45 protein-coding genes, 1 tRNA gene and 1 riboswitch (1 of these 47 running past the window's edge) are annotated in these 57,671 nt (G+C 67.9%); of the genes, 24 read left to right on the top strand and 22 right to left on the bottom strand.

The annotated features are described in order from the left end of the window. Positions 1-955 carry the 5' portion of an iron-sulfur cluster carrier protein ApbC gene (gene apbC, locus AC1ECW_RS10345; protein WP_409707342.1) on the bottom strand. Its footprint begins 137 nt before the window's first position, so the window shows 955 of its 1,092 coding nt (coding positions 1-955); the start codon lies at positions 953-955; its stop codon lies beyond the left edge, outside the window. Positions 956-1,104: 149 nt separating this feature from the next. Between apbC and metG the strand changes: the two genes are divergently transcribed. After that, positions 1,105-3,168 carry a methionine--tRNA ligase gene (gene metG / locus AC1ECW_RS10340; RefSeq protein ID WP_409707344.1) on the top strand — a complete coding sequence of 688 codons (2,064 nt, stop codon included), beginning with the start codon at positions 1,105-1,107 and terminating at the stop codon, positions 3,166-3,168. 16 nt (positions 3,169-3,184) lie between these two features. Here metG and lolA read toward each other — a convergent pair whose 3' ends face one another. The 3 genes from lolA to AC1ECW_RS10325 all read right to left on the bottom strand — a co-directional run bounded on the left by lolA (position 3,185) and on the right by AC1ECW_RS10325 (position 6,945). Next, positions 3,185-3,796 carry an outer membrane lipoprotein periplasmic chaperone LolA gene (gene lolA / locus AC1ECW_RS10335; RefSeq protein WP_409707347.1) on the bottom strand — a complete coding sequence of 204 codons (612 nt, stop codon included), beginning with the start codon at positions 3,794-3,796 and terminating at the stop codon, positions 3,185-3,187. Continuing rightward, entirely contained in the window at positions 3,793-6,042 is a 2,250-nt protein-coding gene (locus AC1ECW_RS10330; RefSeq protein ID WP_481201834.1) for a DNA translocase FtsK, read from the bottom strand. Before AC1ECW_RS10330 ends, lolA begins: the two co-directional genes overlap by 4 nt. Positions 6,043-6,276: 234 nt before the next feature. Then, complete coding sequence (locus AC1ECW_RS10325) at positions 6,277-6,945, bottom strand: Crp/Fnr family transcriptional regulator (protein ID WP_409659018.1); 669 nt, start codon at positions 6,943-6,945, stop codon at positions 6,277-6,279. 267 nt (positions 6,946-7,212) lie between these two features. Between AC1ECW_RS10325 and trxB the strand changes: the two genes are divergently transcribed. The 3 genes from trxB (at position 7,213) to rpmG (ending at position 8,854) form a co-directional block, all read left to right on the top strand. Beyond that, positions 7,213-8,172 (top strand): thioredoxin-disulfide reductase, encoded by a 960-nt coding sequence (trxB, locus tag AC1ECW_RS10320; protein ID WP_409707350.1) that lies wholly within the window; start codon positions 7,213-7,215, stop codon positions 8,170-8,172. Positions 8,173-8,420: 248 nt separating this feature from the next. Next, positions 8,421-8,654: a 50S ribosomal protein L28 gene (rpmB, locus tag AC1ECW_RS10315; protein ID WP_409659014.1), complete on the top strand. Its 234-nt coding sequence runs from the start codon at positions 8,421-8,423 to the stop codon at positions 8,652-8,654. 29 nt (positions 8,655-8,683) lie between these two features. Then, a complete protein-coding gene (gene rpmG, locus AC1ECW_RS10310) occupies positions 8,684-8,854 on the top strand; it encodes a 50S ribosomal protein L33 (protein WP_104303250.1) in 171 nt (56 codons plus the stop codon). Between the two features lie 221 nt (positions 8,855-9,075). Here the strand turns inward: rpmG and AC1ECW_RS10305 are convergent, their stop codons facing one another. The 3 genes from AC1ECW_RS10305 to purN all read right to left on the bottom strand — a co-directional run bounded on the left by AC1ECW_RS10305 (position 9,076) and on the right by purN (position 12,422). Continuing rightward, on the bottom strand, positions 9,076-10,299 hold the full coding sequence (locus tag AC1ECW_RS10305; RefSeq protein ID WP_409659011.1) for a DesA family fatty acid desaturase: 1,224 nt from the start codon (positions 10,297-10,299) through the stop codon (positions 9,076-9,078). A gap of 208 nt (positions 10,300-10,507) precedes the next feature. Next, positions 10,508-11,764, bottom strand: coding sequence for an RsmB/NOP family class I SAM-dependent RNA methyltransferase (locus AC1ECW_RS10300; protein WP_481201762.1), 1,257 nt, complete (start codon positions 11,762-11,764; stop codon positions 10,508-10,510). Positions 11,765-11,795: 31 nt separating this feature from the next. Next, positions 11,796-12,422 (bottom strand): phosphoribosylglycinamide formyltransferase, encoded by a 627-nt coding sequence (gene purN, locus AC1ECW_RS10295; RefSeq protein ID WP_409710156.1) that lies wholly within the window; start codon positions 12,420-12,422, stop codon positions 11,796-11,798. 119 nt (positions 12,423-12,541) lie between these two features. Here purN and AC1ECW_RS10290 point away from each other — a divergent pair, with 119 nt between their 5' ends. Together AC1ECW_RS10290 and AC1ECW_RS10285 are read left to right on the top strand one after the other, a co-directional pair. Beyond that, a complete protein-coding gene (locus AC1ECW_RS10290; protein WP_481201761.1) occupies positions 12,542-13,849 on the top strand; it encodes a tryptophan--tRNA ligase in 1,308 nt (435 codons plus the stop codon). A 17-nt stretch (positions 13,850-13,866) separates the two neighbouring features. Continuing rightward, entirely contained in the window at positions 13,867-14,313 is a 447-nt protein-coding gene (locus AC1ECW_RS10285; RefSeq protein ID WP_481201760.1) for a DUF3717 domain-containing protein, read from the top strand. Here the strand turns inward: AC1ECW_RS10285 and AC1ECW_RS10280 are convergent. The 7 genes from AC1ECW_RS10280 to AC1ECW_RS10250 all read right to left on the bottom strand — a co-directional run bounded on the left by AC1ECW_RS10280 (position 14,279) and on the right by AC1ECW_RS10250 (position 21,063). Further along, positions 14,279-15,658: a sensor histidine kinase gene (locus AC1ECW_RS10280; protein WP_409710531.1), complete on the bottom strand. Its 1,380-nt coding sequence runs from the start codon at positions 15,656-15,658 to the stop codon at positions 14,279-14,281. The genes AC1ECW_RS10285 and AC1ECW_RS10280 overlap by 35 nt on opposite strands. Before the next feature lie 3 nt (positions 15,659-15,661). Further along, entirely contained in the window at positions 15,662-16,384 is a 723-nt protein-coding gene (locus AC1ECW_RS10275) for a response regulator (RefSeq protein ID WP_481201759.1), read from the bottom strand. 108 nt (positions 16,385-16,492) lie between these two features. Next, positions 16,493-17,080, bottom strand: a complete 588-nt coding sequence (locus AC1ECW_RS10270; protein WP_409702986.1) for a Spy/CpxP family protein refolding chaperone — start codon at positions 17,078-17,080, stop codon at positions 16,493-16,495. Between the two features lie 156 nt (positions 17,081-17,236). Then, complete coding sequence (gene cysW, locus AC1ECW_RS10265) at positions 17,237-18,067, bottom strand: sulfate ABC transporter permease subunit CysW (RefSeq protein WP_481201758.1); 831 nt, start codon at positions 18,065-18,067, stop codon at positions 17,237-17,239. Further along, the gene (cysT, locus tag AC1ECW_RS10260; protein WP_409658991.1) at positions 18,064-18,921 is read right to left on the bottom strand and encodes a sulfate ABC transporter permease subunit CysT; all 858 of its coding nucleotides are present in this window, start codon (positions 18,919-18,921) and stop codon (positions 18,064-18,066) included. The genes cysW and cysT overlap by 4 nt, the downstream gene beginning before the upstream one ends. A 52-nt stretch (positions 18,922-18,973) precedes the next feature. Then, entirely contained in the window at positions 18,974-19,990 is a 1,017-nt protein-coding gene (cysP, locus tag AC1ECW_RS10255; protein WP_481201757.1) for a thiosulfate ABC transporter substrate-binding protein CysP, read from the bottom strand. 35 nt (positions 19,991-20,025) lie between these two features. Then, positions 20,026-21,063 (bottom strand): sulfate/molybdate ABC transporter ATP-binding protein, encoded by a 1,038-nt coding sequence (locus AC1ECW_RS10250; RefSeq protein ID WP_409702978.1) that lies wholly within the window; start codon positions 21,061-21,063, stop codon positions 20,026-20,028. A gap of 224 nt (positions 21,064-21,287) precedes the next feature. On the opposite strand from AC1ECW_RS10250, the gene AC1ECW_RS10245 reads away from it, so the two are divergent. The 3 genes from AC1ECW_RS10245 (at position 21,288) to miaB (ending at position 23,236) form a co-directional block, all read left to right on the top strand. Further along, a tRNA-Met gene (locus AC1ECW_RS10245) sits at positions 21,288-21,364 on the top strand. A gap of 109 nt (positions 21,365-21,473) precedes the next feature. Next, entirely contained in the window at positions 21,474-21,857 is a 384-nt protein-coding gene (locus tag AC1ECW_RS10240) for a hypothetical protein (RefSeq protein ID WP_409702976.1), read from the top strand. Between the two features lie 11 nt (positions 21,858-21,868). Continuing rightward, positions 21,869-23,236, top strand: coding sequence for a tRNA (N6-isopentenyl adenosine(37)-C2)-methylthiotransferase MiaB (gene miaB, locus AC1ECW_RS10235; RefSeq protein WP_409702974.1), 1,368 nt, complete (start codon positions 21,869-21,871; stop codon positions 23,234-23,236). A gap of 14 nt (positions 23,237-23,250) precedes the next feature. On the opposite strand, the gene AC1ECW_RS10230 is transcribed toward miaB, so the two are convergent. Both AC1ECW_RS10230 and AC1ECW_RS10225 read right to left on the bottom strand, forming a co-directional pair. Then, positions 23,251-24,426 carry a sensor domain-containing diguanylate cyclase gene (locus AC1ECW_RS10230; protein ID WP_409702972.1) on the bottom strand — a complete coding sequence of 392 codons (1,176 nt, stop codon included), beginning with the start codon at positions 24,424-24,426 and terminating at the stop codon, positions 23,251-23,253. Then, positions 24,419-24,703 (bottom strand): hypothetical protein, encoded by a 285-nt coding sequence (locus AC1ECW_RS10225; protein ID WP_409702970.1) that lies wholly within the window; start codon positions 24,701-24,703, stop codon positions 24,419-24,421. The genes AC1ECW_RS10230 and AC1ECW_RS10225 overlap by 8 nt, the downstream gene beginning before the upstream one ends. Before the next feature lie 80 nt (positions 24,704-24,783). Here AC1ECW_RS10225 and hemA point away from each other — a divergent pair, with 80 nt between their 5' ends. The 3 genes from hemA (at position 24,784) to prmC (ending at position 28,059) form a co-directional block, all read left to right on the top strand. Beyond that, positions 24,784-26,070 (top strand): glutamyl-tRNA reductase, encoded by a 1,287-nt coding sequence (hemA, locus tag AC1ECW_RS10220; RefSeq protein ID WP_481201756.1) that lies wholly within the window; start codon positions 24,784-24,786, stop codon positions 26,068-26,070. A gap of 67 nt (positions 26,071-26,137) precedes the next feature. After that, complete coding sequence (gene prfA / locus AC1ECW_RS10215) at positions 26,138-27,229, top strand: peptide chain release factor 1 (RefSeq protein WP_409702966.1); 1,092 nt, start codon at positions 26,138-26,140, stop codon at positions 27,227-27,229. Next, on the top strand, positions 27,226-28,059 hold the full coding sequence (gene prmC / locus AC1ECW_RS10210; protein WP_409702964.1) for a peptide chain release factor N(5)-glutamine methyltransferase: 834 nt from the start codon (positions 27,226-27,228) through the stop codon (positions 28,057-28,059). Before prfA ends, prmC begins: the two co-directional genes overlap by 4 nt. Before the next feature lie 3 nt (positions 28,060-28,062). On the opposite strand, the gene AC1ECW_RS10205 is transcribed toward prmC, so the two are convergent. Next, positions 28,063-28,272 (bottom strand): hypothetical protein, encoded by a 210-nt coding sequence (locus AC1ECW_RS10205; RefSeq protein ID WP_409702962.1) that lies wholly within the window; start codon positions 28,270-28,272, stop codon positions 28,063-28,065. A gap of 140 nt (positions 28,273-28,412) precedes the next feature. Beyond that, positions 28,413-28,724, bottom strand: coding sequence for a hypothetical protein (locus AC1ECW_RS10200; RefSeq protein WP_481201755.1), 312 nt, complete (start codon positions 28,722-28,724; stop codon positions 28,413-28,415). A gap of 118 nt (positions 28,725-28,842) precedes the next feature. Between AC1ECW_RS10200 and AC1ECW_RS10195 the strand changes: the two genes are divergently transcribed. Next, positions 28,843-30,639, top strand: coding sequence for a SulP family inorganic anion transporter (locus AC1ECW_RS10195; protein ID WP_409702958.1), 1,797 nt, complete (start codon positions 28,843-28,845; stop codon positions 30,637-30,639). A 3-nt stretch (positions 30,640-30,642) separates the two neighbouring features. Here AC1ECW_RS10195 and AC1ECW_RS10190 read toward each other — a convergent pair whose 3' ends face one another. Together AC1ECW_RS10190 and AC1ECW_RS10185 are read right to left on the bottom strand one after the other, a co-directional pair. Beyond that, positions 30,643-30,804, bottom strand: coding sequence for a DUF1328 domain-containing protein (locus AC1ECW_RS10190; protein ID WP_409702956.1), 162 nt, complete (start codon positions 30,802-30,804; stop codon positions 30,643-30,645). Positions 30,805-30,821: 17 nt separating this feature from the next. Beyond that, entirely contained in the window at positions 30,822-31,154 is a 333-nt protein-coding gene (locus tag AC1ECW_RS10185; RefSeq protein ID WP_409702954.1) for a BON domain-containing protein, read from the bottom strand. A 284-nt stretch (positions 31,155-31,438) separates the two neighbouring features. Here AC1ECW_RS10185 and AC1ECW_RS10180 point away from each other — a divergent pair, with 284 nt between their 5' ends. From AC1ECW_RS10180 to AC1ECW_RS10130, 11 genes are all read left to right on the top strand, one after another. Beyond that, complete coding sequence (locus tag AC1ECW_RS10180) at positions 31,439-31,954, top strand: LapA family protein (RefSeq protein WP_409702952.1); 516 nt, start codon at positions 31,439-31,441, stop codon at positions 31,952-31,954. A 14-nt stretch (positions 31,955-31,968) separates the two neighbouring features. Next, positions 31,969-32,889: a 5'-nucleotidase gene (locus AC1ECW_RS10175; RefSeq protein ID WP_409702949.1), complete on the top strand. Its 921-nt coding sequence runs from the start codon at positions 31,969-31,971 to the stop codon at positions 32,887-32,889. A 90-nt stretch (positions 32,890-32,979) separates the two neighbouring features. Next, a riboswitch (cyclic di-GMP riboswitch) is annotated at positions 32,980-33,072 on the top strand. 75 nt (positions 33,073-33,147) lie between these two features. Next, positions 33,148-34,893: a ShlB/FhaC/HecB family hemolysin secretion/activation protein gene (locus AC1ECW_RS10170; protein WP_409702947.1), complete on the top strand. Its 1,746-nt coding sequence runs from the start codon at positions 33,148-33,150 to the stop codon at positions 34,891-34,893. Between the two features lie 48 nt (positions 34,894-34,941). Further along, entirely contained in the window at positions 34,942-47,619 is a 12,678-nt protein-coding gene (locus tag AC1ECW_RS10165; RefSeq protein WP_481201754.1) for a two-partner secretion domain-containing protein, read from the top strand. 1 nt (position 47,620) lies between these two features. Next, complete coding sequence (locus AC1ECW_RS10160; protein WP_409664115.1) at positions 47,621-48,088, top strand: hypothetical protein; 468 nt, start codon at positions 47,621-47,623, stop codon at positions 48,086-48,088. Positions 48,089-48,104: 16 nt separating this feature from the next. Beyond that, a complete protein-coding gene (locus AC1ECW_RS10155; protein WP_481201753.1) occupies positions 48,105-52,325 on the top strand; it encodes a hemagglutinin repeat-containing protein in 4,221 nt (1,406 codons plus the stop codon). A gap of 9 nt (positions 52,326-52,334) precedes the next feature. After that, positions 52,335-52,751 (top strand): hypothetical protein, encoded by a 417-nt coding sequence (locus tag AC1ECW_RS10150; RefSeq protein ID WP_409702943.1) that lies wholly within the window; start codon positions 52,335-52,337, stop codon positions 52,749-52,751. A gap of 399 nt (positions 52,752-53,150) precedes the next feature. After that, positions 53,151-53,555, top strand: a complete 405-nt coding sequence (locus tag AC1ECW_RS10145) for a hypothetical protein (protein WP_409702940.1) — start codon at positions 53,151-53,153, stop codon at positions 53,553-53,555. Next, complete coding sequence (locus AC1ECW_RS10140) at positions 53,552-55,444, top strand: hypothetical protein (RefSeq protein WP_481201752.1); 1,893 nt, start codon at positions 53,552-53,554, stop codon at positions 55,442-55,444. The genes AC1ECW_RS10145 and AC1ECW_RS10140 overlap by 4 nt, the downstream gene beginning before the upstream one ends. After that, a complete protein-coding gene (locus AC1ECW_RS10135; protein WP_481201751.1) occupies positions 55,441-56,175 on the top strand; it encodes a hypothetical protein in 735 nt (244 codons plus the stop codon). Before AC1ECW_RS10140 ends, AC1ECW_RS10135 begins: the two co-directional genes overlap by 4 nt. A 130-nt stretch (positions 56,176-56,305) precedes the next feature. Continuing rightward, positions 56,306-57,148 carry a hypothetical protein gene (locus tag AC1ECW_RS10130; protein ID WP_409702934.1) on the top strand — a complete coding sequence of 281 codons (843 nt, stop codon included), beginning with the start codon at positions 56,306-56,308 and terminating at the stop codon, positions 57,146-57,148. Between the two features lie 2 nt (positions 57,149-57,150). Here AC1ECW_RS10130 and AC1ECW_RS10125 read toward each other — a convergent pair whose 3' ends face one another. Together AC1ECW_RS10125 and AC1ECW_RS10120 are read right to left on the bottom strand one after the other, a co-directional pair. Next, positions 57,151-57,414: a hypothetical protein gene (locus AC1ECW_RS10125; RefSeq protein ID WP_481201750.1), complete on the bottom strand. Its 264-nt coding sequence runs from the start codon at positions 57,412-57,414 to the stop codon at positions 57,151-57,153. After that, positions 57,411-57,671: hypothetical protein (locus AC1ECW_RS10120; protein WP_481201749.1), on the bottom strand; the 261-nt coding region annotated here is incomplete at its 5' end. The genes AC1ECW_RS10120 and AC1ECW_RS10125, both read right to left, overlap by 4 nt.

The raw sequence follows: 57,671 nt of genomic DNA, 5'->3' as shown, positions 1-57,671 counted from the left end.
TGGGACGGCCCGCATCGGCCTGCTCGCGGATCGACAGGTTCAGCGGCAAGGCGCCCAGGTAGTCCACGCCATACTGCTCGGCCATCCTGCGGCCGCCATCGGCCCCGAAGATGTGCTCGGTGTGGCCGCAGTTCGGGCACACATGCACGGCCATGTTCTCGACGATGCCCAGGATGGGCACACCCACCTTTTCGAACATCTTCAGGCCCTTGCGGGCATCGAGCAGCGCGATGTCCTGCGGCGTGGTGACGATCACCGCACCAGTCAGCGGCACACGCTGGCTGAGCGTGAGCTGGATGTCGCCCGTGCCTGGAGGCATGTCCACCAGCAGGTAGTCAAGCTCGCGCCAGTTGGTCTGGCGCAGCAGTTGCTCCAGCGCCTGGGTGGCCATCGGGCCGCGCCAGATCATCGGGTTGTCGGGCTCGATCAGGAAGCCGATGGAGATCACCTGGACGCCGTAGTTCTCCAGCGGCTCCATCGTCTGGCCGTCCAGGCTCTCGGGGCGCCCCTGGATGCCCATCATCGTCGGCTGGCTGGGGCCGTAGATGTCGGCATCCAGGATGCCCACGCTCGCCCCTTCGGCCGCCAGGGCCAAGGCCAGGTTGACGGTGGTGGTGCTCTTGCCCACGCCGCCCTTGCCCGAGGCCACCGCAATGATGTTCTTCACCTTGGGCAGAAGCTGCACGCCGCGCTGCACCGCGTGGGCGATGACCCGGGTGGTGATGTTGGCGCTGACGTTCTCGACACCCGGCACCGTGCGCGCCGCGGCGATGAGCTGCTTGCGCAGGGCCGGTGCCAGGCTGCGGGCGGGATAGCCCAATTCCACGTCGAAGCTCACGTCCCCGGCGTCGATCCGCAGGTTCTTCAAGGACTTGGTGCTGACGAAGTCACGCCCGGTGTGGGGGTCGACGACGGTCCTGAGGGCATCTTGCAGCGCTTGTTCGGTCGGGGCCATGGAAGGTCGGACGGTGAATGAGTGGGGTTTGATCCAGTCTAGCGCAGGGGCCGCCGGCCTGGCGGCAGCAGGGGCGCGCTGTTCGCCCCGGCGGCCTAGAATCCGGGGTTTTCCCCCAGTCGCGTTCGCACCCGCGGCGCCACGCCACGATGACACGCCAGATCTTCGTCACCACCGCCCTGCCCTACGCCAACGGCAAGTTCCACATCGGCCACATCATGGAGTACATCCAGGCCGACATCTGGGTGCGCTTCCAGCGCATGCAGGGCCACCAAGTGCACTTCGTCGGCGCCGACGATGCCCATGGCGCACCGATCATGATCGCCGCCGAGAAGGCCGGCAAGACGCCCCAGGCCTTCGTCGCCGAGATCGCCGCCGGCCGCAAGGAGTACCTCGAGGGCTTTCACATCAGCTTCGACCACTGGCACTCCACCGACAGCCCCGAGAACACCGAGCTGGCCCAGGACATCTACCGGGCGCTGCGCAGGAACGGCCTGATCTACACGCGCGAGATCGAGCAGTTCTACGACCCGGTGAAGAACATGTTCCTGCCCGACCGCTACATCAAGGGCGAATGCCCCAAGTGCGGCGCGAAGGACCAGTACGGCGACTCCTGCGAGGTCTGCGGGGCGGTCTACACCCCCACCGAGCTGAAGAACCCCTACTCCACGCTCACCGGCGCCACGCCGGTGATGAAGACCAGCGAGCACCACTTCTTTCAGCTCTCCTCGCAACGCTGTATCGACTTCCTGCAGCAATGGACGCAGGACGGCAAGCTGCAAAGCGAGGTGGCCAACAAGATCAAGGAATGGTTCTCCACCGACGAGAACGGCCACGGCGGCCTGTCGGACTGGGACATCTCACGCGACGCCCCGTATTTCGGCATCGAGATCCCCGACGCGCCGGGCAAGTATTTCTATGTGTGGCTCGACGCGCCGGTGGGCTACCTCGCCTCGCTGAAGAGCTACTTCGACCGTGGGGGCCCCAGGGCCAAGTACGGCGAGACCCGCTCGTTCGAGGACTTCATCGCCGATCCGAAGGTGGAGCAGTACCACTTCATCGGCAAGGACATCACCTACTTCCACACCCTGTTCTGGCCGGCCATGCTGCACTTCAGCGGCCGCAAGACCCCCACCAACGTCTTCGTGCACGGCTTCATCACCGTCAGCGGCGAGAAGATGAGCAAGAGCCGTGGTACCGGCATCGACCCGCTGAAATACTTGTCGCTGGGCATGAACCCCGAGTGGCTGCGCTACTACATCGCCGCCAAGCTCAACGCGCGCGTCGAGGACGTGGACTTCAACCCCGAGGATTTCGTGGCGCGGGTCAACAGCGACCTGATCGGCAAGTACGTCAACATCGCCAGCCGTGCGGCAGGCTTCATTGCCAAGCGCTTCGGCGGACGGCTCACCACCGGAATCAGCGCCGACGGCCAGGCCCTGCTGCAGGCCCTGCGTGACGGCCGCAGCGGGCTGGCCCGCCTGTACGAGGACCGCGAGTTCGGCAAGGCCCTGCGCGAGATCATGCTGCTGGCCGACCGGGTCAATGAATACGTCGACCACAACAAGCCCTGGGAGTTGGCCAAGCAAGACGGCATGGACGAGCGCCTGCATGAGGTCTGCACCGTGTGCATCGAGGCCTTCCGCCTGCTCACCATCTACCTCAAGCCGGTGCTGCCGGCCCTGGCGGCGCAGGTCGAGAGCTTCCTGAAGGTCGAGCCGCTGCAATTCGCCGACGCCGATCGCGCGCTCGGCGCCCACACGATCGGCAGCTACCAGCACCTGATGCAGCGCGTCGACCCCAAGCTGCTCGACGCCCTGTTCGAGCCGCCCGTCGTCGAGGCGCCCAGCCCCGGCGGGGAGGCGATCGCCCCCACCATCGGCATCGAGGACTTCGCCAAGATCGACCTGCGCATCGCCAAGATCGTGGCCTGCGAACCCGTGGACGGCTCCGACAAGCTGCTGCGCCTCACGCTCGACGTGGGCGAAGGCCGCATGCGCAACGTTTTCAGCGGCATCAAGTCGGCCTACAAGCCGGAAGACCTCGTCGGCAAGCTCACTGTGATGGTGGCCAACCTGGCGCCGCGCAAGATGAAGTTCGGCGTGAGCGAAGGCATGGTGCTGGCCGCCTCGCATGCCGACGAGAAGGCCCAGCCCGGTCTCTACGTGCTGGAGCCCTGGCCGGGCGCCCAGCCCGGGATGCGCGTGAGGTGAACCCGGCGGGCCAGCGCTACTGTTCCAGCACATCCGCCCCGGGGGGCGGGGTGAAGCGGAAGCGCTCGGGCGCGAGGTTCACGTTGGCCTCGAACTGACGCATCGACAGCACCGAGACCTGGCCGAAGCTGTCGACGATCTCCAGCGCCGCCAGGTCCCTGCCCCTGAAGCCCACACGCACCGCCTGGAAGGAGCTGTCGCGCGCCTTGGGCACCGCCTCGGCCCATTGCAGGCCGTCGCGATCGGGCAGCGCCTTGAGGGTGAAATCCTTGTCGAGCGAGCCACCGGCCAGCAGCGCCGCCGGCGTGGCGCCCAGGGCGTCGCCCATCGCACGCACCGTGACCTGGTTCAGGTCGGGGTCGTGCAGCCAGACCTTCTGGCCGTCGGCCACGATGTGCTGCGCCATCGGCGGCGCGTAGTCGAAGCGGAAGCGGTTGGGCCGCACGAACTCGAAGCGGCCCTCGCTGCTGCGCTTGCGTGCGCCATCGGGGGAACTGACCGTCTGCGTGAAGGCGGCCCGGGCGCTTTTCACCTCCTGCACGAACTGGCGCAGGCTACCCACGGCATCGGCCCAGGCCGGGCCGGCCAATGCGGCGCCCAGCAGCGCCATGAGGATCGGTCGTTTCATTCGTCGCGGGCGGCCGGCACGAGGACGTCGCGGCTGCCATTGGTGGCCATGCTCGATACGACGCCCGAGCGCTCCATTTGTTCCAGCAGGCGGGCGGCGCGGTTGTATCCGATGCGTAAATGTCTTTGAACCAGAGAGATCGATGCCCGGCGGTGCTGGAGCACCACGGCCACCGCCTGGTCGTACATCGGGTCGGCTTCGCCGTCGGCCCCGCCAGCGGCCCCCGCCTCGCCGGCACCGCCTTCGCCGTCGAGCACCCCGCCTTCCAGGATGCCCTCGACATAGTTGGGCTCGCCTTGGCTCTTGAGGTACTCCACCACCCGATGCACCTCCTCATCACTGACGAAGGCCCCGTGCACACGCACCGGCAGTCCGGTGCCCGGCGCCAGGTAGAGCATGTCGCCCTGGCCCAGCAGGGCCTCGGCGCCCATCTGGTCGAGGATGGTGCGGCTGTCGATCTTGCTGCTGACCTGGAAGGCAATGCGCGTGGGGATGTTGGCCTTGATCAGGCCGGTGATCACGTCCACGCTGGGCCGCTGTGTGGCCAGGATGAGGTGGATGCCCGCCGCGCGGGCCTTCTGCGCCAGGCGGGCGATCAGCTCCTCGATCTTCTTGCCCACCACCATCATCAGGTCGGCCAGCTCGTCGATGACCACCACGATGTAGGGCATGCGCTCCAACGGCTCGGGCGCTTCCGGCGTGAGGCTGAAGGGATTGGGGATCTTCTCCCCGCGCTCGGCAGCGTCGGCGATTTTTTTGTTGTAGCCCGCCAGGTTGCGCACGCCCAGCTTGCTCATCACCTTGTAGCGGCGCTCCATCTCGCCCACACACCAGTTGAGCGCGTTGGCCGCCTGCTTCATGTCGGTCACCACCGGTGCCAGCAGGTGCGGGATGCCCTCGTACATGGCCATCTCCAGCATCTTCGGATCGATGAGGATGAGGCGCACATCGCGCGCCTCGGCCTTGTACAGCAGCGACAGGATCATCGCGTTGATGCCCACCGACTTGCCCGAACCGGTGGTGCCGGCCACCAGCAGGTGAGGCATCTTGGCCAGGTCGGCCACCACCGGGCCGCCGACGATGTCCTTGCCCAGGCCGAGCGTGAGCAGCGAGTGGGCATCGTTGTAAGCCTGCGAGCCCAGGATCTCGGCCAGTCGGATGCTCTGGCGGCGGGCATTGGGCAATTCGAGGGCCATCAGGTTCTTGCCCGGGATGGTCTCGACCACGCGGATGCTCACCAGGCTGAGCGAACGCGCCAAGTCCTTGGCCAGATTGACGATCTGCGCGCCTTTTACGCCCGTGGCCGGCTCGATCTCGTAGCGCGTGATCACCGGGCCGGGCGAGGCCACCACCACACGCACCTCGACGCCGAAGTCCTTCAACTTCTTTTCGATCAGGCGCGAGGTCATCTCCAGGGTTTCGGGTGTGACCGTCTCCTGCCGGCCGGTGTCGGCGTCGAGCAGATCCACCTGGGGCAGCCGGGTGTCGGCCAGTTCGTTGAACAGAGGCTTCTGGCGCTCCTTCACCACGCGGGCCGACTTCGGCAGTTCAGGCACTGCGGGTTCGATCAGGATCGGGGCATGCTCCACCAGGACCTGGCGCTCGACCTGCACATCGGCCTCGCGCTCGCGCATGGCGCGCTCGCCCAGGCGCTGGTCCTCCTTGCGTTCGCGGGCCTCCTCGCGCCGCAATCGCCAGCCGTCGATCCAGCCGCCCAGCCGCTCGGCCACCCGCAGCCAGGAAAAGCGCAAGGCCATCGAGAAGCCCGCCACCAGCAGCGCAATCCAGAACACCCCCGAGCCCACGAAACCCAGCAGCTTCACGCTCAAGGTCCCCAGGCCGTAGCCCAGGACACCGCCGGCATGGCCGGGCAGGTGCGGCTCCAGGGCATAGAGCCGTGTCCATTCCAGGCTCGCGCTGGCCGCCACCAGCAGGGCCAGCCCCCCCCAGAACACCCAGGCGGGTCCGGCCGGATCGGACGACGCCGCGGCCGGGACCTCGTGGCCGCCGCGCAGCCAGCGCGCCAGCGCCCCCAGCCAGCCGCGCAAGGCCACGAGCACCAGCCACCAGGCCGAAAAGCCAAAGAAGTAGTACAGCAGGTCCGAGACCCAGGCGCCCAGGACACCCGCCTTGTTGCGCAAGGGGCTGCCATCGCCCGAGGTGGACCAGGCCGCGTCGCCCGCCGAATGGGTGAGCAAGGCCAGCAGCAGCAAGGCCAGGCCCATGCCGCCCAGCAACACGCCCATCTGGGCGCGCCAGCGGGGTGCAGGGGGGGGCGGTGGGGGCGCGGCATGGCGCGCCCCGCGCTTGTAGGACGAGGACGCGGCCCGGGCCGGTGCCGCAGCGTCGTTTGGGGCGTCACCGCCCAGGGAACCGAGGGGAAAAGCCATGCGCGGATTGTGAATCAATCCAACGCCACCCCGAGAGCTCCCCGGGGTGCCGCAACGAGGGCTGACATTCGGCGGCTCGCGCCGGCACGCTCAGGCCGTGACCAGCGGCTCCTTGATGATGACCGAGCCATCGGGCTGGGTCTCGACGTAGTGGCGCTCCTCCAGGTCCTTCATCACGCGGCTGACCATCTCGCGCGAGGCGCCCACGATCTTGGCCAGGTCCTGGCGCGAGACCTTGTTGCGGATCAGCAGCGTGCCGCCGGTCTCCTCGGCCATGTCGAGCAGGGTGCGCGCCACGCGGCCGTAGACGTCCAGCAGGGCCAGCGACTCGATCTGTCGGTCGGCCGCGCGCAGCCGCGCCACCAGGCCGCGCATGATCGCGTAGGACAGGCTGGAGTTCTCCGGCAGGCAGCGCGCAAACTCGGCCCGGCCGAGCACCAGCACGTCGGTCTGAACCTCGGCACGCACCGTGGCCGAATGCGGCTCGTTGTCGATCAGGCTCATCTCGCCCACGTAATCACCCGGGTGGAGCATGGCCAGGATGACCTCGCGGCCGCGTGAGTCGGCCGTGAGCACACGGGCCCGACCGGTGAGCAAGATGAACAGCGCATTCGACTTGCGCCCTTGCTCCACGATGATCTCGCCACGACGGAAACGCCGTTTGACGACCCCCTCGGCGACCTGCTCCGCCTGCGCATGCGTGAGCATCGAAAACAAAGGGACACGACGAATCAGATCGAGGTTGGACAGCATTGCCATGGAGGGCCCCCTTGGTTCGTATCGGTCATCATCAGTCTGGATTGCCACGCCTCAAACCCCGACGGCACATCCGGACGAGCGCTTTCCTACAATGCCACCTTGCAGTGAAGCCAGCCGGCCCCACCTGGTACAGCAGCGGAGCGCCGGGATCAGCGTGAGTTATCGCACAACCGCGACTCTAACTGAAGCACTGACTTTCACCGAGAGCCGCGCCGGTGTAAGGCGCGCGAACACCGCCCAACCCTTCCACCCCGCAGAACCACCGTCATGAGCACCACCTCCAAGCATGCCCGGGTCCTGATTCTGGGCTCCGGCCCGGCCGGCTACACCGCCGCCATCTATGCGGCCCGCGCCAACCTCCAGCCTCTGCTGATCACCGGCTTGGCCCAGGGCGGCCAGCTCATGACCACCACCGACGTGGACAACTGGCCCGCCGACGTGAATGGCGTGCAAGGCCCCGACCTGATGCAACGCTTCCAGCAGCATGCCGAGCGCTTCAAGGCCGAGATCGTCTTCGATCACATCCAGGCGGTGGACCTGTCCCGGCGGCCGTTCGCGCTCACGGGCGACAGCGGCACCTACACCTGCGATGCGCTGATCATCGCCACCGGCGCCTCGGCCAAGTACCTGGGCCTGCCTTCGGAACAGGCCTTCATGGGTCGCGGCGTGAGCGGCTGCGCCACCTGCGACGGCTTCTTCTACCGCGAGCAGCCGGTGTGCGTGGTCGGCGGCGGCAACACCGCGGTCGAGGAGGCGCTGTACCTGTCGAACATCGCCAGCAAGGTGCATCTCATCCACCGCCGCGATAAGTTCCGCGCCGAAGCCATCCTGGTGGACAAGCTGATGGACAAGGTCGCCGCCGGCAAGATCGAACTGCATCTGTTCCACACGCTCGACGAGGTGCTGGGCGACGCCAGCGGCGTGACCGGCGTGCGTCTGAAGAGTGTGCAAGACGGCCGCACCAAGGACCTGGCCGTGCAGGGTTGCTTCATCGCGATCGGCCACCAACCCAACACCGACATCTTCAAGGGCCAGCTCGAGATGAAGGACGGCTACATCCTCACCCGCAGCGGCCTGGACGGCATGGCCACGATGACCAGCGTGCCGGGCGTGTTTGCCGCTGGCGACGTGCAAGACCATGTCTACCGTCAGGCCATCACCAGCGCCGGGACCGGCTGCATGGCCGCCCTGGACGCCCAGCGCTTCCTCGAGCAGCACCCGGGCTGAGCACCTACCCGCCGACCGGCCGGAAGGCTGGTCCCTTGGCGCTTTTGTGGCTATAATGATGGTCTTTGCCGAAATTGGCCTTGGTCAGCAATGCTGCTTTGTCGCTTGAAAGCGATGGAAGGGCGCTTGCGGGCGGCCTGCGAGGCATTCGCAGGCCGGCCAGGCCGTCGAAGGGCAATCACCAGGGAATTGTGCAGCCCCTGCTCTGGTTGCCGCGTCGTGAACCGAGATTGAAACGGAGAAGCGTCATGGCACGCGTCTGTCAAGTTACGGGCAAGGGCCCGATGGTGGGCAACAATGTGTCCCACGCCAACAACAAAACGAAGCGTCGCTTCCTGCCCAACCTGCAGTACCGCCGCTTCTGGCTCGAATCCGAGAACCGCTGGGTGCGCCTGCGCGTGAGCAATGCCGCGCTGCGCCTGATCGACAAGGTCGGCATCGACCAGGTGGTCGCCGACCTGCGCGCCAAGGGCGAGCTCTGATCCACCCGCCCCACTAAGGAGAACGAACCATGGCCACCAAAGGCGGACGCGAAAAGATCAAGCTGGAATCCACGGCCGGCACGGGTCACTTCTACACCACCACCAAGAACAAGAAGACCACGCCCGAAAAGCTGGAGTTCATCAAGTTCGACCCCAAGGCGCGCAAGCACGTCGCCTACAAGGAAACCAAGCTGAAGTAAACGCGAGGGCAGGCCGCATCATCAGGTCTGTCATCCCGGTTCACCGGCAAAAGAAAACCCGCCTGCGGTAACGCTGGCGGGTTTTTTCATGGCTCGCATCCGGCGACGCAATCACCACGTCACCCACAACGCGGCACCGTCGCGGCCCGGGCCCCGCGATTTGCGCAGAAAAAAGGCGCCCCGCCGGGCGCCTCTGGGTTGGGTCAGCGTCGGCCTGCGTCTCAGGCGCGGGCTGCCCGCAGCTTCAGCGCGAACTCCTGCAAAGCGGCCACGCCGCTGTCCTCGGCCTTCTTGCACCAGGCCTGCAGGTCGGCCACGAGCTGCTCGGCCGAGACATTGGTGCGCGTCCAAAGCTGGCGCAGTTCCTCGCGCATGGCCACCAGCTTGGCCAGCGCCGGCGACTGTGCGCAGGCCCTGGCAATGTGCTGCTTGAGTTCGCTGGGAATGCGGTCGTCGTCACGGTGCAGCCAGCGCTTGGCCAAGTGCAGCTCCTTCCAGCGCGCGGTGTTCTTCGCCCCGGCCTGCTTGAGCGCACGCAGCTCGTCGCGGCAGGCCCGACGCAGTTCGCGAGCGTATTTGGCCATGACCTCATAGCGGTTCGCAATGACGGCTTCCAGCGTCTTGGCGTCGGCCACCGGCTTGACTTCACCCAGCTTGAGCAGGGGCGGGGTCTTGCGCACTTTGGCCAGGCCCAGCATCTGCAGACCGCGGATGTAGACCCAGCCGATGTCGAATTCGTACGCCTTCACCGACAGCTTGGCCGAGGTCGGATAGGTGTGGTGGTTGTTGTGCAGTTCCTCGCCGCCGATGAGGATGCCCCAGGGCGAAATGTTGGTGGACGCATCGGGCGCTTCGAAGTTGCGGTAGCCCCACCAATGACCCAGACCGTTGATGATGCCGGCAGCCGTGACCGGGATCCACAGCATCTGCACGGCCCAGACCGTCAAACCGATCGCCCCGAACAGGGCCAAGTCGATGATGAGCATCAGACCGACTCCCTGCCAGGTGTAGCGGCTATAGAGGTGGCGCTCGATCCAATCGTCAGGCGTGTTGTGGCCATACTTGGCCAGCGTCTCCTGGTTCCTGGCCTCGGCCCGGTAGAGTTCGGAGCCTTCGCGCAGCACTTTGCCGATGCCATGTGTTTGCGGGCTGTGGGGGTCGTCCACGGTCTCGCACTTGGCGTGATGCTTGCGATGAATGGCCACCCACTCCTTGGTCACCATCCCGGTGGTGAGCCACAGCCAGAAGCGGAAGAAGTGCGACGCGATCGGATGCAGGTCCAAGGACCGGTGCGCCTGCGAGCGGTGCAGGAAGATCGTGACGGAGGCGATGGTGACGTGCGTGACCACCAGCGTGAAGGCCAGGATCTGCCACCAGGCAGCCTGCAACATTCCGTTGGCGAGCCAGTCCACCAGGCTCTCCCACACGACGAGAATTTCGGACATTGAACCGATCCTTTCAACAACAAAAACGACGAGCCGCCCCACCCTCGTGGCGCAGGCGTCCCGGGCAGGCCCGATTGTAGGGGCGGGCCGCCCGGCGCGGGGACGATGGACCCGCGCAAATGCACGGAATCCGGCCGTACCGCACACGGGCTTGATCCGTGTCAAGGGCCCCGGGGCTTGAAGTGGCTCCCGTTGGAGCGCCGCGACTCTAGCGCCGTTCCCACACGGCGGCAAAAAAGCCATCGGTGGCATGGCGGTGGGGCCATAGCCGCAGGCTATCACCTTGCACCAGGCTGGCGGCCTGCGGCACCTTGGCCTGGGCCAGGGCCTCGGCGGCACCAAGCCCCCGGAATTCGGGATGCGCCTCGGTGAAGGACTGTGCGACCTGCTCGTTCTCCTCGCGCAGGACGCTGCAAGTGGCGTAGACCAGCCGCCCGCCCGACTTGAGCAGGCGCGCCGCACTGTCGAGGATGGCCCGCTGCCGGGCCTGCAGTTCAGCCACGGCCTGCGGCGACTGCCGCCACTTCAAATCGGGGTTGCGGCGCAGCGTGCCCAGGCCGGAACAGGGCGCATCGACCAGTACACGATCCACCTTGCCAGCCAGTCGCTTGATACGTTCGTCGCGTTCGTGGGCGATCTGGGCCGGGTAGACGTTCGACAGGCCGCTGCGCGCCAGGCGGGGTTTGAGCTTTTCCAGTCGATGGCCCGAGACGTCGAAGGCGTACAGCCGCCCGGTGTTGCGCATCGCCGCGCCCAGGGCCAGGGTCTTGCCCCCGGCACCGGCGCAGAAGTCCACCACCATCTCGCCGCGCTTGGCGCCGGTGAGCAGCACGAGGAGCTGGCTGCCCTCGTCCTGCACCTCGACGTCGCCGCGGCTGAAGACCTCAAGCTTGTTCAGCGCCGGCTTGCCCTGCACCCGCAAGCCCCAGGGGGAGTACGGCGTGGGCACGGCCTGGATGCCGGCGGCCGCCAGCTCGGTCTGGACCGCCTCCACCTTCGCCTTGAGCACGTTGACACGCAGGTCCAGCGGGGCCGGCCGGGACAGACTGTCAACCAGGGGCCAGAACTCGTCGCCCAAGGCGTCCTTGAGCGCACCGGCCAGCCAGTCGGGCAGGTTGTGGCGCAGCTTCTCGGGCAGCGTCGCCGCCTGCACGGCCTGCACCTGGGCCAGCCAGGCCTGCTCGTTGGGGCCCGTCGCGGCGCGCAATATGGCCTCCCCGCCCTGCCAGGCCAGCAGCGCCAGGCGGCGCTCCAGGGCGCCATGGCCCGATTGGGCGAAGTGCTGGTAGTACAGCCGCCGCCTCAGCACGGCGTACGCGGTTTCCGCCAGGGCGTGCCGCTCGCGCGGCCCCAGTGTGCGGTGCTGGCGGAAGAAGGCGGACACCACCGCGTCGGCCGGCGCGTCCAGCTTCAGGATGGCGCGCAGGAGTTCGGTGGCGAGATCGACCAGGGCGTTCGGATGCATGGCGCGGGATTATCCCCGGCCACGGCAAGGCTTACAGCAGCAGTTGTGCCTCGCCGCCGCGGTGGGTGACGATCCCCTTGCGCAGCTCCAGGGCGCCTTCGACCATCCAGCGCACGGCACGCGGATAGATGATGTGCTCCCGGGCCAGCACCCGCGCGGCCAGACTGTCCTCGGTGTCGTCGGGCAGCACGGGCACGGCGGCCTGGACGATGATGGGGCCGTGGTCGAGTTCGGGGGTGACCAGGTGCACCGTGGCGCCGGCCAGCTTACAACCGGCCTCCAGGGCCCTGCGATGGGTGTGCAGCCCGGGGAAGGCCGGCAGCAGCGAGGGATGGATGTTCACCAGACGGCCCTGGTAGTGCTGAACGAAACGCGCCGTGAGGATGCGCATGAAGCCGGCCAGGGCCACCACGTCGGGCTGGTGGGTGTCGATCACGCGGGCCAGTTCGGCATCGAAGGCCTCGCGGCTGACGTGCTGGGTGTGGTCCACCACGGCAGTGGGGATGCCGCGGGCGGCGGCGAACTGCAGGCCCTTGGCGTGCGGGCGGTTGCTGATCACGGCGGCGATCCGGGCGCCCCATTGCTCGGCCTCGCAGGCCTGGACGATGGCTTCCATGTTCGAGCCCCGCCCCGAGATCAGGATCACGATGCGTTTCATGGGGCGGCAGTGTAGCCGTTGCCTTTCCCGGCCCGCGCAGGCCCGGGACGCCGCACCTACAATCTTGCGCTTGCACCGCGATGCCTTCGCGCCACCTTCTTCTTCGTGCAGCGTCTTCCATGACCCAACGCGTCCTCACCGGCATCACCACCACCGGCACCCCCCACCTGGGCAACTACGTCGGCGCGATCCGCCCGACCGTGCAGGCCAGCCTGGAGCCCGGCGTGGAGAGCTTCCTCTTCCTGGCCGACTACCACGCACTGATCAAGTGCGACGAGCCCGAGCGCATCGAGCGCTCACGCCTGGAGATCGCCGCGGCCTGGCTGGCCGCCGGGCTCGATCCGCAGCGCGTGACCTTCTACCGGCAGAGCGACATCCCCGAGACGCCCGAGCTCACCTGGCTGCTGACCTGCGTGACCGCCAAGGGCCTGATGAACCGGGCGCACGCCTACAAGGCCGCCACCGATGCCAACGAAGCCGCCGGCGAGGACCCGGATGCCAACGTCACGATGGGGCTGTTCAGCTACCCCATCCTGATGGCCGCCGACATCTTGCTGTTCAATGCCCACCGCGTGCCCGTGGGCCGCGACCAGGTGCAGCACATCGAGATGGCGCGCGACATCGCGCAGCGCTTCAATCACCTGTTCGGGCGTGGGCGCGAGTACTTCGTGCTGCCGCAGGCGCAGATCGACGATCATGTGGCCACGCTGCCCGGCCTGGACGGCCGCAAAATGTCCAAGAGCTACGACAACACCATCCCGCTGTTCGAAGGCGGAGCCAAGGGCCTGAAGGAGGCCATCGCCCGCATCGTGACCGACTCGCGCGCTCCCGGCGAACCGAAGGAGCCCGAGGGCTCGGCCCTGGTGATGATCCATGACGCCTTTGCCGATGCCGCCCAGCGCGAAGCCTTCCGGGCCGACCTGCGTGGCGGGCTGGGCTGGGGCGAAGCCAAGCAGCGGCTGCTGGCGCTGATCGAGGCGCACATCGGGCCGATGCGCGAGGCCTATGACCGCTACATGGCCCACCCCGAGCAGGTGGAAGAGATCCTGCAGGCCGGCGCACGCAAGGCCCGCGCGGTGGCCACGCCCTTCCTGAAGGAACTGCGCCATGCCGTGGGCCTGCGGCCGATGGTGGCCGTGCCGCGCGTGCCCGCCAAGGCAACGCCGGCCGCCAAGGCCGCAGCCCTGCCGGACTTCAAGCAGTATCGCGAGAACGGCCTGTTCTACTTCAAGCTCACCGCGCCCGACGGCCGCGTGCTGTTGCAAAGTACCGGACTGGCCGAAGGCCGTGAAGCAGGGGCTTGGGTCAAGCGCCTGCGGACCGAGGGGGCTGCGGCGCTGGACGAGGCCCCGGTGTCGCTGGGCGAAGGGGTGGAGCGCACGGCGGTCGAGGCGGCGCTGGCCGCCCTGATGGCGGCCCAGGAGTGACTCTCGACGGTGGCACCGTGGCCGGGATCCACATCACCGACATCGAGTCGGCCATCAACTGGTGGCGCCAGCAGCGGCCCTCGCCCGACGGCGTGACGGCCTGTGCCGAGGTGCGCGCGCTGGCCGAGGTGTATGCGCTGATGGTGTACTACCGCCACAGCGAGTGCGACGAGCACACCATGCCGCCGAAGGCCAAGGCCGCGTGGCTGGCCTGGTACGCCACCACGCCCGACACGCCGTGCATCGCGATCTGCTCGACCAGCCAGGGCGACGAGGTGTGCAAGGGCTGCGGGCGCGACTTCGCCGAGGTGCAGATGTGGCCCGAAATGAGCGCGGCCGAGAAGCGAGCCACCTGGCGGCGCATCACGCTGCAAGGCACGGCCTGGCGCTTCAACCGCTATGCCGAACGCACGAACGGGGATGCAGCCGTCAGCCCGGCGCCCCCTGCGGCAGCCGCAGGCTGAAACAACTCCCGCCGCCTTCGCGCGGCTCGCAGCGCACCTGCCCGTCGTGGCGCTGCGCGATCTGGCGCACCAGACTCAGTCCCAGGCCCACGCCGCCGGAATGCTCGGCATGCCCAGGCAGGCGGTAGAAGGCCTCGAAGATGCGCTCACGCTGATCCTCAGGCACGCCCGGCCCACGATCGCACACCTGCACCCGGGCCTGACCACCCTGGAGATCCACGCGCACCAGCGGCGGCTCGCTGCCGCCGTAGCGGTGGGCATTCTCCAGCAGGTTGCGCAGGGCGCGCCGCAGCAGGCGCTCGTCGCCCATGACGACGACGGGCTCACCTTCGACCTGGGCCTCCACGCGGGCCCCCTCTTCGGCGGCCAAGGCCAGCAGATCGACCGGCTCGCGGCGATCCAAGGCCTGGGTCGCGTCGAGCCGGCTGGCCAGCAGCACCTCTTCGACCAGCGCATCGAGTTCGCGGATGTTCGATTCGATCTCCTGCCGCAGTGCCAAGCGCGACTCGGCCGGGGCTGCCTCCAGCAATGAGACGGCCATTTTCAGCCGCGCCAGCGGAGAGCGCAGTTCGTGCGAAGCATTGGCCAACAAGGACTTGTGCGAACGCACCAGCGCCTCGATGCGCTCGGCTGCCCGGTTGAAGCTTGCCGCCACAGCGGCCACTTCGTCGCGGCCGCTGACGTGCACGCGTTGACTGAGCCGGCCTGCGCCGAAGGCTTCGACGCCTTGCTTGAGCGCTTCGAGCTGCCGCGTGAGTCGGCGCACCACCGGATAGGCGCCCAGCGAGACGGCCACGAACAGCAGCACCAGCGCGAGCACCAGACCCTGGGCGCCTTCGAACCAAACCCATGGGGGCGCCCCCGGCGGCGGCCCCGCTGGGGGCCAGGCCCGTACCTCGCCAGACTCGGTGATGACACGCACCTCGCGGCGCCAGAGGCCCTCGCGCGGCCCGGGCGGACGCGGCGGCCCCCGCAAGGCCCACAGCACACGCCCGTCGTTGAGCTCCATGCGCCAAAAGCGCCGGGGCCCTTCGTCCAGGGCCTCGCGGAAACTGGCCGACTCCGCAATGCGCTGGCCGTGCGCATCGTCCAAGGCCAGCGGCACGCGCAGACGTTCGGACCACTCTTGCAAGCCTTGGGCTTGCGCCTGGCGTGGCGCGCTGGCCGGCGGCAAGGCATGCGCGAACAATTCGCCCCAAGCCGCTTGTCGCTCCGAGGACAGCGCGCTGGCGCGTTGCGCCTGCTCGTGCTCGATGTTGCGCTTGAACAGCCAGCCTGCCACGAGCGCGAACAACAGCAGCACCGCCAAGACGGTGAGATAGATGCGCAGGTACAGGCTCTTCACGTCTCAAACACCGTCCGCGTCTTGCTTTTTGGCGAAGACATAGCCGGTGCCGCGCACCGTGAGGATGCGCCTGGGGTTCTTCGGGTCGTCCTCGATGGCCGCCCGGATGCGCGAAATGTGCACATCGATGGAGCGGTCGAAGGCCTCCAAGGCATGCCCCTTGAGCGCATCCATGATCTGGTCGCGCGAGAGCACGCGCCCCGGGTGCCGCGCCAGCACCGTGAGCATTTGAAACTGATAGCCCGTCAGCTCGCATTCGCGACCGTCCACGCGAGCCACGCGCGCGCCCAGGTCGATCTCCAGCCGGCCGAACCGCATCACATCGGCCTCGTCCTCGGAAGACCCGCTGCTTGCACGGCGCAAGACGGCACGCACGCGCGCCAGCAGCTCGCGTGGCTCGAAGGGCTTGGGAAGGTAGTCGTCGGCCCCGATTTCCAAGCCCACCACACGGTCCATGGGCTCGCCGCGCGCCGTCAGCATCAGCACTGGCAGCGCCCGGGTGCGCGGCTGCGCACGCAGCTCGCGGCACAGGTCCAAGCCGTCTCCATCGGGCAGCATCAGATCGAGGATGAGTGCATCGAATCCATGGTCTTTGACCACCAAGCACTTGCGCGCGGCGGCCAGCGTCGGCGCGGCCGTCACCTGATAGCCGGCCTGACGCAGGTAGTCGCCCACCATGCCGGTCAGGCGGGTGTCGTCGTCGATGAGCAGCAGGTGTGCAGACATCGGCATTTCCTCAGCGCACGTCATTGGCCGCACAGCATAGCGCCGGGCCGCGGCACGCAGCACGAGCAGCATCGCCAGGCGCTGCGTCCACCGGCCCGGTGCCGTCGGTCACCGAACCGGCGCCGGCGCAGCAGGCCGGTGCATCCCCTCGCGACGCTCATGCCTGCGCTCATGCCGGTGGTTCTGCAGGCGCTGCACGAGTTGGGTGCGCTGCTGTGGCGTCAGCACGGCGCTGATTTCCAGCAAGGCGCGGCTGATGCGACGGCTGCGTTCGTCCATCAAGGCGATATGTTGTTGCCGCATCGACTCCACGGCGGTTGCATCGACCTGGGGCTGCGTCCACACGCGCGCCGCCTGCTCCCTCAGCAGTCGCATCTTCTCACGCTGACCTTGAAGCTCCTGCGCTGCAGCGCGCGCGATGGCCCGGATCTGGTTTGTTTGCTCTTGATTGAGCTCCAAGTCCCGCGCCATCCGATCGACCATACGATCCACGTGCTGCGGATCGGCGCCCAACCGCAAGCCCATGCCGCCATAGAGCCCCCCTTCGTGCATGGCCGCTCGAAGCCCGCGTGGTTCGTCACGCCCGGCGTCGGGGGGCGCCGCAACGGCCGCCGAAGCGGCCACCAGCGCGACGGTAGCCACACCGACGGCGCCTGCTCGCCTGCACCACAGAGAAATCGAATCCATCATGCTCATGCGCTGACTCCTGGTTGCTGCCGGGCCCCATGCCCGGTGTCCATGAGCGTGACTGTGCGCCGCCACGGTATCGATGCTGTGCGGCGTACGTAAAGTTGTGTGTAGAGAGCGGCGTTCAGGCCGGCGCCGGGATCCGCGGCTCAGCGGCTCAGCGGCTCAGCGGCTCAGCGCCAGCGCTTGCAGCCGCTCCTGGCGCCACTCCATCACGCTCTTGAGCAGCAAGCTCAGCAGGGCCATGCACGCCAGCAGGGCTGCCGCCGTGAAGGCGGCAGCCACCTTGTAGTCATTGTTGAGCTGCTCGACCAGCAGGGGCAGCGTCAGCGTCTGGTTCATGATCGTGCCCGAGACCACCGCCACCGAGCCGAACTCGCCCACGGCACGCGCGTTGGTCGTGACCACCCCGTTGAGCAGGGCCCACTTGATCTTGGGCAGGGTCACGCGCCAGAAGATCTGCCAGCCACTGGCCCCCAGCGTGAGCGCCACATGCTCCTCGTCGTTGCCGTGCGTCTGCATCAGCGGGATGAGGATGCGCGCCACGTAGGGCGAGGTGATGAAGATCGTGACCAGCACGATGCCCGGCCAGGCAAAGATGATCTGGATGTCGTGCGAGGCCAGCCACTGGCCGAGCAGCCCCTCCATGCCGTAGACCACCAGATAGCACATGCCGGCCACCACCGGCGAGGTGGCAAAGGGAATGTCGATCAGCGTGGTGAGCAGCCGCCGCCCGCGGAATTCGTATTGCGTGACGCACCAGGCCAGGGCGATGCCGAAGACCAGGTTGACGGGCACGGTGAGCACGGCCACCAGCAGGGTCAGGCCCAGGGCATGGCGCATGTAGCCTTCGGACAGGTTGGCCGCCAGCAGCGACCAGCCGCCGCTGAGCGCCTGGGTGAAGATCAGCACCAGCGGCAGCACGAGCAGCAGCGCCGCCACCCCCACACCCAGGCCGATGAGCGCCCATTGATGTCCGTGTTGCGGTCGCTTCATCCGGCGCTCCTCTGCCAACGCAGCACGCGGCCCTGCAGCACGTACAGGCCGAACATCAGCAGCAGCGAGGTCAGCAGGATCACCGTGGCGATCGCCGCGGCCGCCGGGTACTCGTATTCCTGCAGGCGCACGAAGATCATCAGCGAGCTGACCTCGGTCTGGAAGGGAATGTTGCCGGCGATCATCACCACCGCGCCGAACTCACCGAGGCTGCGGATGAAGGACTGGGCGCCTCCGGTGACCACGGCGGGGATCAGCGTGGGCAGGATCACGCGCCAGAAGATCTGCGCGCGCGAAGCCCCCAGCGTGCGGGCGGCCTCCTCCACCTCGGTGCCGAAATCCTGCAGCACGGGCTGGATGGTGCGCACCACGAAGGGCAGGCTGGTGAAGGTCATCGCGACCACGATGCCGGGATAGGCATAGGCGATCTTCAGGCCCGCCAGCTCGAACCACTGGCCCACCCAGCCGGTGGGAGCCAGCAGCACCGCCAGCGTCAAGCCCGCCACCGCGGTGGGCAGGGCAAAGGGCAGGTCGATCAGGGTGTCGAGCAGGCGGCGGCCGGGAAAGTCGTAGCGCACCGTCACCCAGGCCAGCAGCAGTCCGATCAGCACCGAGGCCGCCGTGGCGTACAGCGCGGCACCGAGGGTGACGCGGTAGCTGGCCAGCACGCGCGGATCGGTGACGGCCTGCCAGTACTGCACCAGGCTCAGCTCGGCCGAGTAGGCCAGCAGCGCCGAGACCGGAAAGAGGATGACCAGCGTGATGAAAAAGCTGCTGATGCCCAGGCTCGGTCCGAAGCCCGGCAGCACGGCGGGTCGGATCAACAGCAGCGAACGGGAAGCGGTGACGGCCATGGCAAGGCGGGCCCGGCACGGGCCCGCTCGGGTCGGCAGAACAGCGACGGGATCAGCGACGGCGGGCGAGCAACTGGTCCAGGATGGCGCCCGAGGCGAAGTGGGTCTCGCTGATCCTGTCCCACGGGCCCAGCACCTTGACGGGGTCGATCAGGCGGATCGGCGGAAACTTGTCGGCCGTGGCCTTGACCACCGTGGGCTCGTGCACGCGGTAGTTGAACGAGGTCAGCAGCAACTGGATCTCGCGGGTGTACTGGAAGTTCAGGTATTCGGTGGCCAGGGCGCGGGTGCCCTTCTCGTCGACCACCTTGTCGACCACGGCGACCGGGAACTCGGCCAGCACCGACACCGGCGGCACCACCACCTCCAGGCCCAGGGCCTTGAATTCGTCGCCGCGGGCGATGTTGATCACCTCGGACTCGAAGGTCAGCAGCACGTCGCCCTGGTTGTTCTGAGCGAAGGCCACCGTGGCGCCGCGGCCGCCGGTGGGGAAGTTCTGCACGTTGGCCAGCAGTCGGGCGACGAAGTCGCGCACCTGCGCCTCATTGCCCTTGAACTTCTCGTTCGCGTAGAGCCAGGCTCCCAGGTAGGTGTAGCGCGCGTTGCCGGAGGTCTTGGGGTTGGGGAAGATGAGCTTCACGTCCTCGCGCACCAGGTCGTCCCAGGACTTGATGTTCTTGGGATTGCCCTTGCGCACCAGGAAGGCGATGGTGCTGTAGTAGGGCGAGGCGTTGTTCGGGAACTTTTTCGTCCAGTCGGCCGAGACCAGGCCGCGCTTGGCCAGGATCTCGATGTCGGTGGCCTGGTTGAAGGTGACGGTGTCGACCTTCTTGCCCTGGATGATGTCCTGGGCCTGGCGCGAAGTGCCGGCATGCGACTGGTCGATCCTCACGTCTTGGCCGGTCTTCTTCTTCCAGTGCTCGACGAACTTGGGGTTGATCGCCGCGAACAGTTCGCGGGCGATGTCGTACGACGCATTCAGAAGGGTGGGGCTGGACTGGGCCCAGGCACCCGGGGCGGCGGCGAAGGCGGCAGCCACGAGGCCGGCGCGCAAGAACTGCTTGAACATGATGACGATCCTTGGGATTCCTGGAACAGGGAAGATCAGGCGGCTTCGGCCTGAAAGCGCGTCACACGGCGCGGCTTCAGGTAGGCGGTGCTGCCGGGGGCCAGGCCGAGCTGCTCGCGCAGCGCCGCGAACCGGGCCCGCGGCATCTCGACGTCGACATAACAGCCGTCGTCCAGCCGCTTGAACTCGATGCGGGTGTTGGGGCCCACGGTCAGCGTCTGCGACAGCGTCACCGGCAAGGTGCCCTCCTCGGGCTGGCCCACGATATCGAGTTCGTGGGGACGCACATAGCTCACCTCGTCACCCGCGGTGGCCCCGCCCGGCGCATGGCCAAAACGGCCATGGAAGAGGTTCACGTCGCCCAGAAACTGCAGCACGAAGGGTGTGGCCGGGTGGTCATAGACCTCGTCGGGCGTGCCCTGCTGCTCGATGCGACCGTGGTTCATCACCACGATGCGGTCGGCCACCTCCATGGCCTCATCCTGATCGTGCGTGACGAAGACACTGGTCAGGTGGACCTCGTCGTGCAGCCGGCGCAGCCAGCGGCGCAGTTCCTTGCGCACCTTGGCGTCCAGCGCACCGAAGGGCTCGTCGAGCAGCAGCACCTTGGGTTCCACCGCGAGCGCACGCGCCAGGGCGATGCGCTGGCGCTGCCCGCCCGACAACTGGTGGGGATAGCGGTCGGCGATCCAGTCAAGCTGGACCAGCTCCAGCAGCTGCGTCACCTTCTTGCGGATCTGCTCCTCGCTGGGCCGCGTGGCCCGCGGGCGCACACGCAAGCCGAAGGCCACGTTCTCGAAGATCGTCATGTGGTTGAACAGGGCATAGTGCTGGAACACAAAGCCCACGTTGCGCTCGCGCACATCGGCCTCGGTGGCGTCCTCGCCATGGAAATGCACCGTGCCCGCATCGGGCCGCTCCAGCCCGGCAATGATGCGCAACAGGCTGGTCTTGCCCGATCCCGAGGGGCCGAGCAGGGCCACCAGCTCGCCCGAGGGGATGTCCAGGTTCAGGTGGTCGCACACCACCGTCTTGCCGAAGGCCTTGTAGAGGTTGCGCACCTCGATGCTCATGCCAACTCCTGCGGGCATGCAAGCCCCGAGCCAACCATCCAGACTGTGTGCATGACTGCGATCCGTCTCAAAACACTGCAGGGAGACGATGCTATCGAGGCGCCATCAGAAAGAGAACGAATATATAGTCCGTTACTTATTACTTTTTGCGTTAAATAATGGGGCGACAGCGTCCGCCAACCCTTGGCAATCGGTTCAGGAGCTGTCTATAATGGCGGGCTCTAGGCGCTTTAGCTCAGTCGGTTAGAGCGACGGAATCATAATCCGCAGGTCCGGGGTTCGAGTCCCTGAAGCGCCACCAGAGTCCCGGCCCCAGTCTTCGCCACTGGGGCCGTTTTCGTTTCGGCGGCGCAGGACGCATACTTCTTGGCCGCAATTCCGTCAACCACCGCAGCCCCTGGATCTACACCATGTTTCGCTGTGTGCTGATCGGCCTGACCCTGTCGGCCGCCACCCTCGTCGCCCAGGCCCAGGCCGTCGTGGCGCGCCAGTTCCCTGCCACGGCCTTGCGCGGCGAGATGGTCTTCGGGCAGCCTCCCGAGGTCCTGCTCAACGGCCAGCCGGCTCGTATGGTGCCGGCCTCGCGCATCCGCGGCACCAACAACCTGTTGCTGCTGTCGGGCGCCCTGATCGGCACCAAGGCCGTCGTGCATTACACGTTGGACCACCAAGGCTTCGTGAAGGACGTCTGGATCCTGCGCGAAGACGAGCTGAAGAAGCCCTGGCCGCGCACACCCGAGGAGGCCCGGACCTGGCACTTCGAGCCGATCTCGCAGACCTGGACCCAGCGCTGAAAGGAGGGGCCATGAGCAGTTCCGCGACCCCCAAGAAGGTTTACATCAAGACCTTCGGCTGCCAGATGAACGAATACGACTCGGCCAAGATGGCCGACGTGCTGGGCGCGGCGCAAGGCTATGTGCCCACCGATGACCCCGAGCAGGCCGACCTCATCCTCTTCAACACCTGCTCGGTGCGCGAGAAGGCGCAGGAGAAGGTGTTCTCCGACCTCGGGCGCGTCAAGCACCTGAAGAAAAAGGGCGTGAAGATTGGCGTGGGCGGCTGCGTGGCCAGCCAGGAGGGTGCGGCCATCATCGAGCGCGCCCCGTATGTGGACGTGGTCTTCGGCCCGCAGACCCTGCACCGCCTGCCGGAGATGCTGGCGCGCCGTGAATCGCAGAACCGCCCGCAGGTGGACATCAGTTTCCCCGAGATCGAGAAGTTCGACCACCTGCCGCCCGCCCGCGTGGAGGGCGCCTCGGCCTTCGTCTCCATCATGGAAGGCTGTTCGAAGTACTGCAGCTACTGCGTGGTGCCTTACACCCGCGGCGAGGAGGTCTCGCGCCCCTTCGAGGACGTGCTGGTGGAGGTGGCCGGTCTGGCCGACCAGGGGGTCAAGGAAGTGACGCTGCTGGGGCAGAACGTCAACGCCTACCGCGGCAAGATGGGCGACACCGCCGAGATCGCGGACTTTGCGCTGCTGCTGGAGTACGTGGCCGAGATCCCGGGGATCGAACGCATCCGCTACACCACGAGCCACCCCAACGAGTTCACGCAGCGCCTCATCGATGCGTACGCCAAGCTGCCTCAGCTCGTGAACCACCTGCACCTGCCGGTGCAGCACGGCTCCGACCGCATCCTCTCGGCGATGAAACGGGGCTATACCGCGCTGGAGTACAAGAGCACCGTCCGCAAGCTGCGCGCCGTGCGGCCCGGCATCAGCCTGTCGAGCGACTTCATCGTGGGTTTCCCCGGCGAGACCGAGGATGACTTCGCCAAGCTGATGAAGCTCATCGAGGACGTGGGCTTCGATGCGAGCTTCAGCTTCGTCTTCAGCCCCCGTCCCGGCACGCCGGCGGCCACCCTGCACGACGACACACCGCAGGAGGTGAAGCTCAGGCGGCTGCAGCACCTGCAAGCCACGCTCGAAGCCAATGTGCGTCGCATCAGCGACAGCCGCGTGGGCACGGTGCAGCGCATCCTGGTGGAAGGCCCGTCGAAGAAGGATCCCAGCGAACTCATGGGCCGCACCGAGTGCAACCGCATCGTCAACTTCCCCGGCGGCCCGAACGCGGCCCGGCTGGTGGGCCAGATGATCGACGTGCGGATCACGTCTGCCCTGCCGCACTCGCTGCGCGGCGAGGTGGTGGTGAAGGAAGCCGCGACGGCCTGCTGAGGCGGCCCCCAGGATCAGAGGCTGCGGATCAGCGCCCCGCTGCCGCGGCGGATCTGCCCGACGGCCTGGTCCAGCCGGTCGATCAGGGTCTGAGGGCGGCCCTTGAGGTCCTGCGGGATGCAGGCAATGGCCGCATGCAGGTGCAACCGCTCCAGCGGCGGCAATTCAGGATGGTGCTGCAGGCCCAGCTCCAGGATGCGCTGGGCCAGGGCCTGGGCCTCGGTGCGGCTTTGCACCTGCTCCAGCACGACGACGAAGCGCGCATCGTCCAGGCGCAGTGGAATGTCGGCCGGGCTGCACACCTCGCGCAGCACGCGGGCACAGGCTCTCATCGCCGCCTCGGTCACCTGGGCCCCGTGGGCGCGCTGCAGGTCCTCCAGGTTGGCCAGGCGCAGCATCACCACGGCGCCATAGGTGTTCATGCGCAGCGAACGCACCGCCAGCGACATCAGCAGGCCCGGCAGTTCGCCGCCATGCAGCAGGCCGGTCCAGCGGTCCAGGCGGGCGCCGTCGCGGCGCTCGCCAGGGTCGCGCAACAGGTCGCGGGCGCTGAAGTTCAACGCATAGGTGAGGATCAGGATCTCCAGCCCCGCGCCGGCGAGCATGCCGTAGCGGTCCCACCAGCCCCCCGCCGGCAGCCAACCCCGCTCGGTCGCGGACTCCAGTGCCACTCCCGCGGCTGCCGCCAGGAAGGCCGCCGCATACCAGCCGATATAGGGCAGCCGCACGCCGCGCAAGGCCCACAGCAGGAACACCACCGACAGCAGCGCCAGCAGGTAGTAGGCCCGCTGGGCCAGCGCGACCGAAGGCTCGCGGGCCAGCTCGGGCCAGACCACGTAGCCCGCGGTGAGTGCCACGCCAAAGGCCGCGACCACGACCGCCCAGCGGTCGGCCCGCCGGTTGCCCAGGGCCCGCGGCAGCACCCGCCGGGCGAACAGCAGGCTCACGGCGGCCAGCAAGGTGCCCGACACCAGCAGCGCCGCCTGCGCCATCGCCGGATCCTGGGCGCCCATAACGGGCTTGGCATAACCCAGTTGCGCGAGCTGGTACAGCACCATCATCACCACATGCAGCGCGTACCAGGCATTGACGGCGTCACCGCGCATCAGCGCCTCGCCGGTGGCGTAGGCCAGGGCCATGGCGGCCACCCCCAGGAAGAGCCCGAGCCAGAGTAGTTCGAGCTCAGCCATGCGTGCGCCCACCAAAGCCAGCCCAGGCCAGGGCCAGGGCCGTGGCGAGCACCATGGCGGCATAGGTGGCCACACGGCCGTCGGCCCCCCCCACGACGAGCCCCCCCAGCAAGGCGGCGGTGGCCGCTGCCGCACTCCAGCCCAGCAGGCGAGTCCAGGCCACGCCGCGCAGCCGGCGCCACCACAGCAGCTTGCTCAGCACCGTGGCCGTCGCCGCCAGACCCAGGGCCGGGGCGAAGAAGTTGAGCAGGTGCCACAGGGCGTCGAGGAAACCCATAGGAGACGATTGACGTGCGTCAAGAAGACCCGGCGGCCGGCCGGCTGCGGCCCAAAGCGCCGAATTTTATAATCGGCCCCATGAGCGTCATTGCCCTGGGCCTGAACCACACGAGCGCACCGCTGGACCTGCGCGGGCGCTTCGCGTTCACGCCCGAGCAGCTCCCCCCGCTGCTGCGCCAGTTGCGCGAGCGCTTGCAGCACACCCGGGAAGCGGCCCTCGTCTCCACCTGCAACCGCACCGAGCTCTACTGTGCCGCCTCGCCCGAGCTGGTGGCGCCCACGCTGGAATGGTTCGCCCAACTGGGCGGCGTGAGCGCCAGCCAGCTTCAGCATCACACCTATGTGCTCGAAGGCGGCCACGCGGCGCGCCATGCCTTCCGCGTGGCCAGCGGGCTGGACTCCATGGTGCTGGGCGAACCCCAGATCCTGGGCCAGATGAAGCAGGCCGTGCGGCAGGCCGATATGGCCGGCACCCTGGGGACGACGCTGCACCAGCTCTTCCAGCGTTCCTTCGCCGTGGCCAAGGAAGTGCGCACCTCCACCGAGATCGGCGCGCATTCGATCAGCATGGCTGCTGCAGCCGTGCGTCTGGCCGGCCAGCTCTTCGAGGATCTGAGCGAGGTCAAGGTGCTCTTCGTAGGCGCCGGCGAGATGATCGAGCTGGCGGCCACCCACTTCGCCGCAAAGTCGCCCAAGGCCATGGCCGTGGCCAACCGCACGCTCGAGCGCGGCGAGAAGCTCGCCGCCCACTTCGGCGCCGAGGCCATTCGCATGGCCGAGCTGCCCAGCCGCCTGGCCGAGTTCGACGTGGTGGTGTCGTGCACCGCCAGCTCCTTGCCGATCATCGGCCTGGGAGCGGTCGAACGTGCGCTGAAAGCCCGCCGTCATCGCCCGATGTTCATGGTCGACCTGGCCGTGCCGCGCGACATCGAGCCCGAAGTGGCCCAGCTCGACGACGTGTACCTCTACACCGTGGACGACCTGAGCGCCGTGGTGCAGACGGCCGGCGAGAAGCGCCAGGCGGCCGTGGCGCAGGCCGAGGCCATCATCGAGACCGGCGTGCAAAGCTTCGTGCACTGGCTGGACCAGCGCGCCAGCGTGCCGCTGATCCAGGCCTTGAACGCCCAGACCGACGAGTGGCGGCGCATCGAGATCGCCCGGGCGCGCAAGGCCCTGGCCCGCGGTGAAGACGTCGAGGCCGTGCTGGAGGCGCTGTCGCGAGGCATCGCCAACAAGATGCTGCACGGAACCCTGGCCGAGCTGCACAGTGCCGATCCCAGGCACCGCCAGCACCTGGCCGAGACGGTCTCGCGCCTGTTCCTGCGCAGCGCCGCCACCGACCCCAGCCGCCAAGGCAAGCGCTAGTCCACCGGGCCTGCGCCCGGGCCGCCGCGGCCCGCCCCCTTCTTCCTGCCCGCTCCCTGATCGATTGATGAAAGACGCCCTGCGCCAGCAACTCGACCGCACCCTGCAACGCCTGCAGGAGCTGGATGCCGTGCTGGCCGCACCGGACGTGGTGGCCGACATCACCCGCTTTCGCGACCTGACGCGCGAGCACAGCGAGGTGTCGGCGCTGGCCGAGCGCTACCGCCGCTACCTGCAGCGCGAGCGGGACCTCGCCGCTGCCCGCGAGATGCTGGCCGACCCGGAGCTGGCCGAGATGGCCGCCGAGGAAGCCGCCCAGGCCGAGGCCGACCTGGCGCGCCTGGAGGCCGAGCTGCAGCGCGCCTTGCTGCCCCGTGACCCCGACGATGCCCGGCCGGCCTTCCTGGAGATCCGCGCCGGCACCGGCGGCGACGAGTCGGCACTCTTCGCGGCCGACCTGCTGCGCATGTACCTGCGCTACGCCGAGCGCCGGGGCTGGCGCAGCGAGATCCTCTCGGCCAGCGAGTCCGACCTGGGCGGCTACAAGGAAGTGGTCGTGCGTATCGAGGGCGAGGAGGTGTATGGCCACCTGCGCTTCGAGTCGGGCGGCCACCGCGTGCAGCGTGTGCCGGCCACCGAAACGCAAGGCCGCATCCACACCAGCGCCTGCACGGTGGCCGTGATGCCCGAGGCGGACGAGGCCGAGGAGATCCAGCTCAACCCGGCCGAGCTGCGCATCGACACCTTCCGCGCCAGCGGCGCCGGCGGGCAGCACGTGAACAAGACCGACTCGGCCATCCGCATCACCCACCTGCCCACGGGCCTGGTGGCCGAATGCCAGGACGACCGCTCCCAGCACCGCAACAAGGCCAAGGCCCTGGCGGTGCTGGCCGCGCGGCTGCGTGAGAAAGACCGGGCCGAGCGCGCCGCGAAGGAAGCGGCCACCCGCAAGAGCCTGATCGGCAGCGGCGACCGCAGCGACCGCATCCGCACCTACAACTTCCCGCAGGGCCGGCTGACCGACCACCGCATCAACCTCACGCTGTACAAGCTGGGCGCGGTGATGGAGGGCGAGCTCGACGACGTGATCGAGGCGCTGCGCAGTGCCCGGCAGGCCGAGCAGGCCGCCGAGCTGCTGCAAGAGCTGGGCATCGAATGACCACGGTGGCGCAGGCCCTGCAGGACGCTGCGGCGCTGGGGGTGGACCGGCTCGATGCACAACTGCTGCTGGCCGAGGTACTGGGGCTGGGTGAGCGTGAGGCACGCGCCTGGCTGCGGGCCCACGACACCGATCTGCTGGATGAACCGCAGCAGCAGCGCTTTCGGGCCTTGCTGCAGCGGCGCCGGGCAGGCGAACCGGTGGCCTACCTGCTCGGGCGCAAGGAATTCCATGGACTGATGCTGCAGATAGGCCCCGAGGTGCTGGTGCCGCGGCCCGACACCGAGGTGCTGGTGGAGTGGGCGCTGGAAGTCCTGAAGGACTGGTCCGCCCCACGGGTGCTCGACCTGGGCACCGGCAGCGGAGCGATCGCCCTGGCGCTGGCGCAGGCCCGGCCCGATGCTGACGTCACGGTGGTGGACCTCAGCCCGCAGGCGCTGCAGGTCGCGCTGTCGAATGCGACACGGCTGGGCCTGGCGCTGCGCGGCCTGCAGGGTTCGTGGTGGCAGGCCCTGCCGGCCGGCGAAGCCCCTTTCGATCTCGTCGTCAGCAACCCGCCCTACATCGCCGAGGGCGACCCGCATCTGGCCGACCTCAGGCATGAGCCGCTGCTGGCGCTGACCTCCGGGCCTGACGGGCTCGATGCCATCCGCACGATCATCGCGGGCGCCGCCCCGCATCTGCGCCCCGGCGCCTGGCTACTGCTCGAGCATGGCCACGACCAGGCCGACGCCGTGCAGGCCCTGCTGCGCCAGGCCGGGTTCGAGGCCGTGGACAGCCGCCGCGACCTGGGGGGACTCCGGCGTTGCACCGGGGGGCGCCGCGCCTGAGGCTCAGCCCCTGAAGCGCCCCCCTGCCACGTTGCCGATGTGGCGGTCGCCTTCGTAGAGGTCCCCGTTGCTGTGTTGCACGGCCACACGGTAGCCCTGCTGGCCGAACCATTGCGCCCACTGGCGCACACGCTGCTCATCGGGGTGCCAAGGCCCCTTGTCGGCCGTGGACAGGCGGCGCGGGCTGCCGCTGAGGAAACACACTCTCCACATGGTCTGCACGAAAGGCGCAGCGACGTTTCATGACGGCCCCCTGCACAGCGCAGCGGCGGCCGGCGCGGCCACTACCTTAGCGGGACATCGCCGGCCTGCCAAGCGAAGCTTGTCACGCCGCGGGTCAAAACCTCAGGGCGTCAGCAGCTTGGCTCGTAGAACAAGTCCTGCGGCGTGCCGGTGTAGAGGTTGGGGTTGATGTTGGGCACCTCGCGGTAGAACAGGTGCTTCTCGTGCACGCTGGACCGCACCCAGTGGAGATGCCGGTCGGCCGTGCACGTCGAGGCCACCCAGTCTTGGTCGAGCGCGCCGCTGGCATTGCGGCTGACATGCTGGCCGGCGCAATTCGACGAGGGTTGGAGGCCGCTGTCATCGCCTCCACCGCCGCTACCCGAAGGAAAGGGCGAGACCCCCGGGTCGCCGCCTCCGCCACCGCAGGCTGCAAGCAGCAACGCCAAGCGGCCGGCGACGGGCCGCGCCCTAGTAGAACGGCCCGCTCCAGGCATCCCAACGGGGAGGGTGCGGCGCACATGCAACGCCTATGATCGGGGCTGCCGCCCGGTGTCTCGCATGAGCCTGCCTGTTCCGCCCCTGTCTGCCCGAACCCTGCCCCGACTGGCCCGCCTGCTGGGCGACTGGGTCCACGAGGTGAACCCCGCCACCTTGCGCTGCGATGCCCTGGCCGGCCTGCTCGGGGCCATCCTCGTGCTGCCTCAGGGTATCGCGTTTGCCACCCTGGCCGGCCTGCCGCCGCAGTACGGCCTGTACACGGCCATCGTGCCTTGCATCGTGGCCGCGCTGGCGGGCTCGAGCCGGCATGTGATGTCCGGCCCCACCAATGCGAACTCCCTGGCCTTGTACGCCATGCTGGCCCCGCTGGCAGCCGCGGGCAGCCCCGCCTACATCCAGCTCGCGCTGGCCGTGACGGTGCTCGTGGGCGTGATGCAGACGCTGGTCGGTGCCCTGCGCCTGGGCTCGATCGCCAACTTCATCTCGCCTTCGGCGCTGATGGGGTTCACCAGCGGCGCGGCGCTGCTGATTGCGCTGTACGCGCTGCGCGACCTGTTGGGCCTGCCTGCGCTGCAGGGCCAGGGTGCCGGTGCCGGGCTGGCCCACCTCGCGCACCATGCAGGCGACGTGCAGTTCACCGCTTTGGCCGTGGGCGCAGCCACGCTGCTCACCGCCGCGGTGCTGCGCCGTCTCAATCCGCGCTGGCCCCACATGCTGGCGGGCCTGGCCGCCGGCACGCTGCTGGCCACGGCGTTGAACCAGCAGGGCGCGCCCTTGGGTTGGGAACCGGTGGCGGTGGTGGGGGCCATCCCTTCTCCTTGGCCGCCCTTCACGGTGCCGACGGTGGACGGGTCCAAGCTGCCCGAGCTGCTGGGCCTGGCCGCCGCACTGACCATCGTGGCCCTGGGACAGTCGATCTCGATTGCCAAGGCCGTGGCCCAGCGCTCGGGCCAGCGCATCGATGCCAACCGCGAGTTCCTCGGCCAGGGCCTGTCCAACCTCATCGGTGGCTTCTTTTCGTCCTACGTGAGCTGCGGCTCGCTCAACCGCTCCATGCCCAACCTGGAGGCCGGTGCGCGCACCCCGCTGGCCGCTGTGTTTTCGGCCGTGCTGCTGATGGGGCTGGTGGCCTTCACGGCGCCGCTGCTGGCGCTGATCCCGATGGCGGCCATCGCCGGGTTGCTGCTGCTGGTGGCCTGGACGCTGCTCGACCTGCCGCGCTGGCGGCGCCTGTACCTGCTCAACCGCACCGAATTCGGCATTGCCGCGCTCACGCTGGCGGCCACCGTCAGCATCCGCCTGGAGGTGGCCATCCTGCTGGGCACCATCGCCTCGCTGATGAGCTACCTGCACCGTACGGCACGGCCTGCGATGCGCACGATGGGCTTCACCTCGATGGACGAAGGGCGGCATTTCGAGGTGATCGACGGACATCCCGAAGGCGCGCTGCCCGAATGTCCGCAACTCAAGCTGCTGCGCATGGAGGGCTCGATCTACTTCGGCGCCACCCCGCATGTGGCCGACCGGCTTCACACCCTGCGCACGGCGCCGCATGCACCCAAGCACCTGCTGGTGATGGCCAAGAGCATGAACTTCATCGACCTGGCCGGCGCCGAGCTGTGGCAGGCCGAGCTGGCCGCACGGCGCGCGATGGGCGGCGACCTGCACTTTCACCGGCCGCGCCCCCAGGTGCTGGAGATGTGGGAACGCACCGGCTTCCTTGATGCCCTCGGGCCCGACCACATCCACCCCGACAAGCGCACGGCCATCGCCCGGATCTTCCAGACCCTGGACCCGCAAATCTGCCGCACCTGCCGCGCTCGCATCTTCTGGGAGTGCGGCAAGCTCGACCAGTGAAGGCTAGCGCTTCAGCAGCCCCACCACCAGCGAAACGATGAAGCCGACGAGGAAGACGAAGAAGAGGATCTTCGCGATGCCCGCGGCTCCGGCGGCGATGCCACCGAAGCCGAGGACGGCCGCCACCAAGGCGATGACGAAGAAGACGGCAGCGTAGTACAGCATCGTAGGGACCTGCGGTCTCAGCTCACCGACGGCTTGAGCCGGATGTCGTTTTTCACGTCCTTCACGCCGCGGATGCTGCGAGCGATCTCGCCGGCACGCTGGATCTCCGCCGCGCTGTTGGCAAAGCCGCTGAGCTGCACCGTGCCGCGGAAGGTCTCGACCTGGATGTTCAGGGCGCTGACCGTCTTGTCCTCGACGAAGGCAGCTTTCACCTTGGTGGTGATCCAGGTGTCGTCGATCACCTCGCCGGCGCTGGCCCGGGTGGGGGTGGCCGAGCAGCCGGCTGCGGCGATGCTCACGCCCAGCGCGACCGACAAGGCGGTGATGCGAAGCAGTTGGCTCGTGTACATGGTGTGCTCCTTCCGGTTGAATCTCGTTGGGGACGCCTTCGACCCGATGCCGAAGGCCGTGAAGGAACTCTAGGCCGCCCCTCGGCACCCGCCTGTCGGCTGCCATTGGCCCCGCCTGTCGGCATCGACCGACAGGTCTTACATCTCGTGACATGCCGCTCCACCCTGCGGGCGATGAAATGCATCTCCGAACATGCACAGATGCAAACTTCGACCCGAGCATGCCATGATGTCGCCCCGGGGAGCCGCCTGAGGGCGGTGTCCCGTCTTCTCGGAGGAAGTCCATGTCCCTGCGCACCGTCCTGCTTGGCCTGGTGCTGGCGCTGATCGCGCTGTTCGCCGCGCTGAACTGGCCCGCCATCGTCGCGCCCACGGAGATCTATCTCCTGGTGGCACAGACCCAGGCCCCATTGGGCCTGGTGCTGCTGGGCCTGTTGGCACTGGAGACGGTGGTCTTCCTCACCTACATCGCGGTCATGCAGGCCCAGCGCCTGACGGACCTGCGACGCCTCGTGCACGAGGCACGTGAGCAACGCGAACTGGCCGAGAAGGCGGAGGCCTCGCGCTACACCGAGTTGCGCCAGTGGCTCAAGCAGGAGCTGTCCATGCTGCGCCAGGACGTCTCCACCGTGTCGGGCGAAGTCGTCGCACAGACGCGCCGTCTGGACGAAGGCTTGCGCCAGGCCGTGACCGACAGCGGCAACAGCCTGGCCGCCGCCCTGGGCGAGATCGAGGACAAGCTCGACCGGCAGACCCTGGCGGCTGCGGACCACAGCGCCCCGACCGACACCGCTCGCTAGCTTTGGACCACCCCATGCCCAGCACCCTGGACGGCCAGCTCGTCGTGGCCATTTCGTCGCGGGCCCTGTTCGACTTCGAGGAGGAAAACCGGCTGTTCGAAGCCCAGGACGACCGCAGCTACATGCAACTGCAACTGCAGCGCCTGGACGTGCCGGCACGCCCCGGTGTGGCCTTCTCGCTGGTGAACAAGCTGCTGGCCTTCAACCGCGGCGGGCCTGGGACGCCCCCGCGCGTGGAGGTGGTGATCCTCTCGCGCAACGACCCGGTTTCGGGCATGCGTGTGTTCCGCTCGGCCCAGCATTACGGCTTGCCGATCCAGCGCGGCGTGTTCACGCGCGGCCAGTCGCCCTACCGCTACCTGCGGCCGCTCAACGCCCATCTGTTCCTCTCGGCCAACGAGGCCGACGTGCGTGCCGCCCTCGATGCCGGCTTCCCGGCCGCACGGGTCTACCCACTGTCGGCCCGCGCCTCGGATGCACACCCGAGCGAGGTGCGCATCGCCTTCGACGGCGATGCCGTGCTGTTTTCCGACGAAGCCGAGCAGGTCTACCAAAGCGACGGCCTCGACGCCTTCCAGGCCCACGAAAGCCAACGCTCCACGACGCCGCTGCCGGCCGGACCTTTCAAGCCGCTGCTCGAGGCCCTGCACCGCCTGCAGCGCGAGGGCACCCCGGCCATGCGCATCCGCACCGCCTTGGTCACGGCCCGCAGCGCGCCCGCCCACGAGCGGGCGATCCGCACCCTGATGGACTGGAATATCGAAGTCGACGAGGCCATGTTCCTCGGCGGCTTGCCCAAGGGCCCCTTCCTGCGCGAGTTCGAGCCCGACTTCTTCTTCGACGACCAGATGCGCCACGTCGAGAACGCCGCACCCCATGTGCCCTCGGGTCATGTGGCCTCAGGTGTGACAAATTTGGCACCTTCCCGCCCATAACCCCACACCCCCCCATACAGGGGGGTGTCGTAGAAAAACCGAGATTGATAGTCTCGCGCCGCCTGGAAGGTTTCGCTCAGCGAAACGCCAGGTTCGACAAGGCAAACCCGGTGAAAACCGGGGACGCAAAGCCTCCGGTCTCAGGCCATCGTCGCAGGTGGCCACGACAGCGGGGTTGCCGAAACTGCCGGCTTGCGCTGGTCATGTCCGGTGTGCGCACACCTGCCTGTCGATGATGAAGACCCATCACAGGTAGGCATGCAGACCACAAGATTCCAGGGAGCGCTGCTCTTTGGGGCGGCGATCGCTGCGTTGGCCGCAATCCCCAGCCCCTCCCTCGCCCAGACGCCCACGCCCTTGGCCGACCAGGAGCTGCTGCGCCAGCGGGAGCGCGAGCGCGCCCTGCGCGAGCAGTTGGAGCGCCACCCGGACGTGCGGCTGCCACGCCCCTCGGATTCGGCGCAGGCAGGTATCGATGCAGGACAGGACCTGCCCTGCTTTCCCATCACCCGAGTCGCATGGCGTGGCGATGACACCGGGCACTTCGAGTTTGCCGTGCAGGCGTTGCGTCGACGACTCGCCCGTCCCGACGGCCCGGCAGGTCCGGCGCCTGAGTGCCTGGGGGCCCTGCGGATCGAAGCCGCGCAGCGCGAAGCCCAGAATGCCCTGATCGAGCGCGGCTACATCACCACCCGTGTGCTCGTGGAGCCCCAAGACCTCAAGACGGGCACCCTTACTCTTACCGTGATCCCAGGGCGCGTGCGCCGCGTGGTCCTCGACAAGGACAGCGACCCCCGCGCCACGCTGCTCAACGCCCTGCCCGTGCGGCCGGGCCAGTGGCTGAACCTGCGTGACATCGAACAGGGACTGGAGAACCTCAAGCGCGTGCCCACGGCCGAGGCCGACATCCAGATCGCGCCTGGTGAACTCCCCGGCGACAGCGATCTCGTGGTGCGCTGGACACAGTCCTTTCCCTGGCGGCTTGCCCTGTCCCTGGACGACGGCGGTTCGAAAGCCACCGGGAAGTACCAGGGGGCACTGACCCTGTCGTACGACCATTGGTGGACCCTCAACGACCTCTTCTACCTGAGCCTCAACCAGGATCTGGGCGGTGGTGACCCGGGCCGGCGCGGCAGCCGAGGGCACACGGTGCACTACTCCGTACCCTATGGTTACTGGCTGCTGTCAGCCACGTCCAGCCGCTACGACTACCACCAGGCGGTGGCTGGTGCCACCCAGACCTATGTCTACAGCGGCAGCAGCCGCAACATGGAACTGAAGCTGTCACGGCTCGTGCACCGGGATGCCTGGCGCAAGACCAGCCTCTCGGCCACGGCCCTGGCGCGCAGCTCACGCAACTACATCGACGACACCGAGGTGGAAGTCCAACGTCGCCAGACGGGCGGCTGGGAGACCGCGGTCCAGCACCGCGCCTTTGTGGGGCACGCCACCGTGGATGCACAGTTGACTTACCGACGAGGCACAGGCGCCTTCGGTGCACGGCGCGCACCAGAGGAAGCCTTCGGCGAGGGCACTTCACGCTTTCGCCTCGTCCAAGCCGACGCGGCCTGGACCCTGCCGTGGACTCTCGATGCCCCCTGGGGCCGCCAGCGCCTTCGCTACGGCGGTGCCTGGCGGGCGCAGTGGAACCGCAGTCCGCTCGTGCCGCAGGATCGCTTCTCCATCGGCGGGCGCCACAGCGTGCGGGGGTTCGATGCGCAACGTTCGCTGACCGCCGAACGGGGGTGGCTGGTCCGCAACGAGCTGGCTTTCGGACTCGGTGCCAGTGCCCATGAAGCCTACCTCGGGCTGGACCACGGCAAAGTGGGCGGCCCTTCGTCCGACAGCCTGGTTGGCACCCGCCTGACCGGCGCCGTGCTGGGGCTGCGCGGTGCCTGGCAGGGCTGGCGGTATGACGTCTTCGCCGGCGGACCCGTGCAAAAACCGGCGGGTTTCGAGACTGCCGACACCACCGCGGGCTTCAACCTGCACTGGAGCTTCTGAGTCGCCGAACAGACCGCCAGCACACAAGAAACTCAAGGGACATCCTCGATGAACAAGCGCCTGTATCGCATCGTCTTCAACCGTTGCCGCGGCCTCCTGATGGCCGTGGCGGAAACCACCGTCAGCCAAGGCAAGGCCGTCGGCACCACGCCAAGTGCCCGAGGGCCTCGCAGCACCAGGGCTGTCGGATGCCCCTCAGCGCTCGTCTCGTCGCTGTGGCTCGCGGGCCTGGTGTGGTGGGTGCCCGTGCCCGCGCAGATCGTGGCTGACCCGACCGCCCCCGGCCCACAACGCCCCACCGTGCTCACGGCCCCCAACGGCACCCCCCTGGTCAACATCCAGACCCCCAGCGCCGCGGGGGTGTCGCGCAACACCTACCGGCAGTTCGACGTGAACCGTCAGGGGGCCATCCTCAACAACAGCCGCACCCACACGCAGACCCAGCTCGGTGGGTGGGTGCAGGGCAACCCGTGGCTGGCCACCGGCTCGGCGCGCGTCATCCTCAACGAGGTGAACAGCGCCCACCCGAGCCATTTGCGCGGCCCCATCGAGGTGGCCGGCCAGCGGGCCGAGGTGGTCATCGCCAACCCGGCGGGCATCCAGGTCAATGGGGGCGGCTTCCTCAACGCCAGCCGCGTCACGCTCACCACGGGCACGCCCATCGTCAGCGGCGGCGCGCTCGACGGATTCCGCGTCACCCAGGGCCAGATCCGTATCGAGGGCGCCGGCCTGGACGCCAGCCAGGCGGACCACGCCGCGCTGCTGGCCCGCGCCGTGCAGGTCAATGCCGGCATCTGGGCGCGTGAACTCACGGTGAGCACCGGCGCACAGCAGGCGTCCGCCTCGGACGCAGATGCAGCGGCCTCCACGCCGATCCAGGGCACGGGCCCGGCGCCGGGCGTCACGCTGGACGTGGCCCAACTGGGCGGCATGTATGCCGGCAAGATCGTTCTCGTCGGCACGGAGGCGGGCCTGGGGGTGCGCAATGCCGGCGTGATCGCGGCCACCACAGGGTCCCTCGTCGTGCGTGCCGATGGCTGGCTCGACAACCGTGGTCACATGCAGGCCCAGGGCGACGTGGCGGTCAACACCTCGGGGGCGGTCTCCAACAGCGGCAGCCTCTATGCCCACGGACAGGCGTCGATCGAAGGTCGCTCAGGCATCGTGCAGACAGCGGGTGGCACCATGGCCGCGGGCGGCACGCTGGCGCTGCGGGCCACCGCAGACGGCGCGCAAGTCACGACCCAAACCGGATCCGTCCTCGCGGCGGGGATGGATCCCCAGGGTCGGCTGGCAGCCCCCGGCCAGCTCACGGTGCAGGCCACCCACGCCGCGCAGCTCCAGGGACAGGCCCTGGCCGGCCGGCAGGTGAGCGTCGCCGCGGCGCAAGTCTCCCTGGCGGAAGGCCGGATCGGAGCCCGCCAGATTCAAGTCCATGCCACCGACGGCGACCTCGACGCCCCCGGGGCCACCCTCGCCGCTGAAGGCCCACTGAGCCTGAATGCAAGCCGGAACCTGCGAACGGACGCAGCCCTGGTCAGTGCTGAAAGCCTGGACCTCCAGGCCCGCCATCTCTCGAACGTTGGGGGCGAACTGGTTCAAGTCGGCGGCAGCGACCTGGCGTTACGCTTCGACGGCGGCATCGACAACCGCGAGGGCCGCATCGCCGCGGCCAGCCGCAACCTGCAGCTCCAGGCCGATCACCTTCTGAACGTGCACGGTCGCATCGAGCATGCGGGCGATGGAACGCTGAGCTTGCGCGCCAGGACGATCGACGGTTCGCACGGCCTCGTCGCCGCGGCCCATGGAGCCGACATCCAGGTCGACACCCTCACCCATGAAGGCGCGGTGCTGCAGGCCCACCGCATCGATCTGCACGCACAAGACCTCAGCAACCGGGGCGGCCACATCGCCCTGTCGGGCACCGCCCCCTCGCAGCTGGTCGTATCGAACGGGTTCGACAACACCGGCGGCTCCTTGGCCGCCAATGGCCGGTTGGACGTTGCTGCCGGCTCGATCCGCAATGCCCAGGGGTCCATCACCGCGCTGGACACGCTGACGGCTCAAAGCACGGGGCTGTTCGACAACGCCGGCGGGCAGCTCGCCGCCGGGGGCAGCCTGAGGCTGGACGGCGCCGAGATCGCCAACACCGGCGGACGGGTGCAGGCCGGCGGCAACCTGCAGCTGCAGGCCGAACGCTTCACCCACAGCGGCCACGTGGTGGCCGGCGGCGACATAGAAGCCCGCGCAGCGCACATCCACGCCACGGCCACCAGTGTGACCGCAGCCGGCGTGCCAGTGGATGGCAGCGTGCCGTCCCCGGCCAACGCAGGCCATCTCCGGATCACTGCTTCGGACACCCTTGTCGCACAAGGTCGCCAGATCGCCGCCGCCCAGGCGCACCTGGAGGGCGCCAACATCGACCTGAGCGGTGGCCAAACCACGGCTCAACACATTCAAATGCGCGCCGCCGGCGCCATCGTCACCGACGGCGCCACGGTCTCCACGCCCGGACGTCTCTTCATCGCGGGCCGGAGTGCCGCACACGCGGCAGCGCTGAGCAACGTGCAGGGGGTGCTCAACGCCGGGCAATTGGAGCTCGGCGTGAACCGTATCGACAACACGCGCGGCGAGATCGTGCAGACCGGCTCGATCGACACGGTCATCGCCGTGGCCGACGGGATCGACAACTCGCAAGGCCGCATTGCTGCGCGCGGCGACCATCTGGCGATCCAGGCCAGCGCGGTCGTCAATCGCGGCGGCAGCATCGAACACCATGGCGGGGGCACACTGGCGTTGAATGCCGGCAGTTTCGAAGGCCAGGGCGGCCAGATCTTCGCGCGCTCGGCGCTGGATCTGCAGGCATCGGCCGTGCAACATGATGGGGCGCTCATCGAGGCCGAGAACCTGCATATTCGGACCGGTACGCTGAGCAACCGAGGCGGCGCCATTGTGCAGGTGGGCACAGGTCCGGCCCATCTTGCCGTGCAGGGACGGCTGGACAATGCGCAAGGCACGATCGCCGGCCAAGGGGCGCTGACCCTGTCGGCAGGCACGCTGCACAACGAAGCCGGGCGCGTCACCGTCGCGCAGAATCTGGCGGTCGAGGCCGGCACGCTGGCCAACACCGGCACGCTCTACGCCGGCCGCGACCTGCAGCTCACGGCAAGTGGAGGCCTGGAGAACGGCGGCATCCTCGCCGCACGGCGCCACGCTGAAGTCCTGGCCGGCGAACTCCGCCAGGGTGCGAGCGGGCTGCTCGCCGCCGGCCTTGGCCATGACGGCCGCCTGGAAGGAGACGGCCACCTCAGTGTGCACACCGCGCAGGCCCTTACGTCGCAGGGTCAGATGATCGCCTCGGGTGCTGTGTCACTGGAAGGTGCGCAGCTCGACCTGCGCGGCGGCCAGGTGCATGGCACAGACGTCTCTCTCATCGCGGCCGACGGCACCCTCGATACCCGAGGCGCCTTCGTCACGACGACCGGACGGCTCCAGCTGGCAGCGCGCGGCGAGGAAGGCCTGGTCAACGCAGGCGGAACCCTCTCGGCGAGCCGCCTGGTGGTCGACGCCGCCCGCATCGACAACACCCGCGGCGAGATCGTGCAGACCGGCACCGACGATCTGAGCCTGCAGGCCACCACCCTGGACAACACCGAGGGCCGCATTGCCTCGGCCAGCGCCGCCTTGCGCATCCAGGCCCACACACTGGTCAATGCGGCCGGCCGCATCGAGCATGCCGGTAGGCAATCCCTGCAGATCGAGGCCCACACGCTCGACAACACCGCCGGCCGTATCCTGTCTCGGGACATCGCCCTGCTGGCAGATACTCTGAACAACACGCGCGGCGCCGTCCACGCCACCAGCGGCGCACTCACCATCGACGCCGCCGAGCTGCGCAACCTGCACGGTGGGCAACTGCACGCCGCCCAGGCCCTCGCACTGGACGCCCGGCGACTGGACCATGCCGGCAGCCTGCGCTCAGGCACGGCGCTGGAAGTCACGGTTGCCGAAGAACTGGCCAACGCCGGTCTCATCGCCGCGCAGGACATCCGCCTTGCAGCCGGAACATTGAACAACACGGGAGACATCGATGCCGCCGAGGCGCTGCGCCTGCAGGCCGCGCAGGCCCACAACGCCGGGCTCCTCTACGCCGGAGCGTCGCAGACCCTGGCCTCGGACGAAGCGCTTTCCAACAACGGCGTGATCGCCGCACGAGGCGCCCTCACGCTGAACGCCGGCCGCGTGGACTCCGCAGCCACCGGCCTGCTGGCCGCCGGCTTGGAACGCAACGGCTCGCTCACCGGCTCGGCCGCCCTGGCCCTCTCGGCTCGGCAGGATCTGCAGGTGCAAGGCCCGGTCCTCGCCTCCGGCACAGCGACGCTGCGGGGGGCATCGGTGGACCTCTCCCACGCCGATGTGCGCGCGGCAGACCTCCACCTCCAGGCCACGCAGGCTGGCGTGCGCACCCATGACGCCAGCATCGTGGCCACCGGCGCGTTGCGCATCGACACCCCCGGCTCGCTCGACAACACCGCCGGCCTGCTGGCCGGCAGGCAAATTCACCTCGACACCCTGACCCTCGACAACCGCTCCGGCGAGATCGTCCACACAGGCAGCACCGAGGCACGGTTCAGGGTCTCGGCTTCGCTCGACAACCGCGGCGGGCGCATCGCGCTCAATGCAGACGAAGCACGCCTGTGGGCCCCTACCCTGCTGAACACCAACGGGCGCATCGAACACGCAGGGACCCAGGCCCTGCACATCGAGGCAAGCGCCCTCCAGGGGGAACAGGGTCACATCGAGAGCAACGCCCAGCTTGCCATGAACGTCGAAGGGGCGGCCCGTCTGGATGGTGCGCAGACCGTGGCCCGGCAACTGACCATCGACGCCGGCAGCCTGAGCCATCGCAACGCGGTGATGCTGCAAACCGGCACGCAGCAGGCCTCGGTCACCGCCGCCAGTGCCATCGACAACACCGGCGGCACTGTGTCCAGCAACGGTGCACTGACCCTCCAGGCCCAGGCACTGACCAACGTGAGCGGCACCGTCGCAACCGCCGATGCGCGACAGCTCGATCTGACCGTGGACGGCACGCTGGACAACAGGCTGGGCCAGATCGCAGCGGGTGGCAATGCAGAACTGCACATCGGCCGGATCGACAACACCAGCGGGCGCCTGACCGCTGGCCAGTCCCTGTCCATCGCGGCACGCCAGGACGTCCACAACCACGCCGGCGTGATCGCCGCGCGGAGCAACGTTCTCGTCTCGGCGGATGCGGTCAACAACACGCAGGGCACCCTGGCCTCGGTTGAGTCCGGCGTGCACGCACTCGCCGCCGGCCTGGTGCAAAACGACGCGGGCCGCATCGAAGCGGCCGGTGCCGTCACGCTGCAGGCCGCAGGTCTTCGCAACACGGCCACCGGCCAAGCGCAGGCTCGCATCGTTGGTCAGACCCTGCAGATCGACACCCTCGGGCAGGCGCTGGACAACACCGGGGGTACGCTGGCCGCCCGCGCTGACGCCGTCCTCGAGACCGGTGCGCTCGACAACACCGTCGGACTCGTCCAAGCCGGTGGCCGCCTGCACATCGACACCCACGGCCACGAACTCATCAACGCCTTCACGAACGGGAACAGCGACACGGGCCTGGTCAGCGGTGGCGCGATGAACGTGCACACCGGTGCACTGGACAACCATGCCGGCTTCATCGGTGCTGTGGGCCACCTCACGGTACGCAGCCAGGCCGTCACCAACACCGGCAACGCCCACGTGCTGGCGCGGTCCTCGCTCGACCTGCAGGCCACCCGCCTCGACAACCGGGCGGGGCAAGTGCAGGCGGCCGGCTCGATGACGCTGGACCTTGGCGGCGGCACCCTGGACAACCGGGGCAGCCTGCTGCGCGCGGGCCAGACCCTTTCCATCACCGCAGGAACGATTGACAACCGCGACACCCTGGGCAGCGACCAGGGCCTCGAAGCCACCGAACTGCACCTGGCTGCCACGACGCTGCGCAACGCCTCGGGCGCCCTGCGCGCGGACGGCAGCCTCTCCGTTGCGAGCCGTGGCAGCATCGACAATACCGGGGGGCTCATCACCTCGCTGGGCGAGGTGGCCCTCATCGACACCCAGGCCGACCGCACGCTGAGCCTCTCCAACGACGGCGGTACCATCTCCGCCGGGCAAAGCCTGCAGATCCAGGCCGACCGGCTCACCGGCACCGGCCGCATCGTCTCCGGCGGCAATGCCTCCGTTGCGCTTGATGCCAGCCTGGCCCACGCCGGCGAGATGGCCGCGGCGAACAACCTGCAGCTCACGCTGGGCGGCTCGCTCGACAACAGCGGCCGCATCGAAGCCGGTGGCCAGCTCCAGCTGCACGCCGCGGGCCTCGACAACCGCGCCAGCGGCGAGATCATCGGCCAGAATGCACGCATCGACGTGGCGGGTGCGCTCACCAACCGCGGCCTCATCGATGGGGCCTCCGTGCACGTGCAGGCGAACACCTTGCACAACCTCGGCTCCGGGCGCCTCTATGGCGACCACCTCGCCCTGCAGGCCGGCACCCTCACCAACGACACCGAGACCCTCGACGGCGTACGTGCCGATGCGGTGATCGCGGCGCGCGAGCGGCTGGACATCGGTGCGTCCACCCTGACCAACCGCGAACACGCCCTGCTCTTCAGCGCCGGCGACATGGCGCTGGGCGGCGCGCTCGATGCCAACCGGCAAGCCACCGGCAGTGCCAGCCTGATCCACAACGCCAGCGCCACCATCGAGGCCCTGGGGAACCTGGACGTCGCCACCAGCCTGCTGCGCAACACCAACGAGCACGTCGAGATCGGCTACCAAGCCAGTGAACCCATCCGCCGCGTGATTCACCAAGTCGGCTCTGCCGAATACGACAACACTGAAGTTGCGTACACCCGCTACCGTGGCCAAAGACAAAACCAGAATCTCTACCTGGTACCCGACCAACAATTCTTCGAGCAGAATCGCCCACTCGGTGAGGTGGGTGACAAGTACCTGCTGTTGCCCAGCGATCGCTATCCTCTCCATACCTTCGGCCCTGCCGGCGCGCTCGATCGCGTTCCTTTGGCGGCCTACGAACCTGCCTCTGTCGGCGTCTCCCACGACAGCACCTACGAGATCCCCGAGGTCTACCGCTACGACAGGGCCAACCCCTTGTGGGACCTCTTTGGCGTTCCCCGGCCCGACAGCGATCCACCGGCAGCGCCCGCACCGGACTGCTCGGGCCATCCGTCCGGCTGCCACACCCAACAACAAGTTTATGAAGACTGGAAGCGCCGCAACCACGCGTTGTATCTCCAGCTCAATGCCGCGATCGACGCCTTCGCTGCCGATGTCGCTCGCCGCCGCGTGGGCAACTGGACTTATCTGCGCGTCGAAGAAACCCAGATCAATCCTGTGCTGCTCCACAGCGACCCGGCGCAAATCCGCGTGGGCGGCCATGCGCGACTGACGGGCCACACCATCAACGAAGGAAGCCACATCTTCGTCGGTGGCACCCTCAGCGGAGATGCAAGCGCTATCGACAACCGCGCCATCGAAGCTACCGCCACCACCACCCGCAGCGGACACGCCGTCAGAACCTGGCGTGAAAGTACCTCCTGGAGCGGCACCGATCGGAATTACGCCTACACGCCTTACGAGGTCAGGGAGAACCGCACCGTCAGTGTAGGCTCGGCCGAAATCCGGATCGCTGCTCCCATGTCAACGCACACCGCGGTACCCGAGCGCGCCGAACGCCCGCTGCTGGTGACACCCAGCAGCAGCACCACGCCCAGCCTGAGCTTGACACCGCGCCCGGTCATCACCGAAGTCCCCAGCGTCACGACAGTGCAGGCCGTCTCCCGCGCCGCGCTATCTGCCGCCGCCGTCGGCGGGTCGCTCCCGCTGCCGGGTGCCATCGCGACCGCACCGGCCGGCGAACTCGGCCAGGTGCCGGACGTGGGTTCACCGGGCGCCGGCGGGCCCGGCACCCCTTCCGCACAGCCGGGGGCCTCCGCCTCCGAAACGGTGCAGGCCCTCGCCCGAGGCGCCCAGGCCGTCACAGGCGTCGAGGTGAACCGCCTCGTGCCTGCCGGCGAGAGCCCTGCCACCGTCGATGGAGCACCGCAAACCGTCATCCGCACCGTGACACTGCCCGTGAGCCTGCCCACCAGCAGCCTCTTCCGGCCGCAGCCCGAGCCCGGCGCGCGCTACCTCATCGAAACCGACCCGCGCTTCACCAACCACCGCCAGTGGCTGGGCAGCGACTACCTGCTTCAGCAGCTCCAGGCCGACCCGGCCACCACCCACAAGCGCCTGGGCGACGGCTTCTACGAGCAGCGCCTGGTGGCCGAGCAGGTGGCCCAGCTCACCGGCCGGCGCTTCCTGGACGGCCATGCCGACGACGAAGCCCAGATGCGCGCCCTGATGGACGCGGGCCTGACCTTCGCGCACGAGCACGCACTTCGGCCCGGCATCGCGCTCACCCCCGAGCAGATGGCCGCGCTCACCAGCGACATCATCTGGCTCGTCGAACGCGAGGTGAGCCTGCCCGATGGCACCCGCCAGACCGTGCTTGTGCCGCAGGTCTACGTGCGCGTGCAGCCCGGCGACCTGGACGGCACGGGCACCCTGCTCAGCGCCGATCGGCTGGAACTGGACCTGACCGGCGACTTCACCAACAGCGGCACCGTGGCCGGGCGCACCGCGCTCGCCATCACCGCCGAGAACGTCAAGAACCTGGGCGGGCGCCTGACGGCCCAGTCGGTGGACGTGCACGCGCGCCAGGACCTGGACACCCTGGGCGGGCTCATCGACGCGGGCAGCCGCCTGTCGGTGAGCGCCGGGCGTGACCTCACCGTGGCCAGCACCACCGCCAGCACGGCCACCCAGGCGGGCCCCAACCTGTTCGAGCGCACCACGCTCGACCGCGTGGCCGGCCTGTACGTGAGCGAAGCCGGCGCCACCCTGCTGGCCAGCGCCGGGCGCGACCTCGTGCTGCAGGCCGCGCAGGTGAACCACGCCGGCGCGGGCGGCACCACGGTGCTGGCCGCCGGGCGCGACCTCACCCTGGGCACCGTGGCCACGTCCCAGGCCGACCAGCTCCAGTGGAACCGCCGCAACTGGCTCCACACCGGCCAGCAGCAGGACGTGGGCACACAGATCCAGGCCACGGGCGACGTGGCCCTGCTGGCCGGGCGCGACCTGAGCGCACGCGCGGCCACTGTGAGCAGCGAACACGGCGGCGTGCTCGCCCAGGCCGGGCGCGACCTCACCGTGGATGCCGGCCAGGCCCGCCAGTCCTACGAGCAGGCCAGCCACATCAAGAGCAGCGGCTTCCTGCGCAAGAAGACCACCACCACCCACGACCACGTCGAGCAGACCCAGGCCCTGGGCAGCACCTTCAGCGCCGAGACAGTGGACCTGCTGGCCGCTCGCGACCTCACCGTGCGCGGCTCCGACGTCGTCTCCAGCACCGGCACCACCCTGGCCGCCGCGCGCGACGTGACGATCGAGGCTGCCACCGAGAGCGTGGGCGAACAGCACTTCAAGGAGACCAAGAAGAGCGGCGTGTTCTCCAGCGGCGCCTCCCTCACCTTCGGCAAGCAGCAGCACAGCACCGACGCCGAGCTGAGCCACACCACCGCCCGTGGCGCCACCGTGGGCAGCGTCGAAGGCCACGTGCTCATCCAGGCCGGTGGCGCCTACCGGCAAACCGGCAGCGACGTGCTCACCCCCGGCGGTGATGTGACCGTCGTCGCCCAATCCATCCTGGTGGACGGCGCACGCGAGGAGCAGCAACTCGAGCAGACCACGAAGTTCCGCCAGAGCGGCCTGAGCGTGGCCGTGAGCAGCCCCGTCATCTCGGCCGCCCAGGGCGTGGCCCAGATGAGCCAGGCCGGCGCTCAGGTGGGCGACCCGCGCCTGCAGGCCCTGGCCGCCGGCAGCGCGGCCCTGAGCGTGCGCGAGGCCGCCCAGAGCATCAGCCAGAGCCCGCAAACCGGCGGGGGCTTCACCGTGAGCCTCACCGTGGGCGGCGCCAAGAGCGACAGCCAGCTCACCCAGAGCGCCAGCGGCACCCGGGCCTCCATCATCGAAGCCGCAGGCCACGTCAAGCTCATCGCCGCGGGTGCGGGCGAGGACAGCCACCTCACCCTCCGCGGCAGCGACGTGAGCGCCGCCGGCCAGGCCACCCTCCTGGCCGAAGGCAACGTGACGCTGCAATCGCAGGCGCAGTCGGTGCAGCAGCACAGCACCGAGCGCAGCAGCAGCGCCGGCGTGGGCCTGGCGCTCACCTACGGCCAGAGCGGCTGGGCCGCCGGCTTCACGGCCAACGCCAGCGCCGCGCGCGGCCACGCCGACGGCCAGGACCTCACCCACCGCCACTCCGAGGTGAAGGCCGGCCAGAGCGCCACCCTCATCTCCGGGGGCGACACCACGCTCAGCGGCGCGCAGGTGAGTAGCGAGCGCATCGTGGCCCAGGTGGGGGGGAACCTCACCATCCACAGCGTGCAAGACACCGCCACCTACGACAGCCGCCACCAAAGTGCCGGCGGCAGTGTCACCATCGGGTACGGTTTTGCGGCCAGCGCGAGTTACAGCCAGGCCCGGGTGGAGGCCGACCACGCCAGCGTGAGCCAGCAAAGCGGCCTGCGCGCCGGTGACCAAGGCTTCCAGGTGGAGGTCAAGGGCCACACCGAGCTGCAAGGCGCGGTGATCGCCAGCACCCAGGCCGCCGTGGACGAGGGCCGCAACCGGCTGGCCACCGGCACGCTGCGCACCCAGGACCTCACCAACCGCAGCGAGCACGAGGCCCGGGGTATCAGCTTGTCCGGGGGTTTCAGCTATGGGGGCTCGGGCAAGCAGGGCTCGTCTGAGGGTGCCAGCGCCAACAGCCCGGGCTCAACCAGCGCACCCGCCCAGCCCAGCAGCGGCGTGGCCCTGCAGCAGTTCCAGACCCAATCCCAGGGCATGGCCGCGGGCTATGTGAGCGACAGCCGTTCCCGCACCAGCACCACGCGCAGTGGCATCAGCGGGGGTGAGGTCGTCATCTCCGACGCAGCCGCTCAACAGGAACGCACAGGGCAGAGTATTGAAGAGACCCTGGCCAGCGTGAACCGCGACGTGCTCTCCAGCACCGAGGCCAACGGCCTGAGCCAGCGCTGGGATGGGCGCAAGCTGCAACAGCAGGTGCAGGCTGGCGCGCAGATCGTGGCGACGTTTGGGCAACAGGCTTCCAAGGCGGTGGGGGACTATGCCACCAACAAGGCGCGTGAACTGCGCCAGCAGGGCAACGAGGAAGAAGCCCGCAAGTGGGACGAAGGCGGCGCCTACCGCGTGGCCGCGCACATCGCCGTGGGCGGCTTGAGCGGGGGGCTCGAAGGGGCCTTGGGGTCGGGCTCGTCGGCCGCGGCCGTGCCCCATCTGGCCGAGGCGATCAACGCCGCCGGCCTGCCCGAGCCGGTGCGCCAGGCCGTCATCGCCGCCGCAGGCACCGCCGTGGGCGCCCTCACCGGCGGCACCACCGGGGCGGCCACCGGCTTCAACCAGACGGCCAACAACTACCTCTTGCACGAGGAACAGCTGGCGCGCTCCCAGGCCGATCAGGCCTGCCGATCGGGCGACGCCCAGGCCTGCCAGACCCGCGAGCGGCTGGACCAGCTCAGCCAGACGCGCCAGGCCGAGCTGAGCCACAGTTGCCTGGATGGCTCGGCCGCACAATGCCGCGCCAACCTCTCCTTGCTCAGCCAGGACTACCTGGCCCTGCAGGCCAGCGCCCAGGACCTGGCCGCGCGCATCGCCGCCAGCACCGACCCCCGCGAGGTCGAGGCCCTCAAGGCGCTTCAGAAGCAGAACCAGACCCACCTCAGGCAGGTGGCCGGGCTGCTCAAGACCAACCTGGGCGAGATCGACCAGAACAAGGGGGGCCTCACCCCAGCCGAGAAGATCGTGCTGGCCAGCCTCCATGCCGACACCAGCGGGCGCGAGATCACCGAGGCGCTCATCGGCGCGGCCATCCTGGGCAAGAAGGCGGCTGACAGGCTGGCCGGGGTGACCAGTGGCTCCTCAGGAGCAAAGCCCCCGTCCGCCGACGCGACGCAGGTCGAGCAGCAGAAGATCGAAAATAACGTGTACCGCGATGGCAGCATTGCCGATCCCTCGCAACCGATGTCGGCGACCGGGCCGTGGACGCCTGCTGCAGCGATGACGCCAACACAAGCGCAAGAAGCAATTCAGGCCGCATTGCCAGCAGGCGTTAGAGTTGTCGCGAGTCAAAGTGCCGATGTACTGAATGCGGCGGATATCGCTAAAGGACGCAGCCCTTCATACGTCCCTGGCTCTTCAGTGCTGGATGTCACAACGACTCAGACAACATCCTTCGTGCGGGTGTATGTGGAAGGCGGCAAATCGGGCCCTGCCGGGGGATGGATCATGCGCGCCGAAGACATCCGGGGGCTGACGCCGCAGCAGATTGCCAGCAAGTACGCCCTGCCAGAAGTGCCCAACATGATGGTGGATGTGAGGATTCCGGCTGGAACCAGGCTGAGCGTGAGCGTGGCCAACGGGATATCCCCGCACGCCGCCGTCACCGGCACTCGCACCGGGGACAACGGCGGCGGGGGTGGGGTGCAGTTCCAGATCAAAACCGAATTCTCCGACCGAAACGAGTTCGCAAGAATGTTCAGCAATCCTCGTCCGCTATCGTCAAACGGGAAGTGATATGGCCTTCAGGATGATCAATGGCATTTCGTATGACCTGTCCATCCAAATGCCCGACGGCGGACAAATCGTCCTGGCTGACTGGGGAGTTCAACCGCTGTGGAACACGCAAACGGTTCGCGCATTTCGAAACCACAACATCTTCCGCCTCGACCAAGCCGGCAACGTCATCTGGCAAGTCCGGCGCGACGAGGGAGAGGCTTTTGCGAACTGGGCCAGGATGCGGGAACGGGCAGAAGCGACCAATGATGATGACATCGGGACGAGAAGTCCTTTTTTGTATCTTTGGCTGCAATATGCCAATGGGGCAACAAACTACGACTACGAAGCTCACGCGTACCCAGAGCATGCGCAATGGGTGGACGGGGCAAAGATCTGGTGCTCAACGCTCGACGCGAGACAATACGTGTTGGACCCAGAGACGGGTGTGGCCGTCTGCATGACGCCAGTAGGGATACGGGAGTGGTAGCGATCAAAGAGCCGATGTGGCCCAGCTCACCGGCCGGCGCTTCCTGGACGGCCATGCCGACGACGAAGCCCAGATGCGCGCCCTGATGGACGCGGGCCTGACCTTCGCGCACGAGCACGCACTTCGGCCCGGCATCGCGCTCACCCCCGAGCAGATGGCCGCGCTCACCAGCGACATCATCTGGCTCGTCGAACGCGAGGTGAGCCTGCCCGATGGCACCCGCCAGACCGTGCTTGTGCCGCAGGTCTACGTGCGCGTGCAGCCCGGCGACCTGGACGGCACGGGCACCCTGCTCAGCGCCGATCGGCTGGAACTGGACCTGACCGGCGACTTCACCAACAGCGGCACCGTGGCCGGGCGCACCGCGCTCGCCATCACCGCCGAGAACGTCAAGAACCTGGGCGGGCGCCTGACGGCCCAGTCGGTGGACGTGCACGCGCGCCAGGACCTGGACACCCTGGGCGGGCTCATCGACGCGGGCAGCCGCCTGTCGGTGAGCGCCGGGCGTGACCTCACCGTGGCCAGCACCACCGCCAGCACGGCCACCCAGGCGGGCCCCAACCTGTTCGAGCGCACCACGCTCGACCGCGTGGCCGGCCTGTACGTGAGCGAAGCCGGCGCCACCCTGCTGGCCAGCGCCGGGCGCGACCTCGTGCTGCAGGCCGCGCAGGTGAACCACGCCGGCGCGGGCGGCACCACGGTGCTGGCCGCCGGGCGCGACCTCACCCTGGGCACCGTGGCCACGTCCCAGGCCGACCAGCTCCAGTGGAACCGCCGCAACTGGCTCCACACCGGCCAGCAGCAGGACGTGGGCACACAGATCCAGGCCACGGGCGACGTGGCCCTGCTGGCCGGGCGCGACCTGAGCGCACGCGCGGCCACTGTGAGCAGCGAACACGGCGGCGTGCTCGCCCAGGCCGGGCGCGACCTCACCGTGGATGCCGGCCAGGCCCGCCAGTCCTACGAGCAGGCCAGCCACATCAAGAGCAGCGGCTTCCTGCGCAAGAAGACCACCACCACCCACGACCACGTCGAGCAGACCCAGGCCCTGGGCAGCACCTTCAGCGCCGAGACAGTGGACCTGCTGGCCGCTCGCGACCTCACCGTGCGCGGCTCCGACGTCGTCTCCAGCACCGGCACCACCCTGGCCGCCGGGCGCGACGTGACGATCGAGGCCGCCGCCGAGAGTGTGAGCGAACAGCACTTCAAGGACACACGCCGCAGCGGCGTCTTCACCAGCGGCGCGTCCCTCACCATCGGCAAGCAACGCCACAGCACCGACGCCGCACTGGAGAACACCACCGCCCGCGGCGCCACCGTGGGCAGCGTCCAGGGCCACGTGCTCCTCCAGGCCGGTGGCGCCTATCGGCAAACGGGTAGCGATGTGCTGGCTCCGGGCGGTGATGTGACGGTGGCCGCCTCCTCCATCCTCATCGAAGGTGCCCAGGAAGCCCGGCAGTTCGAGCAGACCACGAAGTTCCGCCAGAGCGGCCTGACCGTGGCCGTGAGCAGCCCCGTGATCTCGGCCGCCCAGGGCGTGGCCCAGATGGGCGAGGCTGGCTCCCAGACCGGCGACCCGCGCCTGCAGGCCCTGGCCGCCGGCAGCGCCGCACTGAGCGTGCGCGAGGCCACCCAGGCCCTGAGCCAGAGCCCGCAGACCGGTGGGGGCTTCAGCGTGAGCATTACCGTGGGCGGCTCCAAGAGCGAGAGCCAGCTCACCCAGAGCGCCAGCACCACCCGTGCGTCTGCCATCGAAGCCGGGGGCAACGTCAAGCTCATCGCCGCCGGCGCGGGCGAGGACAGCCACCTCACCCTCCGCGGCAGCGACGTGAACGCCGCCGGCCATGCCACCCTGATGGCCGAAGGCGATGTGGTGCTGCAGTCGCAGGCGCAGTCGGCGCAGCAGCACAGCACCCACCGCAGCAGCAGCGCCGGCGTGGGCCTGGCGCTCACCTACGGCCAGAACGGCTGGGCCGCCGGCTTCACCGCCAACGCCAGCGCCGCGCGTGGCCACGCCGACGGAACAGACCTCACCCACCGTCACACCGAGGTGAGCGCCGGCCGCAGCGCCACCCTCCTCTCCGGGCGCGACACCACACTCAGCGGCGCGCAGGTGAGCAGCGAGCGCATCGTGGCCAAGGTGGGGGGCGACCTCACCATCCAGAGCGTGCAGGACACCGCCACCTACGACAGCCGCCACCACAGTGCCGGCGGCAGTGTCACCATCGGCTACGGCTTTGCGGCCAGCGCGAGTTACAGCCAGGCCCGGGTGGACGCCGACCATGCCAGCGTGAGCCAGCACAGCGGCCTGCGTGCGGGCGATGGGGGTTTTGACGTGCAGGTGCAGGGCCACACCGCTCTGCAAGGCGGCTTGATCGCCAGCACCCAGGCCGCCGTGGACGAGGGCCGCAACCGGCTCGCAACCGGCACGCTCAGCACCCAGGACATCACCAACCGCAGCGAGCATGAGGCCCGGGGCCTCAGTGTGTCCGGGGGGTTCAGCTATGGGGGCTCAGGCAAGGCGGGTTCGTCCGAGGGGGGCAGCACCGGCAGCCCGAGCTCGACCCGCGCACCCGCCCAGCCCAGCAGCGGTGTGGCCCTGCAGCAGTTCCAGACCCAATCCCAGGGCGCAGCCGCCGGCTATGTGAGCGACAGCAGTTCCCGCACCAGCACCACGCGCAGCGGCATCAGTGGGGGGGAGATCGTCATCACCGACGCGGCAGCCCAGCAGGAACGCACCGGGCAGACGGCCGAGCAGGCCCTGGCCGCGGTGAACCGCGAGGTGCTCTCGGGCACCGGGGCCAATGGCCTGAGCCAGCGCTGGGAGGGGCAGGCGCTGCAAAAGGAAGTGCAGGCCGGGGCCCGGATCGTGGAGAGCTTCGGGCGGCAGGCGTCCAAGGCGGTGGGGGACTATGCCGGGCGGCAGGAGAAGTCCCTCAAAGAACAGGCCCGCCAAGCCCCCACCGAGGCCGAGCGCCAGGCCCTGCTGGCCGAGGCCGACAAGTGGGCCGAAGGCGGCGCCTACCGCGTGGCCGCGCACATCGCCGTGGGAGGCTTGAGCGGGGGGCTGGAAGGAGCGCTGGGCTCGGGCTCGTCGGCCGCGGCCGCCGACGCGCTCAACGAGTTGACGGCCGAGCTGCCCCAGGGCGTGCGTCAGGCCGTGGGCGCGGGCATCGCCGCCGGCCTGGGCGCCCTCACCGGCGGGCCCACCGGCGCGGCCACCGCCTTCAATGCCGAGATGAACAATCGGCAGTTGCATCCGAGCGAATCGCAATGGATCAAGGACAACGCCAAGCGGTTCGCACAGCACCACGGCATTACCGAGCAGGAAGCCGAGCAGCGCCTGGCGCAACAAGCATTCCGGCAGGTGCAGTTCGGTGCCGAAGGAACAGAGGATGCACAAGCGCGCGCCTTCCTGAGTCAGGCGCACGGCATGTTGCCGACCGATCCGGCTTGCCCGACCTGCGGGCCAGGGTACATGTTCTATGCAACACCGGAGCAGCGAGCCAACGCCGGCATGTACGCGGGCACACTGGGGCAGACGGATGGCTTCTACCAGGCCAACGGGCTGACGCAGCCTACGCTGCAGCAGATCATCAACGCTGCGAGCAACGACAGCACACAGCGCAACACGATCGCGCAGCAAACGGTGCTGGCTGCTGTGACGGCGGGAACACTGGCTCTGGCGCCATCCTTGTCTGGCGTGGCCACCGAAGCGGCGGCGTTCGCAAGGAATCCGGTGCAGTACTGCTTGGGCAATCCGGCGGCCTGCACGGTCGCAGCGGAGACTGCTGCTTACACTGCAGCTGGGGTGCCGCAGCCGGGGTCAGGGGTGCCTTCGGCGAAGGCTGTCACATCCGGAACGAATAGTGCGGGTCGTACAGGCACTGTCTTTGATTCCATCACAGCAACGCAGCCGGTATATCCGGGTTCAGCTATTCCTCGCTCATTTGAGATGACATTGCCAAATGGTCAGCGTGTATGGGTAGCGGGGAACGCGACTGAACATATGGCAGAGTTCGCGCAAATGAAAGCTGTAAACCACACGCCGGAGGCTGTCAGACTGGCGTCACAGCAGCAACTATCCAGCCTGCAAGGAGCGGTCAACACTGCCACTCAAAACGGAATTACTTACAATCAACTAATGACCGTTGGGGGGTGGGAACTCAAATTCGCACCACCAAGGCAACTTGGCCAACTGCCTTCGATTATTCATGCCTTGCCAACCGGAAAATAGGAAAGCGACATGCTAGGAATTAAACTTGAACAACCCTTCAGCTTGCTTATGGAGGTTGTGGAAACTGATGATCATGTGCCGTCAATGCGCGTTGAAACAAAAATCACAATCACGCAGTTTCAGCATATGCTCAGCTATCAAGGATCTTTCTGGATTGAGTGCGCAAACTGGAGTAGCTTCTCGAACGCCTTGAACAATTCATCGCTAGATGCCACGCTGAAAGATATGAACGACCATTTCGTTCTCGCGATCAGCGAAAATAAAGACAAGAAAATTCTTTATTGGGAATTCAAAAAGACAGATGCTGGTGGGGGGAAAAAAACGATAATTGCGTTCTCTGCCGAAGTTGACGATGACATGTTGGCGAAGATAAAGAGAGAGTTCGCAGAGTTTCCTGCATGGTGGTCGCCGTCGGATCCCGGATGATTCACAAGGCAGGGCGGTTTCTGCACAGCCGACGGGGTCCGTTTGATGGGTCGCCGGGCTCACCGGCAACCGCTGCGCCACCTACAGCCAGGCCCGGGTGGACGCCGAGCACGCCAGCGTGAGCCAGCACAGCGGCCTGCGCGCCGGTGACCAAGGCTTCCAGGTGGACGTCAAGGCGCCACACTTTTGGCGTGAACGGCGTTCCGAACGCGGGCCAGACCTGGACGCTGAGCGATGGCAGCAAGGTGACGCTGAGGTCTCAGGCAAGCTCTACCCAACAACTCGGGCCGCATTGGACGGTGGAGATCAAGTCGGATACCGTTTATCGAGGTAAACCAGGCAAGGAGCAAGCAATTGAGTTCAAGTTCCTTCGCTGATTCACAAGAGCTACAAGCAGAGATGAACGAATTGATCGAGGATCTTTGCGAATACCAAAGCGGAAGCTTCACGCCCTTGTGGGACGGCCTCGGCCGCGAGCGCCCCTACGCTCTACGCAAAGAACTCTGCCTACACATGATCGAGCGCATGCTGCGCGAGGATCGATGCCGGCTGGGATGGGCTTCAGGCAAGCTGGGAGTTCTGCCGCACCGCAAAGAACGCGGAGGCTGGACCTGGGATCAACCGATTCCATCCATCATGGACGTGCTGCGCGAATGGTGGAATCGATGCGAGGGTGTACCCATCGCGATCCACACCCCCGATGGTTTCGACTCAACGACATATTTCCTTGCTGTCATTCCAGCGATCGTGTGGCCGCCGTACGACATCGATTCGAACATCCAACCGAGCTGCAAGGCGCGGTGATCGCCAGCACCCTATCCGCCGTGGACGAGGGCCGCAACCGGCTCGCCACCGGCACGCTCAGCACCCAGGACCTCACCAACCGCAGCGAGCATGACGCCCGCGGCCTCAGTGTGTCCGGGGGCTTCAGCTATGGGGGCTCAGGCAAGGCGGGTTCGTCCGAGGGGGGCGGCACCAGCAGTCCGGGCTCGACCCGCGCACCCGCCCAGCCCAGCGGCGGTGTGGCCCTGCAGCCCTTCCAGACCGGCTCGCAGGGCGCAGCCGCCGGCTATGTGAGCGACAGCAGTTCCCGCACCAGCACCACGCTCAGCGGCATCAGTGGGGGGGAGATCGTCATCACCGACGCGGCGGCTCAGCAGGAGCGCACCGGGCAGAGCATCGAAGAGACCCTGGCCAGCGTGAACCGCGAGGTGCTCTCCAGCACCGGGGCCAACGGGCTGACCCAGCGCTGGGACGGGCAGGCGCTGCAAAAGCAAGTGCGCTCCGGCGCGCAGATCGTGGCCACCTTCGGGCGGCAGGCGTCCAAGGCGGTGGGGGACTATGCTCAGCGCAAGCGCGAAGACCTCAAGCTGCAGGCTTGGCAGGCAGAACAAGCCGGTGATGTCCAGGCCGCCACCCAACTGCGCGAGGAGGCCGCCCGATGGGACGAAGGCGGCGCCTATCATGTGCTCATGCACACATTGACCGGGGGCCTCAGTGGGGGCCTGCAAGGTGCCCTGAGTTCCGGCGCGACCGCCCAGGCCGCGCCGCTGATCGAGCAGATCACCGCCGAACTGCCCTTGAGCGAGCCGCTGCAGGCCGTGGCCGGCCTGGTGCTGTCCAGTGCCATCGGCGCGGCCACGGGCGGCCCGGGCGGGGCAGCTCAGGCATTCAATGTCGATGCCAACAACCGCAGCTTGCACCGCAGTGAACGCAAGATGGCCATCGCCCTGGCCAAGGAGTTCGGCGGCCGCTACAGCGTCGAAGAGATCGAGGCCCAGTTGCGCCAGATGCCCAACGTGCTGCTCCTGCAAAGCGGCGCCGCAGCCCTGTACATCGACATGCAGGATCCGAAGACCCAGCAGCGCTGGATCGAGGACCGTGCGCAGGACCCGAACCTGCCCATTGCCGTGCAAGGCAACAGCATCGTGGAAACCCAGGGCCGCGCCCATGGCGAACTCCAAGCCCTCATCATCGCCGCCACCACCTTCAAGGACGGGCCGCTGGCCGGCCATTCCCCCTACCTGATGAGCCCGCAGGCCGCGCGCGACCTGTTGAGCCAAGCCGCCAGCGGCTCACCCAGCAGTTCCGCGCCGCGCCACTTCGATTGCGCCAACACCACCTGTTTGACCTACGGTGCCAACTACAACCGCGAGCACCCGGCCAACCAGGCCGAGATGCAACGCACGGCCGACATGCTCAAGGCCGCCGGAGTGATCATCAGTGCGCCGGCACTGGCGGCCGTGCTGGCCACGCCACAAGGCATGGTCGCCGTGCAGACGCTGCTGTGGAACCCCGCTTCGGCCGCATCGGCTGCCGCCGGTGTCGGCGCCAACGCCGCAGTGCAGTACGCCACCACCGGCAGCGTCGATCCCAAGGGCGTCGTGGTCTCCGGCGTCACGGGCGTGGTGGGTGGGGGCAGTCTTCAGGCCTATCGGCAACTGCTTGAGTCGAGCAAAGCCGTTCATGCAGCAGGACTGACCACCGTCATCGGCACCAACGCCGCAGGCGCTGCTCTCACCGGCAGCGACCAGCCCGCCACCGCCCTCGGCTCGGTGGCAGGGTATGGTGTGGGGCAGTTGCCGATACCGGGTGCGCAGTTTCTCGGAGCCTCTGTGCAAGAGTTGATCACTTGGTTCTTTACGCCGGCAGCGCCTGCCGCACCTTCTGATCAAGCGGAGAAGAAGCAATGACCGCCGCCAATAGAAGCTTCTCGGCGTTCTGGCAATGGATCTGGCCGCACTATCGGAAGGCATGCTTCAGAACCCTGGTGGGTGTCCCCGTCGCATCTTTGGCGGCGATCACCCTACGCAACGCGCTCGTATGCTACGCGATATGGGATGGCGACTCAGCCACGGCGTGCATCGCGTTGCGCGACCCACGGTCAGCGTTGGGCGAGATTTTTGCCGTATGGTGGGTTGTCCTATTCGTTATCGCAGCGATGCTCTCCCAAGCACTTCTGCTCGAATGGCTCAAGTACCTCAAAGACGAACCCTCGGCATTCACGCATGGGGGGTGGAGGATCGAAGGCCACCCGGGCTACACGCGCAGGCTCAAGGAAGTTGGTGCTGACACTTTCGAATTGGCAGGTATGTCACTTCGAGCGCAAGTGTTGGCCGAGAACCATCGGCGCTTTGAGGGAGACTTCTCCGAGGCCGTGCTCCTGAACCAGTTGCGCCGCAAGTTCGCCCGCACCGACAACAGGCCCGTTGTGGATTCGAAGGATCATCTCGCGTGGAAGATCACTCAGTCCAGCGGCACGCAGGTGCACATCGACCTGCACCGCCACCCACAGGCAGATCCCCCCGTGTGGACAATGCGCACCGAGTTCTACGAATGGGCCGGCCGCAAGAACCCACCCAAGCTGGCCAGGACCTATGTGACGGAGTTCGTCTGTCGTAACCCCAGTTCGAGCCGGCCGTGACTCCCCTGCGCCTTGGAGACACGCACGGGCCACACGGGCGAGCAGGCCCTGGCCGGCGTGAACCGCGAGGTGCTCTCGGGCACCCAGGCCAACAGGCTGGCCCAGCGCTGACAGGGCCAATAACCGGCAGTTGCATTCCAGCGAGAAGCAACTCGCCAAGGACCTGGCCCGCCAGAGCAACGGCAAGTACACGGTCGAGCAGATCGAGGAGCAGATGCGCCTGATGGGCCACCAGGCGCTGGGCGTGGCGCCCAACACGGTGGAGGCGCTCACCAGCCCCGAGGCGATCGCCCAGAACCTGCTCACCGACCCCAACATGCCCAAGATCGTCGAGGGATCCGTGGTGATGGAGAGACCAGGACAGGCCAATACCGAGATCCAGCAGTTCATCCTGCTCAACACCACCGACAACGTGGCCACCTGGATCCCAGGCTCTTCACCCTACCAGCCCAGCCGTACCGATGTGGCGCCTGCACCCGCCGCGGGGCCGGTGGTGCCTTCGGCTCCGACGACGGCAAGCTGTGGGAACATGGACTTGGATTGCAAGGCCGGTCTCAACCCTCAGCAGTCGCTGGACTTGCCGCAGATGTCGCAGGCCGTGCGAGAGACGATTGCCGATGGAGCAGCCACGACCAGCCGGGCCGCGGAGGTGGTGGGCGCCGCGGCCACGGCTGCCGCTTCTCAGAGTGGACCGTATGGACGGCCCGCCCAGGCTTTGGCAACTGGCGCCACCGCGGTCGGTTTGGCGGCTGATGCGGTTGAGCAGGCGGTTCGGCCGGATGTGGGGAAAGTCACGCAGACCTTCTTTTCGAATCTTGTTCAGTACCACATTGACCAAAAGTTGCCGCTTGCCGCACCCATCACCAATGAGGTCATTCAACTGTGGAGAGCGTCTGGCACAAGTCTCAGCATCGAGGCTTGGGCAAATGAGCAGTGGAGTAAAGCCGTGAACTCGAAGAAGAGGTCCCCTTGAAATCAGGATTCAGCAACGGGAACATGAAGTTTCTTGTGTCGCTCGCCATCGGTGCCGTAGGTGCTGCGTGTGTTGTGCTCCTTATATTCTTTGAATGGCCCCCGTACCTCGTTGTAGGCGGCTACATCATCGGCTTGACGTTGTGCGGCTTCGCAGCGCTCGCCGCGAAATCGACGACTCTGGATCTGCGGGCGTTCACAGATGATCCGTTGGGTTGGCGAAAGGCCAAGAGTTCCTACCTGCCCCCAAAGAGCACCCAAACTCATGAGAGCGGCGGCGATGAAAGCACCAGGGAGTAGAAGCACGATGAAAGATTGTCGGATGGGTCACAGACAAAGATCGATGACCTGACCAAAACGAGTGCCTCAGAATGAAAGGCTTCTTGTCCGACGCCATAGGGAAGGTCTGCACAACACCCGCCGTAGCGTGAGTTGATGCACTCGATTTCGGATGGCGGCGTTTTCAGGCTCGCGAAGTCGGTTTGAAGGCCGATTTCGCCCCGATTCGCGGCCCCCTGGCCGCC

The sequence above is a fragment of the Caldimonas hydrothermalis genome, from assembly GCF_056746695.1.
Note: the sequence above shows the minus strand (reverse complement) of the source record. Positions and strands in the feature narration are given on the sequence as shown.

What these genes read in the sequence shown, in the direction of transcription:
- metG (WP_409707344.1), top strand. Translation starts at nt 1,105, where the DNA reads ATGACACGCCAGATCTTCGTCACCACCGCCCTGCCCTACGCCAACGGC.
- lolA (WP_409707347.1), bottom strand. Translation starts at nt 3,796, where the DNA reads ATGAAACGACCGATCCTCATGGCGCTGCTGGGCGCCGCATTGGCCGGC.
- AC1ECW_RS10330 (WP_481201834.1), bottom strand. Translation starts at nt 6,042, where the DNA reads ATGGGCGTGTTGCTGGGCGGCATGGGCCTGGCCTTGCTGCTGCTGGCC.
- AC1ECW_RS10325 (WP_409659018.1), bottom strand. Translation starts at nt 6,945, where the DNA reads ATGGCAATGCTGTCCAACCTCGATCTGATTCGTCGTGTCCCTTTGTTT.
- trxB (WP_409707350.1), top strand. Translation starts at nt 7,213, where the DNA reads ATGAGCACCACCTCCAAGCATGCCCGGGTCCTGATTCTGGGCTCCGGC.
- rpmB (WP_409659014.1), top strand. Translation starts at nt 8,421, where the DNA reads ATGGCACGCGTCTGTCAAGTTACGGGCAAGGGCCCGATGGTGGGCAAC.
- rpmG (WP_104303250.1), top strand. Translation starts at nt 8,684, where the DNA reads ATGGCCACCAAAGGCGGACGCGAAAAGATCAAGCTGGAATCCACGGCC.
- AC1ECW_RS10305 (WP_409659011.1), bottom strand. Translation starts at nt 10,299, where the DNA reads ATGTCCGAAATTCTCGTCGTGTGGGAGAGCCTGGTGGACTGGCTCGCC.
- AC1ECW_RS10300 (WP_481201762.1), bottom strand. Translation starts at nt 11,764, where the DNA reads ATGCATCCGAACGCCCTGGTCGATCTCGCCACCGAACTCCTGCGCGCC.
- purN (WP_409710156.1), bottom strand. Translation starts at nt 12,422, where the DNA reads ATGAAACGCATCGTGATCCTGATCTCGGGGCGGGGCTCGAACATGGAA.
- AC1ECW_RS10290 (WP_481201761.1), top strand. Translation starts at nt 12,542, where the DNA reads ATGACCCAACGCGTCCTCACCGGCATCACCACCACCGGCACCCCCCAC.
- AC1ECW_RS10275 (WP_481201759.1), bottom strand. Translation starts at nt 16,384, where the DNA reads ATGTCTGCACACCTGCTGCTCATCGACGACGACACCCGCCTGACCGGC.
- AC1ECW_RS10270 (WP_409702986.1), bottom strand. Translation starts at nt 17,080, where the DNA reads ATGAGCATGATGGATTCGATTTCTCTGTGGTGCAGGCGAGCAGGCGCC.
- cysW (WP_481201758.1), bottom strand. Translation starts at nt 18,067, where the DNA reads ATGAAGCGACCGCAACACGGACATCAATGGGCGCTCATCGGCCTGGGT.
- cysT (WP_409658991.1), bottom strand. Translation starts at nt 18,921, where the DNA reads ATGGCCGTCACCGCTTCCCGTTCGCTGCTGTTGATCCGACCCGCCGTG.
- cysP (WP_481201757.1), bottom strand. Translation starts at nt 19,990, where the DNA reads ATGTTCAAGCAGTTCTTGCGCGCCGGCCTCGTGGCTGCCGCCTTCGCC.
- AC1ECW_RS10250 (WP_409702978.1), bottom strand. Translation starts at nt 21,063, where the DNA reads ATGAGCATCGAGGTGCGCAACCTCTACAAGGCCTTCGGCAAGACGGTG.
- AC1ECW_RS10240 (WP_409702976.1), top strand. Translation starts at nt 21,474, where the DNA reads ATGTTTCGCTGTGTGCTGATCGGCCTGACCCTGTCGGCCGCCACCCTC.
- miaB (WP_409702974.1), top strand. Translation starts at nt 21,869, where the DNA reads ATGAGCAGTTCCGCGACCCCCAAGAAGGTTTACATCAAGACCTTCGGC.
- AC1ECW_RS10230 (WP_409702972.1), bottom strand. Translation starts at nt 24,426, where the DNA reads ATGGCTGAGCTCGAACTACTCTGGCTCGGGCTCTTCCTGGGGGTGGCC.
- AC1ECW_RS10225 (WP_409702970.1), bottom strand. Translation starts at nt 24,703, where the DNA reads ATGGGTTTCCTCGACGCCCTGTGGCACCTGCTCAACTTCTTCGCCCCG.
- hemA (WP_481201756.1), top strand. Translation starts at nt 24,784, where the DNA reads ATGAGCGTCATTGCCCTGGGCCTGAACCACACGAGCGCACCGCTGGAC.
- prfA (WP_409702966.1), top strand. Translation starts at nt 26,138, where the DNA reads ATGAAAGACGCCCTGCGCCAGCAACTCGACCGCACCCTGCAACGCCTG.
- prmC (WP_409702964.1), top strand. Translation starts at nt 27,226, where the DNA reads ATGACCACGGTGGCGCAGGCCCTGCAGGACGCTGCGGCGCTGGGGGTG.
- AC1ECW_RS10205 (WP_409702962.1), bottom strand. Translation starts at nt 28,272, where the DNA reads ATGTGGAGAGTGTGTTTCCTCAGCGGCAGCCCGCGCCGCCTGTCCACG.
- AC1ECW_RS10195 (WP_409702958.1), top strand. Translation starts at nt 28,843, where the DNA reads ATGAGCCTGCCTGTTCCGCCCCTGTCTGCCCGAACCCTGCCCCGACTG.
- AC1ECW_RS10190 (WP_409702956.1), bottom strand. Translation starts at nt 30,804, where the DNA reads ATGCTGTACTACGCTGCCGTCTTCTTCGTCATCGCCTTGGTGGCGGCC.
- AC1ECW_RS10185 (WP_409702954.1), bottom strand. Translation starts at nt 31,154, where the DNA reads ATGTACACGAGCCAACTGCTTCGCATCACCGCCTTGTCGGTCGCGCTG.
- AC1ECW_RS10180 (WP_409702952.1), top strand. Translation starts at nt 31,439, where the DNA reads ATGTCCCTGCGCACCGTCCTGCTTGGCCTGGTGCTGGCGCTGATCGCG.
- AC1ECW_RS10175 (WP_409702949.1), top strand. Translation starts at nt 31,969, where the DNA reads ATGCCCAGCACCCTGGACGGCCAGCTCGTCGTGGCCATTTCGTCGCGG.
- AC1ECW_RS10170 (WP_409702947.1), top strand. Translation starts at nt 33,148, where the DNA reads ATGCAGACCACAAGATTCCAGGGAGCGCTGCTCTTTGGGGCGGCGATC.
- AC1ECW_RS10165 (WP_481201754.1), top strand. Translation starts at nt 34,942, where the DNA reads ATGAACAAGCGCCTGTATCGCATCGTCTTCAACCGTTGCCGCGGCCTC.
- AC1ECW_RS10160 (WP_409664115.1), top strand. Translation starts at nt 47,621, where the DNA reads ATGGCCTTCAGGATGATCAATGGCATTTCGTATGACCTGTCCATCCAA.
- AC1ECW_RS10150 (WP_409702943.1), top strand. Translation starts at nt 52,335, where the DNA reads ATGCTAGGAATTAAACTTGAACAACCCTTCAGCTTGCTTATGGAGGTT.
- AC1ECW_RS10145 (WP_409702940.1), top strand. Translation starts at nt 53,151, where the DNA reads ATGAACGAATTGATCGAGGATCTTTGCGAATACCAAAGCGGAAGCTTC.
- AC1ECW_RS10135 (WP_481201751.1), top strand. Translation starts at nt 55,441, where the DNA reads ATGACCGCCGCCAATAGAAGCTTCTCGGCGTTCTGGCAATGGATCTGG.
- AC1ECW_RS10125 (WP_481201750.1), bottom strand. Translation starts at nt 57,414, where the DNA reads ATGAGTTTGGGTGCTCTTTGGGGGCAGGTAGGAACTCTTGGCCTTTCG.